This window comes from Sulfitobacter sp. (genome assembly GCF_039977885.1).
Lineage (GTDB): Bacteria > Pseudomonadota > Alphaproteobacteria > Rhodobacterales > Rhodobacteraceae > Sulfitobacter.
Genome location: NZ_JBDWCI010000020.1, coordinates 676,823 through 732,835 on the forward strand (window position 1 = coordinate 676,823; position 56,013 = coordinate 732,835).

57 protein-coding genes (2 of these 57 only partly in view) are annotated in these 56,013 nt (G+C 57.9%); 27 read left to right on the plus strand and 30 right to left on the minus strand.

Annotated features, from left to right (window positions below; translation table 11 throughout):
- The 4 genes from holA to ABJM03_RS16990 all read right to left on the minus strand — a co-directional run.
- On the minus strand, window positions 1–240 hold the beginning of the coding sequence (gene holA, locus ABJM03_RS16975; RefSeq protein ID WP_348419027.1) for a DNA polymerase III subunit delta. 765 nt of this gene lie to the left of the window's left edge; only the first 240 of its 1,005 coding nucleotides appear in the window; its start codon is at window positions 238–240; the stop codon falls past the left edge of the window.
- Window positions 237–722: an LPS assembly lipoprotein LptE gene (lptE, locus tag ABJM03_RS16980; protein WP_348419028.1), complete on the minus strand. Its 486-nt coding sequence runs from the start codon at window positions 720–722 to the stop codon at window positions 237–239. Before lptE ends, holA begins: the two co-directional genes overlap by 4 nt.
- Window positions 709–3,267: a leucine--tRNA ligase gene (gene leuS / locus ABJM03_RS16985; protein ID WP_348419029.1), complete on the minus strand. Its 2,559-nt coding sequence runs from the start codon at window positions 3,265–3,267 to the stop codon at window positions 709–711. Before leuS ends, lptE begins: the two co-directional genes overlap by 14 nt.
- 82 nt (window positions 3,268–3,349) lie before the next feature.
- Complete coding sequence (locus tag ABJM03_RS16990; protein WP_348419030.1) at window positions 3,350–3,829, minus strand: DUF3576 domain-containing protein; 480 nt, start codon at window positions 3,827–3,829, stop codon at window positions 3,350–3,352.
- 292 nt (window positions 3,830–4,121) lie between these two features.
- On the opposite strand from ABJM03_RS16990, the gene ABJM03_RS16995 reads away from it, so the two are divergent.
- The 3 genes from ABJM03_RS16995 (at window position 4,122) to ABJM03_RS17005 (ending at window position 6,893) form a co-directional block, all read left to right on the plus strand.
- Entirely contained in the window at window positions 4,122–5,081 is a 960-nt protein-coding gene (locus tag ABJM03_RS16995; RefSeq protein ID WP_348419031.1) for a porin, read from the plus strand.
- Between the two features lie 97 nt (window positions 5,082–5,178).
- Entirely contained in the window at window positions 5,179–6,138 is a 960-nt protein-coding gene (locus ABJM03_RS17000) for a porin (protein ID WP_348419032.1), read from the plus strand.
- A 101-nt stretch (window positions 6,139–6,239) separates the two neighbouring features.
- On the plus strand, window positions 6,240–6,893 hold the full coding sequence (locus ABJM03_RS17005; protein ID WP_348419033.1) for a YggS family pyridoxal phosphate-dependent enzyme: 654 nt from the start codon (window positions 6,240–6,242) through the stop codon (window positions 6,891–6,893).
- Here ABJM03_RS17005 and ABJM03_RS17010 read toward each other — a convergent pair.
- Both ABJM03_RS17010 and ribA read right to left on the minus strand, forming a co-directional pair.
- Complete coding sequence (locus ABJM03_RS17010; protein WP_348419034.1) at window positions 6,890–7,384, minus strand: L,D-transpeptidase family protein; 495 nt, start codon at window positions 7,382–7,384, stop codon at window positions 6,890–6,892. The genes ABJM03_RS17005 and ABJM03_RS17010 overlap by 4 nt on opposite strands.
- Window positions 7,381–8,460, minus strand: coding sequence for a GTP cyclohydrolase II (ribA, locus tag ABJM03_RS17015; protein ID WP_348419035.1), 1,080 nt, complete (start codon window positions 8,458–8,460; stop codon window positions 7,381–7,383). The genes ABJM03_RS17010 and ribA overlap by 4 nt, the downstream gene beginning before the upstream one ends.
- A gap of 167 nt (window positions 8,461–8,627) precedes the next feature.
- On the opposite strand from ribA, the gene ABJM03_RS17020 reads away from it, so the two are divergent.
- From ABJM03_RS17020 to ABJM03_RS17040, 5 genes are all read left to right on the plus strand, one after another.
- Entirely contained in the window at window positions 8,628–9,314 is a 687-nt protein-coding gene (locus tag ABJM03_RS17020; RefSeq protein ID WP_348419036.1) for a response regulator transcription factor, read from the plus strand.
- Window positions 9,315–9,538: 224 nt separating this feature from the next.
- Window positions 9,539–10,327 carry an exodeoxyribonuclease III gene (locus ABJM03_RS17025; protein ID WP_348419037.1) on the plus strand — a complete coding sequence of 263 codons (789 nt, stop codon included), beginning with the start codon at window positions 9,539–9,541 and terminating at the stop codon, window positions 10,325–10,327.
- A 79-nt stretch (window positions 10,328–10,406) separates the two neighbouring features.
- The gene (locus ABJM03_RS17030) at window positions 10,407–11,324 is read left to right on the plus strand and encodes a co-chaperone YbbN (protein ID WP_348419038.1); all 918 of its coding nucleotides are present in this window, start codon (window positions 10,407–10,409) and stop codon (window positions 11,322–11,324) included.
- 26 nt (window positions 11,325–11,350) lie between these two features.
- Window positions 11,351–11,995 (plus strand): LON peptidase substrate-binding domain-containing protein, encoded by a 645-nt coding sequence (locus ABJM03_RS17035; protein WP_348419039.1) that lies wholly within the window; start codon window positions 11,351–11,353, stop codon window positions 11,993–11,995.
- Window positions 11,992–12,177 carry a Trm112 family protein gene (locus tag ABJM03_RS17040; RefSeq protein WP_348419040.1) on the plus strand — a complete coding sequence of 62 codons (186 nt, stop codon included), beginning with the start codon at window positions 11,992–11,994 and terminating at the stop codon, window positions 12,175–12,177. Before ABJM03_RS17035 ends, ABJM03_RS17040 begins: the two co-directional genes overlap by 4 nt.
- Before the next feature lie 6 nt (window positions 12,178–12,183).
- Here ABJM03_RS17040 and ABJM03_RS17045 read toward each other — a convergent pair whose 3' ends face one another.
- Window positions 12,184–13,410 (minus strand): FAD-dependent monooxygenase, encoded by a 1,227-nt coding sequence (locus tag ABJM03_RS17045; RefSeq protein ID WP_348419042.1) that lies wholly within the window; start codon window positions 13,408–13,410, stop codon window positions 12,184–12,186.
- 85 nt (window positions 13,411–13,495) lie between these two features.
- On the opposite strand from ABJM03_RS17045, the gene ABJM03_RS17050 reads away from it, so the two are divergent.
- From ABJM03_RS17050 to ABJM03_RS17060, 3 genes are all read left to right on the plus strand, one after another.
- Window positions 13,496–14,824, plus strand: a complete 1,329-nt coding sequence (locus ABJM03_RS17050) for an amidase family protein (RefSeq protein WP_348419043.1) — start codon at window positions 13,496–13,498, stop codon at window positions 14,822–14,824.
- Between the two features lie 117 nt (window positions 14,825–14,941).
- Window positions 14,942–16,129 carry an aminotransferase class I/II-fold pyridoxal phosphate-dependent enzyme gene (locus ABJM03_RS17055; protein WP_348419044.1) on the plus strand — a complete coding sequence of 396 codons (1,188 nt, stop codon included), beginning with the start codon at window positions 14,942–14,944 and terminating at the stop codon, window positions 16,127–16,129.
- A 13-nt stretch (window positions 16,130–16,142) separates the two neighbouring features.
- The gene (locus ABJM03_RS17060) at window positions 16,143–19,196 is read left to right on the plus strand and encodes a DNA translocase FtsK 4TM domain-containing protein (protein ID WP_348419045.1); all 3,054 of its coding nucleotides are present in this window, start codon (window positions 16,143–16,145) and stop codon (window positions 19,194–19,196) included.
- Between the two features lie 60 nt (window positions 19,197–19,256).
- Here ABJM03_RS17060 and dps read toward each other — a convergent pair whose 3' ends face one another.
- Window positions 19,257–19,736, minus strand: a complete 480-nt coding sequence (gene dps, locus ABJM03_RS17065) for a DNA starvation/stationary phase protection protein Dps (protein WP_348419046.1) — start codon at window positions 19,734–19,736, stop codon at window positions 19,257–19,259.
- Between the two features lie 166 nt (window positions 19,737–19,902).
- Here dps and ABJM03_RS17070 point away from each other — a divergent pair, with 166 nt between their 5' ends.
- Complete coding sequence (locus ABJM03_RS17070; protein ID WP_348419047.1) at window positions 19,903–20,487, plus strand: outer membrane lipoprotein carrier protein LolA; 585 nt, start codon at window positions 19,903–19,905, stop codon at window positions 20,485–20,487.
- Between the two features lie 74 nt (window positions 20,488–20,561).
- Here the strand turns inward: ABJM03_RS17070 and ABJM03_RS17075 are convergent, their stop codons facing one another.
- Entirely contained in the window at window positions 20,562–21,146 is a 585-nt protein-coding gene (locus tag ABJM03_RS17075; protein ID WP_348419048.1) for a lytic transglycosylase, read from the minus strand.
- 76 nt (window positions 21,147–21,222) lie between these two features.
- Window positions 21,223–22,104: an AEC family transporter gene (locus tag ABJM03_RS17080; protein ID WP_348419050.1), complete on the minus strand. Its 882-nt coding sequence runs from the start codon at window positions 22,102–22,104 to the stop codon at window positions 21,223–21,225.
- Between the two features lie 84 nt (window positions 22,105–22,188).
- Between ABJM03_RS17080 and hspQ the strand changes: the two genes are divergently transcribed.
- A complete protein-coding gene (gene hspQ / locus ABJM03_RS17085; RefSeq protein WP_348419051.1) occupies window positions 22,189–22,515 on the plus strand; it encodes a heat shock protein HspQ in 327 nt (108 codons plus the stop codon).
- A gap of 54 nt (window positions 22,516–22,569) precedes the next feature.
- Here hspQ and ABJM03_RS17090 read toward each other — a convergent pair whose 3' ends face one another.
- From ABJM03_RS17090 to ABJM03_RS17100, 3 genes are all read right to left on the minus strand, one after another.
- Window positions 22,570–24,147 (minus strand): gamma-glutamyltransferase family protein, encoded by a 1,578-nt coding sequence (locus ABJM03_RS17090; protein ID WP_348419052.1) that lies wholly within the window; start codon window positions 24,145–24,147, stop codon window positions 22,570–22,572.
- Between the two features lie 253 nt (window positions 24,148–24,400).
- Complete coding sequence (locus ABJM03_RS17095; protein ID WP_348419054.1) at window positions 24,401–24,853, minus strand: ATP-binding protein; 453 nt, start codon at window positions 24,851–24,853, stop codon at window positions 24,401–24,403.
- An 18-nt stretch (window positions 24,854–24,871) separates the two neighbouring features.
- A complete protein-coding gene (locus tag ABJM03_RS17100; protein ID WP_348419055.1) occupies window positions 24,872–25,210 on the minus strand; it encodes an STAS domain-containing protein in 339 nt (112 codons plus the stop codon).
- A gap of 88 nt (window positions 25,211–25,298) precedes the next feature.
- On the opposite strand from ABJM03_RS17100, the gene ABJM03_RS17105 reads away from it, so the two are divergent.
- From ABJM03_RS17105 to ABJM03_RS17145, 9 genes are all read left to right on the plus strand, one after another.
- Window positions 25,299–26,471 (plus strand): acetyl-CoA C-acyltransferase, encoded by a 1,173-nt coding sequence (locus ABJM03_RS17105; protein ID WP_348419056.1) that lies wholly within the window; start codon window positions 25,299–25,301, stop codon window positions 26,469–26,471.
- Between the two features lie 47 nt (window positions 26,472–26,518).
- Window positions 26,519–26,977: a GAF domain-containing protein gene (locus ABJM03_RS17110; protein ID WP_348419057.1), complete on the plus strand. Its 459-nt coding sequence runs from the start codon at window positions 26,519–26,521 to the stop codon at window positions 26,975–26,977.
- A gap of 88 nt (window positions 26,978–27,065) precedes the next feature.
- Window positions 27,066–27,638, plus strand: coding sequence for a helix-turn-helix domain-containing protein (locus ABJM03_RS17115; protein WP_348419058.1), 573 nt, complete (start codon window positions 27,066–27,068; stop codon window positions 27,636–27,638).
- Between the two features lie 14 nt (window positions 27,639–27,652).
- Complete coding sequence (locus ABJM03_RS17120; protein WP_348419059.1) at window positions 27,653–28,273, plus strand: LysE family transporter; 621 nt, start codon at window positions 27,653–27,655, stop codon at window positions 28,271–28,273.
- An 80-nt stretch (window positions 28,274–28,353) separates the two neighbouring features.
- A complete protein-coding gene (locus ABJM03_RS17125) occupies window positions 28,354–30,801 on the plus strand; it encodes an FAD-dependent oxidoreductase (RefSeq protein WP_348419060.1) in 2,448 nt (815 codons plus the stop codon).
- Entirely contained in the window at window positions 30,798–31,700 is a 903-nt protein-coding gene (locus ABJM03_RS17130) for a homocysteine S-methyltransferase family protein (protein ID WP_348419061.1), read from the plus strand. The genes ABJM03_RS17125 and ABJM03_RS17130 overlap by 4 nt, the downstream gene beginning before the upstream one ends.
- A gap of 12 nt (window positions 31,701–31,712) precedes the next feature.
- Window positions 31,713–34,157 carry an FAD-dependent oxidoreductase gene (locus tag ABJM03_RS17135; RefSeq protein WP_348419062.1) on the plus strand — a complete coding sequence of 815 codons (2,445 nt, stop codon included), beginning with the start codon at window positions 31,713–31,715 and terminating at the stop codon, window positions 34,155–34,157.
- A 66-nt stretch (window positions 34,158–34,223) separates the two neighbouring features.
- Window positions 34,224–35,132 carry an EamA family transporter RarD gene (rarD, locus tag ABJM03_RS17140; protein WP_348419063.1) on the plus strand — a complete coding sequence of 303 codons (909 nt, stop codon included), beginning with the start codon at window positions 34,224–34,226 and terminating at the stop codon, window positions 35,130–35,132.
- Between the two features lie 52 nt (window positions 35,133–35,184).
- Entirely contained in the window at window positions 35,185–35,832 is a 648-nt protein-coding gene (locus ABJM03_RS17145) for a pseudouridine synthase (RefSeq protein WP_348419064.1), read from the plus strand.
- A gap of 73 nt (window positions 35,833–35,905) precedes the next feature.
- Here the strand turns inward: ABJM03_RS17145 and ABJM03_RS17150 are convergent, their stop codons facing one another.
- Window positions 35,906–37,333, minus strand: a complete 1,428-nt coding sequence (locus tag ABJM03_RS17150; RefSeq protein ID WP_348419065.1) for an aldehyde dehydrogenase family protein — start codon at window positions 37,331–37,333, stop codon at window positions 35,906–35,908.
- Between the two features lie 127 nt (window positions 37,334–37,460).
- Between ABJM03_RS17150 and ABJM03_RS17155 the strand changes: the two genes are divergently transcribed.
- Complete coding sequence (locus tag ABJM03_RS17155) at window positions 37,461–38,114, plus strand: peroxiredoxin (RefSeq protein WP_348419066.1); 654 nt, start codon at window positions 37,461–37,463, stop codon at window positions 38,112–38,114.
- 52 nt (window positions 38,115–38,166) lie between these two features.
- Here ABJM03_RS17155 and ABJM03_RS17160 read toward each other — a convergent pair whose 3' ends face one another.
- The 15 genes from ABJM03_RS17160 to rbfA all read right to left on the minus strand — a co-directional run bounded on the left by ABJM03_RS17160 (window position 38,167) and on the right by rbfA (window position 52,256).
- The gene (locus tag ABJM03_RS17160; RefSeq protein ID WP_348419067.1) at window positions 38,167–38,844 is read right to left on the minus strand and encodes an outer membrane beta-barrel protein; all 678 of its coding nucleotides are present in this window, start codon (window positions 38,842–38,844) and stop codon (window positions 38,167–38,169) included.
- Between the two features lie 165 nt (window positions 38,845–39,009).
- Window positions 39,010–39,570, minus strand: coding sequence for a L,D-transpeptidase (locus ABJM03_RS17165; RefSeq protein ID WP_348419068.1), 561 nt, complete (start codon window positions 39,568–39,570; stop codon window positions 39,010–39,012).
- A 330-nt stretch (window positions 39,571–39,900) separates the two neighbouring features.
- Entirely contained in the window at window positions 39,901–42,033 is a 2,133-nt protein-coding gene (gene pnp, locus ABJM03_RS17170) for a polyribonucleotide nucleotidyltransferase (protein ID WP_348419069.1), read from the minus strand.
- 195 nt (window positions 42,034–42,228) lie between these two features.
- Complete coding sequence (locus tag ABJM03_RS17175) at window positions 42,229–42,771, minus strand: cytochrome b (protein WP_348419070.1); 543 nt, start codon at window positions 42,769–42,771, stop codon at window positions 42,229–42,231.
- Between the two features lie 161 nt (window positions 42,772–42,932).
- Window positions 42,933–43,346 (minus strand): hypothetical protein, encoded by a 414-nt coding sequence (locus ABJM03_RS17180; protein ID WP_348419071.1) that lies wholly within the window; start codon window positions 43,344–43,346, stop codon window positions 42,933–42,935.
- Window positions 43,347–43,395: 49 nt separating this feature from the next.
- On the minus strand, window positions 43,396–44,511 hold the full coding sequence (locus ABJM03_RS17185; RefSeq protein WP_348419072.1) for a serine/threonine protein kinase: 1,116 nt from the start codon (window positions 44,509–44,511) through the stop codon (window positions 43,396–43,398).
- Window positions 44,512–44,623: 112 nt separating this feature from the next.
- Entirely contained in the window at window positions 44,624–45,148 is a 525-nt protein-coding gene (locus ABJM03_RS17190) for a hypothetical protein (RefSeq protein ID WP_348419073.1), read from the minus strand.
- Window positions 45,149–45,202: 54 nt separating this feature from the next.
- A complete protein-coding gene (locus ABJM03_RS17195) occupies window positions 45,203–46,993 on the minus strand; it encodes an OmpA family protein (protein WP_348419074.1) in 1,791 nt (596 codons plus the stop codon).
- Between the two features lie 197 nt (window positions 46,994–47,190).
- Entirely contained in the window at window positions 47,191–47,460 is a 270-nt protein-coding gene (gene rpsO / locus ABJM03_RS17200; RefSeq protein WP_348419075.1) for a 30S ribosomal protein S15, read from the minus strand.
- Between the two features lie 162 nt (window positions 47,461–47,622).
- Complete coding sequence (locus ABJM03_RS17205) at window positions 47,623–48,666, minus strand: calcium-binding protein (protein ID WP_348419076.1); 1,044 nt, start codon at window positions 48,664–48,666, stop codon at window positions 47,623–47,625.
- Window positions 48,667–48,769: 103 nt separating this feature from the next.
- Window positions 48,770–49,282: a DUF1643 domain-containing protein gene (locus ABJM03_RS17210; RefSeq protein WP_348419077.1), complete on the minus strand. Its 513-nt coding sequence runs from the start codon at window positions 49,280–49,282 to the stop codon at window positions 48,770–48,772.
- A 95-nt stretch (window positions 49,283–49,377) separates the two neighbouring features.
- The gene (locus ABJM03_RS17215) at window positions 49,378–49,866 is read right to left on the minus strand and encodes a hypothetical protein (protein WP_348419078.1); all 489 of its coding nucleotides are present in this window, start codon (window positions 49,864–49,866) and stop codon (window positions 49,378–49,380) included.
- A gap of 180 nt (window positions 49,867–50,046) precedes the next feature.
- The gene (gene truB, locus ABJM03_RS17220) at window positions 50,047–50,964 is read right to left on the minus strand and encodes a tRNA pseudouridine(55) synthase TruB (RefSeq protein WP_348419079.1); all 918 of its coding nucleotides are present in this window, start codon (window positions 50,962–50,964) and stop codon (window positions 50,047–50,049) included.
- Between the two features lie 72 nt (window positions 50,965–51,036).
- Window positions 51,037–51,807: a phosphodiester glycosidase family protein gene (locus ABJM03_RS17225; RefSeq protein WP_348419163.1), complete on the minus strand. Its 771-nt coding sequence runs from the start codon at window positions 51,805–51,807 to the stop codon at window positions 51,037–51,039.
- A gap of 29 nt (window positions 51,808–51,836) precedes the next feature.
- Window positions 51,837–52,256: a 30S ribosome-binding factor RbfA gene (gene rbfA, locus ABJM03_RS17230; RefSeq protein WP_348419080.1), complete on the minus strand. Its 420-nt coding sequence runs from the start codon at window positions 52,254–52,256 to the stop codon at window positions 51,837–51,839.
- Between the two features lie 88 nt (window positions 52,257–52,344).
- Here rbfA and dapB point away from each other — a divergent pair, with 88 nt between their 5' ends.
- Window positions 52,345–53,163: a 4-hydroxy-tetrahydrodipicolinate reductase gene (gene dapB, locus ABJM03_RS17235; RefSeq protein ID WP_348419081.1), complete on the plus strand. Its 819-nt coding sequence runs from the start codon at window positions 52,345–52,347 to the stop codon at window positions 53,161–53,163.
- Window positions 53,164–53,244: 81 nt separating this feature from the next.
- Window positions 53,245–53,601, plus strand: coding sequence for a dihydrodipicolinate reductase (locus ABJM03_RS17240; RefSeq protein ID WP_348419082.1), 357 nt, complete (start codon window positions 53,245–53,247; stop codon window positions 53,599–53,601).
- Window positions 53,602–53,664: 63 nt separating this feature from the next.
- Here ABJM03_RS17240 and ABJM03_RS17245 read toward each other — a convergent pair whose 3' ends face one another.
- Window positions 53,665–53,883, minus strand: coding sequence for a DUF1674 domain-containing protein (locus tag ABJM03_RS17245; RefSeq protein ID WP_348419083.1), 219 nt, complete (start codon window positions 53,881–53,883; stop codon window positions 53,665–53,667).
- Window positions 53,884–53,968: 85 nt separating this feature from the next.
- Here ABJM03_RS17245 and ABJM03_RS17250 point away from each other — a divergent pair, with 85 nt between their 5' ends.
- Together ABJM03_RS17250 and ABJM03_RS17255 are read left to right on the plus strand one after the other, a co-directional pair.
- Window positions 53,969–55,240: a transcription antitermination factor NusB gene (locus ABJM03_RS17250; RefSeq protein WP_348419084.1), complete on the plus strand. Its 1,272-nt coding sequence runs from the start codon at window positions 53,969–53,971 to the stop codon at window positions 55,238–55,240.
- Between the two features lie 144 nt (window positions 55,241–55,384).
- Window positions 55,385–56,013, plus strand: the 5' end (the start) of a protein-coding gene (locus tag ABJM03_RS17255) for a heparinase II/III family protein (protein ID WP_348419085.1). Its footprint extends 1,129 nt past the window's final position; 629 of the gene's 1,758 nt are visible here — the first part of the coding sequence; the start codon lies at window positions 55,385–55,387; its stop codon lies off the right edge, out of view.

The following is a 56,013-nucleotide window of genomic DNA, read 5'->3' on the forward strand; positions in this document are numbered from 1 at the left end:
AGGGAAGAATCCGATGGCTTTGATGCCATCCATCAGCAGGGCGGGTTCGCGGCGCAAATCGCCGGCAGGAATACGCGTCAGGCGCATTTCCTCTTCGGCGGCGGGTCCAAGCAACGCCTTGAGGTACTCCTGTCGCTTAAGCGCGACACGCATCGAATCGCTGCCATAGAGCAGCAGGCCAAGCTTGTCCTTGGGTGGCTTCGAGACCAAAGCGGTCCCGTCGCGCCGACTTAGCTTCATGCGGGCAAATCCGTGGCATAGAGTTTTGTCACAATCTGATCGCCAAGGATCACCATCAGCCGTTCAACAGCATCGCGTTCAGATGCCAAAGTGGAAACTGTGGTGCCGGTGGTCGAAAAACCGGTAAAGTTTTCGACCTGACCAGAGGTCACCACCGCGCCGGTTGTGTTATCCCTCAGAGAATATTCGACGATTCCGATGATGTCGAAACGCTCGGTGTCGCCGTTATCATCAATGGCCAGCTCATCGTCATCCAGCGAAATCACCAGATCCAGCCCATAGCGGGCATCGCTGCCGCTGCGCCCCAGCTGCGTCTCGAGATGGCGTGTGATCAAATAGCCAGCTTGGGTTTTCGGCTCTTGCACGAAGACCTGCCCGCGCAGCTTGGTCCCCGTACCGTCTACGCCGTAGACGGGGGTAAAGCCGCAGGCCGCGAGGGCCAGCGGTAGGGCCAACAGGCTGCGGCGGCTATACAACGACATTCACAATCCGCCCCGGGACAACGATCACCTTCTTGGGTGTTCCACCGTCAAGGATACGGATCACGGCCTCATGGGCAAGGGCAAGCTTTTCGACCTCGTCCTTGGGCATATCTGCGGGCACCTCGATTTCGCCGCGCCGTTTGCCGTTGACCTGAATAGGTAGGGTCACTGTGTCGTCTTTTAGCATCGCCTCATCTGCGACAGGCCAATCCGCTGTTGCAATCAGGCCTTCGCCACCCTGCATGGACCAGATGTCTTCGGCCAAATGCGGGGTCATCGGTGACATCAGCTGTGCCAATGTCATCACGGCTTCACGTTGGGCCGCCTTGCCTGCTTTGGATTTTTGCAAGGTCGCGGTGAAACCGTAAAGCTTGGCGATGGCCGCGTTAAAGCCAAAGCTCTCGATCGCCATGGTTACATCATGAACGGCTTTGTGCATCTGGCGCAGCAGATCGTCGTCGCCGGTGCCTGCGGAATCATCCATTTCGGCAATCCGCGAAGAAATATTCCAAACGCGGCTGAGATGCTTATAGGCGGCTTCCGCACCCGAGGCGGTCCACTCTACGTCACGCTCGGGGGGCGAATCGCTCAGCACAAACCAGCGCGCGGTATCTGCCCCGAACGCCGAGATAATGTGCAGCGGATCGACCACGTTGTTTTTGGATTTGGACATTTTGGCAGAGGGGATGATTTCAACCTCTGCGCCACCGTCTTTCAGGAAGGCCTGATCGCCTTTCAGATCGACCTCTTCAGGATAGTGGAAGATGGGGCGGTCGTCAGCACCGACAGATTTATAAATCGCGTGGGTGACCATGCCCTGCGTGAACAGCGCGTTGAACGGCTCAACCGCTTTTTCGGGCAAGTGACCTGTGATCTGCATCGCACGGGCAAAGAAGCGGGCATAGAGCAGGTGAAGGATCGCGTGCTCGACCCCGCCGATGTATTGGTCGACGTTCATCCAGTATTCGGCGTCTTCCATAACCGTTGGCGTATCCGCATGGGGCGCGGTGAAGCGGGCGTAATACCATGAGGAATCGACGAATGTATCCATCGTATCGGTCTCGCGCAGCGCGTCCTTGCCGCAGGAAGGACAGGGCGTTGTGCGCCATTCCATATGACGGTCCAGCGGGTTGCCGGGAATGTCGAATGTCACATCTTCAGGCAATTTAACCGGCAGGTTTTCTTTCTTTTCGGGGACCACACCACAGTCGTCGCAATGCACAACAGGGATCGGACAGCCCCAATAGCGTTGGCGGGAGAGGCCCCAGTCCCGCAGGCGGAACTTGGTCACGCCTTGGCCAACCCCTTGGGATTCGCAGAAGGCGATGGCGGCGTCGATGGCTTCAAGCCCTGTTTGCCACTGCTCACCGGCAAAACCACGGTTGTAAAATACCTTTTCGGTCTTTTGCGGCACATAGGCTTCGGTCAGCTCATCTGCGGCATCCTCGGAGGGCAGATAGGTCGAAATGATGGGCAGCCCGTATTTGGTCGCGAATTCGAAATCACGTGGATCATGGGCAGGGCAGCCAAAGATCGCGCCTGTGCCGTAGTCCATCAAAATGAAGTTGGCGATATAAACGGGCAGCTCGGCGCTGGTATCAAAGGGGTGGCGCACGCGGATGCCAGTATCAAAGCCCAGCTTCTCGGCTGTCTCGATGGCTTCTTCGGTGGTGCCCCCTTTGCGGCATTCGGCCACAAAGGCTGCAACGTCTTCGTTATCGCGCTCAAGCAGTTTTGCGATGGGGTGATCCGGTGAAATGCCAACAAAGGAGGCCCCCAGCAGCGTATCGGGACGGGTCGTGTAGACCTCGATCTGGTCATGCCCGTCTGGCGCATTCACCGTCGAGAAGGAGAATTGCAGCCCGCGTGATTTGCCGATCCAGTTCTCCTGCATCAGCCGCACTTTGGCGGGCCAGTTTTCCAGCGTGTCGAGCGCGCCCAGCAATTCATCGGAGTAATCGGAGATTTTAAAGAACCACTGCGTCAGCTCGCGCCGCTCAACCAATGCGCCCGAGCGCCAGCCGCGCCCCTGTTCGACCTGTTCATTCGCCAGAACGGTCATATCCACCGGATCCCAGTTCACGACAGCATTCTTGCGGTAGATCAGGCCCGCATCAATCATGTCGATAAACATGGCCTGTTGGTGTTGGTAATAGTCGGGGTGGCAGGTCGCGATTTCACGGGACCAATCCAGCGAAAAGCCCAAGGGCTTCATCTGGCCCTTCATGTCCTCGATGTTCTGATAGGTCCATTCGCCGGGGTGAATGCCTTTTTGCATCGCTGCGTTTTCCGCCGCTAGTCCGAACGAATCCCACCCCATCGGGTGCAATACGTTGAACCCTTTGGCCAGTTTGTAGCGCGCAATCACATCGCCCAATGTGTAGTTGCGCACGTGGCCCATGTGGATTCGCCCTGACGGATAGGGGAACATCTCGAGTACGTAATACTTGGGCTTGTCGGCAGAGCGGACAGCCTTGAAAATTGCGTTCGTTTCCCAGGCAGCTTGCCAGCGGGCTTCGATCTCGGCGGGGGAATAGCGGGTCATGTGCGGGCCTTTTTACACAGCAACGCCGGACGTGTGGTATTCACAAGGCCCGGCGTCGGAGAAATCATCTTGAAATGGGCGGTCAGAGTTTGTTGTCAGCAATCCGTAGCTCACGTGCACGCGAGAGGATCGCATCCTCAACGGCGCGAGAGGTTGCCTGACTCACCGGACCGCTGCGCGATTGCAGTGCCACGTTGAGTGAGCGGGCATCAAGAGCGGGATCGTCAATCAATACCGTTGCACGGTAGGCCCGGCCGCCACCTGGCGGGGTGCCGAATCCTGTCGAAATCACGCCGGTGAACGGGTCAACTGCTTGAATGGGAAGGAAATTCAGCACTTCAAGCGAGGCGCTCCAGAGGTATCTGTTGACCGAAACAGCTGTTTCATCATTTGTCTGTTTGAAAAGATCAAAGATCGAGCTGTCCTCAGCGGGGTCGTTAGGCGTGACTTTGTCTTCGATCTGGTTGGTTGGTTGCCCAAGCCCCAGTCCACCACCGCAGGCGGCCAAAATGCCAGCTGCAAGTGCCATTGCTGCGATGTTCCGCGCTTTGATACGCCCCATATCCGCCACCTTATATACAGTTTTAACATGCAATACCCAAGCACAGCCCGCTGAGCAAGGATTAGTATTCCCGAGGGAGATATCCGCCAATGTCCGTTTGTGTATACTATATAGACTCTGCCCAAGCTGGGCCGCATAGCGCTGGTGTGGCAAAGCTGCACCACGGACCCACACATTATTCGCTGCCCATCCACTTCGCTTGCCAAAAAGCAGGGCGGGGGGCAAAAGAGGATCATACCTAGGTCGGAATTCCCCGGTCAGGTCCTATCATTTTCCAACCGAGGAAAAACTCATGAAAAAAGTTCTCTTTGCTTCGACAGCTCTTGTCGCAACAGCATTCGCAGCACCAAACTTTGCTTCCGCGCAAAGCGTTTCTGCTGGCAATGCAGACATCTCCTTCGGCGGTTACGCTCGTTGGGGTGTTGGCTACAACGAAGACCGTGATGAAGAAACAATCATCATCAGCCGCTTCCGTCTGAACATCAACGCTTCCGTTGAAACAGACAACGGCCTGCGCTTCGCCGCAACCGTTCGTGGCCAAGCTGACGAAAACTCCGACGGTACAGCCGGCACATTCGAATTTGGTGGCGCACGTTACCAAGTGTCCACCGGTGGCCTGCGCGTTCGCGTTGGTAACATCTCCGGCGTATACGACGACGCAACCGGTTTCGCACACTTCGACGGTGACCTCGGTCTCGAAGGTACCATCGGTATCTCCGACACATTCGGTTTCCCAGGCGCAGCATTCGGCAACGGTGCAGGCGACAACGGTATCCTGGTTAACTACGCAATCGGCGACTTCACAGTTGCAGGTTCCTACGTTGACGAAAGCGGCATCGATGGCGGCTTGGGCACAGATGACGAATGGCAGGTCGGTGCGACTTACACATTCGGCGACTACACAGTTGGCGCACTTTACGGTGACGACCAAGACGACGAATTCTGGCTCGTAACTGTTGGTGGTTCCGTTGGCGCATTCGGTTTCGCTGCTCTTATCGGTGAAAACGACGCGAATGTTGACGACAACGACAACGGCGAAGGCGACATCGCTTACGGTCTGACCGTAAACTATGAGTTCGGCGCAGCAACAACCGTTCTGGCATCCTTCGCCGGCGGCGGCGACGCAGACTCCGAAGCATTCGGTGTTGGCTTCGTACACAGCCTGGGTGCAGGTACAACTCTGCGCGGCATGGTTGGCCAAGACACAGACGATTCGGTTAAAGCCGACTTGGGTGTTCGCTTCGACTTCTAAGTTGAACAACACTTAGATGATTTGGGGCGGACTTTGGTCTGCCCCTTTTCCTTTTTGTATAATTTTCCAGTATCATTTTCCAACCGAGGGAAAACCCATGAAAAAAGTTCTCTTTGCTTCGACAGCTCTCGTAGCAACAGCATTCGCAGCACCAAACTTTGCTTCCGCGCAAAGCGTTTCTGCTGGTAACGCAGACATCTCATTCGGCGGCTACGCGCGTTGGGGTGTTGGTTACAACGAGGACCGTGATGAAGAAACAATCATCATTAGCCGCTTCCGCCTGAACATCGACGCATCCGTTGAAACAGACAACGGCCTGCGCTTTGCTGCAACCGTTCGTGGTCAAGCCGACGAAAACTCCGACGGCACAGCCGGCGCACTGGAATTCGGTGCTGCACGTTACCAAGTATCCGTCGGTGGCCTGCGCGTTCGCGTTGGTAACATCTCTGGCGTATACGACGACGCAACCGGTTTCGCACACTTCGACGGCGACTTGGGCCTTGAAGACACAATCGGTATCTCCAACACATTCGGTTTCCCTGGCGCTGCATACGACAACGATGCCGGCGACAACGGTGTTCTGATCAACTACGCGTTCGGCGACTTCACAGTTGCAGGTTCCTACGTTGATGAAAGCGGCATTGAAGGCGGCTTGGGCACAGACGACGAATGGCAGGTCGGTGCGACTTACACATTCGGCGACTACACTGTTGGCGCACTTTACGGTGACGACCAAGGTGACGAATTCTGGCTCGTAACTGTTGGTGGCTCCGTTGGCGCATTCGGTTTCGCTGCTCTTATCGGTGAAAACGACGCGAATGTTGACGACAACGACAACGGCGAAGGCGACATCGCTTACGGTCTGACCGTAAACTATGAGTTCGGCGCAGCAACAACCGTTCTGGCGTCCTTCGCCGGCGGCGGCGACGCACAATCCGAAGCATTCGGCGTTGGCTTCGTACACAGCCTGGCTGCGGGTACAACCCTGCGCGGCATGGTCGGCCAAGACGCCGACGACGTGGTTAAAGCCGACTTGGGTGTTCGTTTCGACTTCTAAGTTGAACAACATTACCTAAATGATTTGGGGCAGACTTCGGTCTGCCCCTTTTCTTTTGCGCGACACTGTTATTTCTAGGCTCAGACAAAAGGAGCCTGCCTATGACACTGCGCGAGATCACCACAAAAATTGCAAAAGCCGAAGAACGCGCGGGGCGCGAAGCGGGCTCCGTGACGCTGATTGCGGTCAGTAAGGTGCAACCGGACGCGCGGGTTGTCGATGTTCTCGAGGAAGGGCACCGTGTCTTTGGCGAGAACAAAGTGCAGGAAGCGGCGGGGAAGTGGCCTGATTTTCGCACGCGGTTCGATGGCGTTCAGCTGCACCTGATCGGCCCTTTGCAAACGAACAAAGCCCGTCAGGCAATGGAGCTTGCCGATGCGATTCACACCCTCGACCGTCCGAAGTTGGCCAAAACGCTTGCGCGGCTCGCACAAGAGCTGGGCCGTTGTCCGGATCTCTTTATTCAGGTGAATACCGGCGAAGAAGAGCAAAAGGCGGGTGTTTTTCCGCGTGATGCGGATGGTTTTATTGCCGAATGTCAGGCGCTGGACCTGCCGGTGCGCGGATTGATGTGCATTCCGCCAGTGGATGAAGAAGCTGCGTTGCATTTCGCATTGCTGTCCAAAATCGCCGCCCGAAATGGGTTGAGCGGTCTATCCATGGGGATGAGCAGCGATTTTGAAAAAGCCATCGCCTTGGGCGCGACCCATGTCCGTGTAGGCTCTGCTATTTTCGGGGAACGCGTGGCGGGTTAGCCAACGATGAGCCGCGTGCCATAGGTAATGCGCGGCGCAATCGCGTGTAGGTGCGCGCGCGAAAAGGCAATGCAGCCCTCGGTCGGGTATCCCGGCCTGCGCCATTGGTGCAGAAAAATCGCCGAGCCTCGACCACTGACCGCATAGGGCCAATTCCAATCGGTCAGAATGACCAGATCATACAGCGGGTCAGCGCGGCGCAGCCGCTCATGGCTGGGCGCATAGGGCGCGCGGACCATCATATTGTAGTCGCGGTCTGCCGGATCGTCCGACCACAGATCAAGCGGGCCAATCGGCATGGCCCATGAGGTCGGCTTTGCAATCCGGTCAGGCCGGTAGAGGATCCCGACAATGCGGTGCACCCCGCGCGGCGTTGCACCATCGCCTTCGCGTTTGTTGGTCTGTATGCCGCCTTTTCCAATGGCGCAGGGCCAAAGCTGCCCCTGAAACCGAAGCCCTTGTGGCGTCAGCACCATGTCATCCGGCGTCATAACAAATGCCCTGATTTTGCGGCCTTGGTTGCCAGATAGGCGGTGTTATGGCGGTTCTCGCCCACTGCCAGTGGCACACGCTCGGCGACGCTCACGTCACACAGGTTCATCATGTCGACCTTTCGGGGGTTATTGGTCAGCAGGCGGACCTGCGAAAATCCCATCGTCTTGAGAATATCGGCCCCTAGTCTAAAGTCCCGTTCGTCGTCTTCGAACCCGAGGCGGTGATTGGCCTCGACTGTGTCAAAACCCTGATCCTGCAATGAGTATGCACGCATCTTATTGGCAAGCCCGATCCCGCGGCCTTCCTGATTGAGGTATAAAAGAACGCCGTGCCCTTCGGCACCCATCTGCGCCAGTGCGGCGTGCAGCTGCGGGCCGCAGTCGCATTTCAAGCTGCCCATGACATCACCGGTAAAGCAGGCCGAGTGCAGGCGGCATAATACAGGCGCACTGCGATCCGGACGGCCGATTTCAATCGCGTAATGTTCTTCACCGCCATCTTCGGGGCGAAAGATATGCAGCCGTCCGGCTTCGGATACTTCAATAGGCAGCCGGGCGTGGATGACAGAATGCAGCGGGCTGTTTTCCTCCAGATAGCGCGCGGCGGCGGCGGCATCTATGTAGGTCAGGCCATGTGTCTGCGCAAAAGCATGCGCAGCCTCTAGAGGGGCCGTAACAATCGCAGGCAATAGCCGCGCCGATTTTACCAGCGCAATCGCTGTGGCATGCGCTGTCGCTGACCCGCCCCGCGCCGCGACAAGCGGACCCTTCATCGGTACAGCCAGATCATCCGCAGGGTTGGCCACACCGTGCACCCATTTCACCGTGACATCGGCAGGTAGCACAATGCGGGACAGCTCTCCGTCATAGGCATGCGCCTTGAGCGTCTGTGCCCGCCGTGCGGTGATGGCCAGCACAGTCTCCCCGTCCAGCGCCATGACATCCGCAAGCCGTCTTTCGGTCAGTGTTTCTGCCGACAGAACCAGTAACTCACCCAGTATAACAGGTACGCCCATGCGCAAATCGGCCCGTGCGCGGGCGAGCGTTTCGGAAAGGTCGGGGGAGAACGACATAATGTTTGTTACAACTTATCATGATAACTTAGATGTTATTTAGGCCATGGTCGCCGAAATTGAAACATTTGAACGTATTCATGACACGCGGCCGTGAGAAGTCGGCTGTGCCCCTTGCTCCGCAGGGTCATATCCATATCTTTAATGCAACAAATCGGAGGATACGAATGGGACAGCTCAAGAAAATTCTACTTGTCGATGATGATGATGACCTGCGCGAGGCGCTGAGTGAGCAACTCATCATGACCGAAGACTTTGATGTTTTCGAGGCCGCGGATGGTGCAAACGCCATGATTCGCGCCAAGGAGATGATCTATGACCTTTTGATCCTTGATGTCGGCCTGCCAGATACCGATGGTCGCGAGCTGTGCCGCCTGCTGCGCAAGCAGGGGATCAAAAGCCCGATTATGATGCTGACCGCGCAAGATGGCGATGCCGATACCATTCTGGGTCTGGATGCTGGGGCGAATGATTACGTCTCCAAACCGTTCAAATTTCCGGTGCTTCTGGCGCGTATCCGCAGCCAGCTGCGTACCCACGAACAATCCGAAGACGCGATTTTCCAATTGGGGCCGTATACCTTCAAGCCTTCGATGAAGATGCTCATCACCGAAGACGATAAAAAGGTCCGTTTGACGGAAAAAGAGACCAACATTCTCAAGTTCCTGCATCGCAGTTCTGAAGGTGTTGTGCCGCGCGATGTGCTGTTGCACGAAGTGTGGGGATATAACGCAGGCGTTACCACGCACACGCTGGAAACCCACATTTATCGCTTGCGTCAAAAGATCGAACCTGATCCCTCTAACGCACGCCTGTTGGTGACTGAATCCGGTGGGTATCGTTTAATGATCTAGGTGTTGGAACTTTTTTTAATGCTTAGGTGTTACTAGTCAGAAGGAAGGGTGTTTTTCATGAGTTCCCCTCCGGTTGAACCCGAATTCGAGTGACGGGTTAAATATCACTCTACCTCCCTGTTGGACTTGCCGGGCCTTAGTGCCCGGCATTTTTTTGCCCGCATTTCGGTGGTTGCCGCCTGCATAGCAGGTTAAAGTGGCGCGAAATCTTCAGGAGCTCGGATATGCCTTTCACCCTCGCCACATGGAACATCAACTCGGTCCGCCTGCGCGAGCCGATCGTGTGCAAGCTATTGGCCGAAGAAGGCCCGGATGTGTTGTGCCTGCAAGAATGCAAAAGCCCTGTCGATAAAATCCCGATGGAGGCCTTCACGGAGCTGGGTTACCGTTACATGGTCGCAGAGGGCCAAAAGGGCTATAATGGCGTCGCGATCCTGTCCAAGCTGCCGTTAGAGCCTGCAGGCGCCCATGATTTTGCCCAGCTTGGCCATGCGCGTCATGTGGCGGCAAAGCTGCCTAATGGGGTGACCGTTCATAACTTTTATGTTCCTGCCGGTGGCGATGTGGCCGACCGCGAGGTGAATGAAAAATTCGGTCAAAAGCTCGATTACCTATCGCAGATGCGTGATTTTTTCCATGCCGAGGCACCGCAAAAATCCATCATGGTAGGGGATCTGAACATCGCTCCGCGCGAGGATGATGTTTGGGATCACAAAAAGCTGCTCAAAGTAGTGAGCCACACCCCGATCGAAGTCGAGGCATTGGCGCAAACCCAGGACGCAGGCAAATGGGTGGACATCACCCGTCAGGATATCCCCGAGGGGCTTCTTTATAGCTGGTGGAGCTATCGCGCCAAAGATTGGGATGCAGCCGACAAAGGACGTCGGTTGGACCACGTGTGGGCGACCCCAGACATTTCCACTGCGGCCCACAGCAGCCGCGTTCTGCGCGATGCGCGCGGTTGGGAAAAGCCATCGGATCATGCGCCGGTTTTTGCAACTTTTGATGTTTGAGCTTAAGGCTCTTTGAAACAGGCGCGTTGCACCTCATATAAAGAGCAACCGCGCTAACCCGTATATTAGGACTGACTACATGATGGACCTCAACCTCTCCGCTGCCGCTCCTGCAGATGATCTGATCAAGGACACGACCGAAGCCAGCTTTATGGCCGATGTTGTAGAGGCATCACAAACCACGCCGATTATCGTGGATTTTTGGGCCCCGTGGTGCGGTCCTTGCAAAACCCTTGGGCCACAGCTGGAGGCCGCTGTCACTGCCGCCAAGGGTGCAGTCAAGATGGTTAAGATCAATGTGGACGAAGCACAGATGATCGCAGGGCAGTTGCAAATCCAGTCGATCCCGACGGTTTATGCTTTTTGGAAGGGGCAGCCTGTCGACGGTTTTCAAGGCGCGTTGCCACAATCCGAGATCGGGGAATTCATCAACCGCGTGATCAAGGCTGCTGGCGGCGAAGCGCCTGCGGATACATTGAATGATGCTGTAGATGCTGCAGAAGAAATGCTGGCCGAAGGGCAGGCGGATGATGCGGCACAAACCTTTGCCGCGATCCTTGGTGAGGACCCGATGCACGCAGGGGCTTATGGCGGCATGGTACGGGCGCATATTGCGCTGGGTGATCTGGATCAGGCCGAAGGTCTGCTCAATGGTGCGCCTATCGAGATTTCCAAATCTCCTGAACTGGAAGCGGCCCATGCACAGCTGGAGCTTGCGCGCCAAGCAGCAGATGCCGGTCCCGTCGCTGATCTGACCCTTGCTGTGGATGCAAATCCGGATGATCATCAGGCCCGTTTTGATCTTGCCCAAGCGCTTTATGCCAATGGCGATGCCGCGGCGGCCGTGGACCAGTTGTTAGAGCTGTTCAAACGGGACCGCGAATGGAACGATGGCGCTGCCAAAACCCAGCTTTTCACGATCTTTGACGCGCTAAAGCCCAACGATCCCGTGGTCTTGGGTGGTCGCCGTAAATTAAGTTCAATGATATTTGCCTGATGGCATCCAAGCGCTACTTGGAGCGTATGATAAAACAAGCAAACCTGCCCGACACGATACCGATTTTTCCGCTGGGCGGGGCACTGCTGTTGCCGCGTTCCCGATTGCCGCTGCATATTTTCGAGCCGCGTTATTTGCAGATGATCGAGGACGCGTTGAAAACCAGCACCCGTTTGATCGGTATGGTGCAGCCCAATGTCGTTCCGGGGCGGGATGGTACGGGCCTGCAAACCATTGGTTGCGCCGGCCGGATTACACAATTCTCTGAAACAGAGGACGGGCGGTATATGATCACGCTGGCCGGTATTTCGCGCTACCGGGTGATGCGCGAGATAGAAGGCTTTACCCCTTATCGCCGCTGCGAAGTGTCGTGGGACGGTTTCCATCAGGATCTGGAAGCCGAGGAAACCGATGCGGGCTTCAAGCGGAAGCCGTTTCTGGATGCCCTAAGCCGCTATTTTGAGGTGCAGGGCCTGTCTGCTGATTGGGAAACACTCAAAGACGCGGATGACGAGCTGTTGATAAATTCGCTATCTATGATGCTTGATTTCGATTCCGAGGATAAGCAAGCTCTGCTCGAAGCGCCGAGCCTGAGCACGCGGCGCGAAACTTTGGTGACCTTGATCGAATACGCCCTGCGCGGCGGTAGTGAGGGAGACGCAATGCAATGACCGATACAACCGTCGTATTTGACCGCCGGATGCTGGAGGCATTGATCTGCCCGCGCAGCCAGCAAACGCTGCGCTATGATGCTGAAAAGCAGGAGCTCGTTTCGCCTACGGCCAATCTGGCCTATCCTATTCGCAACGGCATTCCTGTGATGCTGATAGACGAAGCGCGTATTCTGGATTGAGGCGCGCTAAAGCGGCAGGCCACGCATAAGGCGTGGCAAATCGCCGTTCAGCCCTGCGGCCTCGCGGATGAACCCGCGTCGCAAGGCGGGCAGGGCAGATATAACGCCCATACCGATATCCCGTGCCATTCGTATTAGCGCGTTGTCGTTCGAAAACAGGCGGTTAAAGCTATCGGTGGCCAGTGCTAGACTGGTATTGTCGAACCGCCGCCATTCTTGATAGCGCGCAAGAGCCACCCCCGCACCGAAATCCTCGCCGCGTCGTTGCGCATCAACGATCACCTCACTTAGTGCGGCGATATCGCGGAAACCGGCGTTCAGCCCTTGTCCCGCTATGGGGTGCACGCCATGTGCGCTATCACCGACAAGCGCCACACGCGGAGCGATCATCTCATGGGCGAGTGATAGGCTGAGCGGGTAGGTATAGCGTGCACCGGCCAGCGTGATTTCACCCAGAAAATCACCAAAACGCGGCCGGAGAACATCAAGATATTCGGCGTCGGGCAACGCATGGATACGCGCAGCATTTTCAGTGCTTTCGGACCAGACGATAGAGCTGCGATTGCCGGTCAGTGGCAAGATCGCCAGTGGGCCGGGCGGCATAAAGAACTGATGGGCAATCCCGTTATGTGGCTGCTCATGGGCCACGGCGCATACAAGCGCGGTCTGGCCGTAAGCCCAGCCAGTGCGCTTGATCCCTGCACGTTGTGCCGTGCCGGAGCTGCGTCCATCCGCGCCCACACACAGCCGTGCGCGTATGTCTTTGCCGCCAGCCAACGTGAGTGTGATGCCCGCACCATCAGCCTGTTGGGCAATAACCTCGTGGCCGTCCAAAACGGTAATGGTCCCGGCCTTGTCTACCGCGTCCATCAAGGCGCGGCGCAGGTGTCGGTCCTGCACCATATGGCCCATCGGGCCTTCCTCGATTTCGGCATGATCGAAATGCATGAAAAACGGCGAGGGGCCTTCGCCTGCGCGCCCATCGGTGACTTTGATCTCAAGCATGGGTTGCGCGTGGTCTGCGACCTGTTCCCAGATGCCGATCGCCTCGAGCATCCGCACAGAGGTGAGCGCGAGCGCATAGGACCGCCCGTCAAAAGCATCATCCATACGGGGCGCTGCGGGTAGCGCGTCGATGACAGTCACGCGCAGACCATTGGCGGCCAATGCAAGTGCGAGGGCAGGGCCGTTCAGCCCGCCGCCAATAATGGCGATATCGGTATCAAAACTCATAACTCTCAATATGGCGGGTAGCGAGGGATTGTCCATGCGCCGAAGCGCCGCTACCCTCCCAAAAACATATGCAGGAGAATGCACAATGCAAGATTGGCTCATGATGACAGCGGCGGATTTGGGGCGTGGCATTGATGCCGGCGAAATTGATCCGGTGGCCCTGTGTGAGACCTATCTTGCTGCGATTGACGCCCATCCGCTGCGTGACCGTATTTATGCCCGCGTGACTACCGACCGGGCCCGCGCCGAAGCACAAGCCGCAGCTAAGCGTGCTCAGGCAGGTCAGCGTCTTTCTGCGCTGGATGGCGTGCCGATCAGTTGGAAGGATCTCTTTGATACGGCCGGAATTGCCACCGAGGCAGGCAGCAAGCTGCTTGAAGGCCGTGTGCCGGATCGCGACGCGGTGGTGTTGCAAAACGCAACGGCGGCAGGGCTGGTCTGCCTTGGCAAAGTGCATATGAGCGAGCTGGCCTTTTCCGGCCTTGGTTATAATCCCTCTACCGCTACGCCGCCTTGTGTGAATGATGCAGAGGCTGTGCCGGGCGGGTCATCTTCCGGCTCTGCGGCTTCGGTGGCGTTTGGTCTGGCTGCGGCCAGTATCGGCTCGGATACGGGCGGGTCGGTACGTATTCCGGCGGCGTGGAATGATCTGGTAGGGCTAAAGACAACCCATGGCCGCCTCACTCTTGAAGGGGTGGTGCCGCTTGCCCTGAAATTCGACACCATCGGCCCGCTGTGCCGTTCGGTCGAAGACGCGGGCCTGCTGACTGCAGCGTTGGAGGGTAGCAAGGTGCCTGACCTGCGCGGAGCTTTGTTGAAGGGCCGGAAATTCGCGATCATGCAAACCGTAATGATGGAAGGCACACGCGAAGTACCCAAAGCGGCCTTTAACCGTGCCGTGGCCAAGTTGGAGGCGGCAGGCGCAATCATCGATGTTATCGAGGTACAGGCCGTGCAGGATGCGCTTGATGTTTCCGGCCCGCTCGTCACTTCCGAGGCATATGGCCTTTGGCGTGACGTCATCGAGGCAGCACCGGAAAAGATGTATAATGAAATTCTGGGCCGTTTCCGCCTTGGGCGCGGTTTTTCTGGGCCCGATTATGTCGCAGCATGGGCCAAGCTTGACGCGGCGCGTGCAGCCTATGATGCAGCGACGGCGGGCTATGACGCGGTACTGGCTCCGTCCTCGGCTATCCTGCCACCCAATCTGGATCGGCTGAACAGCGATACCGAATATTACGTTTCCGAAAACCTGTTGGCTTTGCAAAACACCCGTATTGGCAACCTGCTGGGGCTATGCGGGCTGACATTGCCGACAGACACGCCAAGCTGCGGTTTGATGATGACGGCAGCACCCGGTTTCGACACCGCTTTGTTGCGTTTGGGCATCGCTGCAGAGGCTGCATTGGCTTAGAGGGCGAAAATGCCACAAGCCGAACAGATAGGCCGGAATTTTCCTAGACGCCGGATGGCGATATAAGCTACCTTGGAACAAACGGGGCGATAACGATCCCGATCCGAGGCAGTTACAATGAATTTTCCTGAGCGGTTTTCGAACCTTCCGGCTCACGTGTGGCCACGTTTGCGTACACTTCTTGATGTGTATGAGGGCGGTGGTCCCCTGATCCAAATGACAATCGGCGAGCCGAAACATGTGTTTCCGGCTTGGATCACTGACGTGATCACCGACAATGCAGTCGGATTTAACAGCTATCCCCCTAATGAAGGCTCTCCTGCGTTGCGCGCAGCAATTGCCGCGTGGATTACGCGGCGCTACGGCGTGCCGATGGATGCGGATGCCAATGTGATGGCGCTCAATGGGACCCGTGAGGGGCTGTATAATGCCGTTATCGCCCTGTGCCCCGAGACAAAGAATGGCCAAAAGCCGGCGATCCTGATGCCGAACCCCTTTTATCAGGTCTATATGATCGGCGCGATTTCGGGTGCATGCGACCCTGTCATGGTGAACGCGACCGAAGCGACAGGACATTTGCCTGATTTCCATGCGGTGGACGCCGCGACGCTGGACCGTACCGTTGCCGTCTATATTTGTTCGCCTGCGAACCCGCAGGGTGCCGTGGCCACCGCGCAATATTGGGAAGACCTGATCCGTCTTGCCGAGAAACATGATTTCCGCATCTTCGCGGATGAATGCTATTCCGAGATCTACCGCAGCACGCCGCCTGTGGGCGCGTTGCAGGTTGCGCACCAAATGGGTGCAGAGCTCAACCGTGTGGTGATTTTCCACAGCCTTAGCAAACGTTCAAACCTGCCGGGCTTGCGCTCGGGGTTTGTGGCGTCAGGCCCTGAGGCAATCCGCGAGATCAAGCAGTTGCGCAACTATGCCGGCTCGCCCTTGCCGTTGCCGCTACAGGCCGCCGCCACTGCTGTGTGGGAAGACGAAGACCACGTGATCGAGAACCGTGCGCTTTATGCCGAGAAATTTGAAATCGCTGATCGTATCTTTGGCAATGTGCCGGGCTACATGAGCCCCGAGGCCGGGTTCTTTTTGTGGCTACCTGTCGAGGACGACGAGGCCGCCGCCGTGAAGCTGTGGCGTGAGACGGGCGTAAAGGTTCTGCCCGGCGGCTACCTTGCCCAAGATGTTCCCGGAGCAGAAAATCCGGGCAAAAAATATATAAGAGCGGCCCTTGTGGCCTCCAAAGAAGAGACAGAGCGGGGGCTTCAGGCCATCCACGACTGTCTCTATGCGGTATAAAGAGGGACGAGTTATGGCATATCAGACACGCGGGCGCGAGCCGCTGCTAGACAGCACCACCTCAGAAGCACTGGAGAAACGCGGCAAGGAATTGCTGGGTCTTGTGCTGATTGGTTTGGGCGTGATGGCAGCCATGATGATCGCAAGCTATACCCCTGATGATCCGAACTGGATGTTGGCCACAGATGCGCCTGCGCAAAACTGGCTAGGCCGCATTGGTGCATCGCTTGCTGCGCCATTGTTCATGATTGTGGGCTGGGGCGCATGGGGGCTGGCGGTTGTGCTGCTGGTCTGGGGTCTGCGTTTTGCGTTGCATAGTGGCCAAGAGCGCGCAATGGGGCGTGTGATTTTCGCGCCGATCGCGATGGCGTTGGGGGCGATTTATGCGGCTACGCTCACTCCCGGTACCGAATGGCTGCAAACCCATAACTTTGGTTTGGGTGGCCTGTTCGGTGATACGATCATGGGTGTGATCCTGACGGTTCTGCCGATCGGATCAACTTTTACGGTAAAGCTGATGTCGTTGTTGATGGGCGTCGGCATTTTGGTTCTGGGCGCATTTGTTCTGGGGTTTACCCGGGACGAGCTGTCGCGCTTTGGGCGTTTCTTGCTGGTTGGCACGATTATGGCCTACGCGTTGCTGATGACACTTCTGGGCCGTGGTGCTTCAGGTGCTTTGGGTGCCGCGCAAGGACTGCAAGCCAAGCAGCTACAGCGCCGTGAAGCGCGCCGTGCAGAAACCGAATTTGCCCAGCAGCAGGCCGCGGCAGAGTTGCAAGTAGCACCCGAGGCTGCGCGCACGCCACGGATTTTCGGTGCCCGCCCGGCACCACTTCAAGAGCCCGCGCCAGAGGTCTTTGAGGACTACGCCGAGCCCGAGGTCGAAGCCGAGAGTAAAAGCAGCCTGCTGGCGCGTATGCCGGGCCTGATCAAACGGCCGGACGTGATGCCAGAGGCCGAGCTTGTGGAAAATGCCTATGCTCCCGAGCCAGAGCAGGCACCTGATGCTGACCGTATCAAAACAAAAATTTCGGATGTGATCAAAAACCGCGTGCGCACAACAAATGCCGCCCATACACCAACGACGGCGCCGTTGACCCGTGGCCGTGGGCGCGGACCTGATCCGCTTGTTCTGAACACGACCCGCGCCGAGCCTCCTTTGACGGCTGCTGCAGCGGCTCCACGACCGGTTGAGCCACCGCTCACGGCGCGTGCGATCCCGACGGCCCCACCTGCGCCCGTTTATGACGAGCCCGCGCCGACAGAGACCTACGCGCCTGAAGCCTACAGCACCTATGAGGCGGACGAAGTGAACATCTTTGCCGAGCCTGCTGAGGTGGTCGAAGAGGCCCATGTAGCTGCTGTCGAAGCACCTATGGCTGCACCAGTTGCCCCCTCCCCTGCTGTGGCGGCCCCTGTTGCTGCGCCGCAAATCCCGGTAGCAGAGCCAAAACGCGTGGTGATGCCGATGATGCGCAAGCCGGTCCCGCAAAGTAAGCAAGCTCAGGCCGAAGCACAGCCCGCCTTGTCTTTTGACGACTCGCACCCGGGGTTCGAATTGCCGCCGCTTAGCCTGTTGGAATCCGCAGATGATGTGCCGCGTCTGCACCTGAGCGACGAAGCGCTCGAAGAAAACGCGCGCATGTTGGAAACCGTACTGGATGATTACGGCGTCAAAGGTGAGATCGTCGCCGTACGTCCCGGTCCCGTTGTCACCATGTATGAGCTGGAACCTGCGCCCGGTCTCAAGGCCTCCCGCGTGATCGGTTTGGCGGATGATATTGCCCGCTCTATGGCTGCGCTTTCCGCGCGCGTGTCCACCGTGCCGGGCCGTAGTGTGATCGGGATCGAACTGCCGAATGAGAACCGCGAAAAAGTTGTTCTGCGTGAAATCCTCAGCAGCCGCGACTTTGGCGATGGTAACCAGAACCTGCCGCTGGCGCTGGGCAAGGACATTGGTGGCGAACCTGTGGTGGCCAACCTTGCCAAGATGCCCCACCTGCTGATCGCCGGTACAACCGGTTCGGGTAAATCTGTTGCGATCAACACCATGATCCTGAGCTTGCTTTACAAGCTTACGCCGGAAGAATGCCGGATGATCATGATCGACCCCAAGATGCTTGAACTTAGCGTCTATGACGGCATCCCGCATCTGCTGTCGCCTGTTGTGACGGACCCCAAGAAGGCGCTTGTTGCGCTGAAATGGACCGTGGGCGAGATGGAAGACCGCTATCGCAAGATGTCCAAAATGGGCGTGCGCAACATCGAAGGCTATAACGGCCGCGTAAAAGAGGCGCTGGCCAAAGGCGAGATGTTCTCACGTACTGTGCAGACAGGTTTCGACGACGATACCGGCGAGCCAATCTTTGAGACGGAAGAGAACACACCAGAAAAGCTGCCCTATATCGTTGTGATTGTGGACGAGATGGCTGACCTGATGATGGTTGCAGGCAAAGAGATCGAGGCCTGTATCCAGCGTCTGGCACAGATGGCACGTGCCTCCGGTATCCACCTGATTATGGCCACACAGCGCCCCTCCGTGGACGTCATCACCGGCACGATCAAGGCGAACTTCCCCACGCGGATTTCGTTCCAGGTGACCAGCAAAATCGACAGCCGCACCATTCTGGGTGAAATGGGTGCCGAGCAGCTGCTGGGTATGGGCGATATGCTGTATATGGCGGGCGGGTCAAAGATCGTGCGCGCGCACGGGCCGTTTGTCAGTGATGAAGAAGTCGAGGAAATCGTCAATCACCTCAAACAATTCGGCGAACCTGACTATGTATCGGGCGTGGTTGAGGGGCCGCCGGAAGGCAAGGAAAGCGACATTGACGCGGTTCTTGGTCTGAACACTGGCGGCAATACCGACGGCGAAGACGCGCTTTATGATACTGCTGTGCAAGTGGTCATCAAGGACCGCAAATGTTCAACGTCGTACATCCAGCGTAAACTTGCGATCGGCTATAACAAAGCGGCGCGTTTGGTCGAGCAAATGGAAGACGAAGGTCTTGTCTCGGCTGCGAACCACGTGGGCAAACGCGAAATACTGGTGCCAGAGCAGGGCTAACCTCCCCCGCTGGCAACCTCGTGAAAATGGCTCCCCTGCTCAGAGGGGAGCCATTTTTTGTTACACTTTGGCGTTGGAGCCGATGAACCACGCATCCTTGTCCAGCGTACGGCTGACTTCGGTGAACAGGTCTTCGGTATCTGCATCGCCTGCATCGGATGCTTTTTCGATCGCTTCACGCACAAGCGCGCCGGTTTTCTTGAAACGGTCGGTCAAGGCCGAGATGTGGCCGTCGATGTCCACCAGCTCAAGCGGGTAGGGCTCAATCGTGGTTTTTGCACTGGCTTCTTCGGCGGTTCCTTTGGCATGGCCGCCCATAATCACAGCGCGTTCCGCCATCAGATCGGCGCTTTCGCGCATACGATCGGCGACATCATCCAACAGCTCGTGAACGCCGATAAAGCCGGGGCCTTTCAGGTTCCAATGGGCCTGTTTTACAGCAAGGGTCAACGCGACCATATCGGCGAGCCGCTCGTTGAGCAGGTCAATCATCTTGTGGCGTGTCTGGTCATCAAGGCCGGATACAAATGCTTCGGTCATAATAAAGCTCCTGTTGTTTTTTTCCAATTCATGACCAAAACGGCCCAGCGGCCTATTGGTTCCCGATTGGCTGTTCAGTGCTCTATTTGCGCGGTGATATCGTATATCAACGCAAGACGCCCTATGTTGGGACAGTGACGATCAATAAAGATACAGGAAACATCAAATGCGAATCTTGAAAGCCCTCACCGTGGTGACAGCAGTGGCCATCAGCGCAACGGCTGCCATGGCCGATAAATTGCCATTGGGTCAGATCAGCAGCTATCTCAATTCATTGACAACCGCCCAAGGGGATTTCACCCAGATCAACAGTGACGGGACGATCTCGACCGGCACGATCTACATCAAACGCCCCGGTCGCGTACGGTTCGAGTATAACGCACCCGACACCGGTCTGGTTATTGCCGGGGCGAACACCGTCGTCATTTACGATACCAAATCAAACCAGCCGCCGACGACCTACCCATTGTCGCAAACGCCATTGTCGATCATTCTGGCGCGGAATGTGAATCTCAATCAGGCGAAAATGGTGACAGGTCATTCCTATGACGGAACAGCCACCACAGTTACCGCGCAAGACCCTGAAAACCCGCAATATGGCAATATCCAGATGAAGTTTACCGGCCCTTCAGCCGAGCTGCGTCAATGGATCATCAACGATGGCAATGGCAGCCAGACAACCGTGGTTTTGGGGGAGTTGAAAAAGGGCGGTAACCTGTCCAACAACCTGTTTGATGTGAGTAAGCGCTAAGCCGCAGCTTTATAAAGAAAAGGTCAGGCGCTTGCAGGCCTGACCTTGGTCTTGTTTCGGGTGTTTGCTGAAAACTATCTCAGGCGACAGGCTGCGATTTGCCGTTGGTACATGAATGCACGTGCTTCGACCTTGCCTGCGACACCGACCAGCCACGGCTTTTTGTTGTAGCTGGCGTTGCGGTAACCGGTATGTCCTTCGTGGTAGGCAAGGTATTGGTTGCGCGCATCGGTCAGGGCAATTCCGTTCCGCTGGCGCGTGGTGTTCATATACCAGCCCATAAAGTCGGTCGCGTCCTTGATGCGGTCGCGTCGCGCACCGCGACGACGTTCGGCGACAAGGTATTCATCCCATGTCGCATCCAGCGCCTGACTATAGCCGAACGCGCTGGACTGGCGTCCCATCGGAATCACGCCAAGCACATAGCGGAAAGGCGTGCGCGCATCGCCGACGAATTTGCTTTCCTGATGGATCGTGGCCATCTGGACGTGAATCGGTACGTTCCACTTCCGCTCTGTGGCTTTGAACGCTCTGTGATAATCGGGGCGCTGTTTGAGAATCGTACATGCGTTATCCAGATCTCGTGGAGGGGTCGTCGCGGACCCACCACAGCTGGACAGCAGCAGTACAAGTATCAATGCGCGAAGGGGGTTTTTCATCTGCCTATCGCCTCAAGTCGTTTATTGTATTTTTCGGCTAATATAAGCCAATCCGTCAAAGATTTACAGTAAATTCCTATAACAAAATCGCTAAAAGAAGCGGTAATGCGCCGACCGATATCAGCGTGGACACCACCACAAGCCCGGCAACTGCCTGCGCGTCGGCACCATATTTTTCGGCCAGCAGGTATGAGGTGACGGCCACGGGGGTTGCGATCTGCAGCACCAGAACGCCAGTGCCAATTTTATCAAGCTCAAAGGCAAGCGCAGCCAGCCATGCGATTGCCACGCATAGCGCAAGCTTGGCCACGGACATCACCACCGCACGCCCGATTCCCTGCGGGGTAAGCCGCGCCACTGCGACGCCAAGCGTGATAAGCATGAGTGGAATCGCCATTTGTCCGATCAACTCAAGCGTGTTGGTCAAAAAACTTGGCGTTTGCCAATCTTGCCACAGAAATAGACCGCCCAATAGCGTGGCCCAAATCAACGGCTCGCGTAGTACGCGGCCGAAACTGCCTGTGTCCGCAACCAGCCAGATGCCAAAGGTAAAGCTCCAGATTGCCATAATCGCGAAGACGACCACAGCGTAGCTAAGGCCTTCGGGGCCGAAGGCAAACAGCGCCAGCGGCAGGCCCAGATTGCCTGTGTTGCCAAAGATCATCGGGGCTGTGTAGGTCCGGCTATTGAGCCCTAAAACCCTTACCAGCATGGCTGTGACGACCGTGATAACCCCGTAGGACACCACGCTGGCCAACGACAGTGCGGTCAGGGCTGCGGGGTCTATTTCGGTCTGCATCAGCGCGGTAAAGATCAGGCAGGGCACGGCCAATGTCATGGCCAGTTGTGTGACAAAGTTGATGCGGTACTCGAACCCCAGTTTTACCCAGGTAAATCCCACCGCTGCCAATAAAAATACCGGGGCGACAATTTCGAGCACTGTCAGAGTCAAGTTCACAGACTGTTTCCTTCAAGTAAGCGCGGGAGGTTGGACAAAATGCGCTTGTTTCGAGTAGTAACCAAAGGTAGGGAGCGCACTGCTATGATAAGAACGCGCGCAAAATATCACCTGGGCCAAGTGGTCCGACATAAGAAGCACCCGTTTCGCGGGGTGATTTTTGACGTCGATCCGGAATTCGCGAATACCGAAGAATGGTATGAATCGATTCCCGAGGAAAGCCGCCCGGTCAAGGATCAGCCGTATTATCACCTGCTGGCCGAAAACGACCAAAGCTATTACGTGGCCTATGTGTCGGAACAGAATCTGGTCGCTGATTACTCTGGTGAGCCGGTGGATCATCCCGATATTTCCGATCTGTTCGGGCCGTTCGAGAACGGCACCTACCCGCTGCATTTCCAGCTGAATTAACGAGTCACACAATGTGCACCGGCTGTACACCACACGTGCACAGCCGGAATGTCGTTATACGCCCAAGGCACAGCCGTCTTTGCGGTGATCGGATGCTCCCTCCAGCACACCGCTTTCGTGGATTTTGATAGCCTGAGCGCCGCCTATGGCGACTTCGGGGATGTCGACGCTGTGACCCATCTGCGCCAGTTCGGCACGCACGGCGTCGCTATAGCCACGCTCGACCATCAGCACGCCCTTGTCGGTAAAGGCGCGGGGCGCGTCGATGGCGGCCTGTGGGTCCAGCCCGAAATCGGTGAGGTTGGAGGCAAATCGCGCATGGCCGCAAGATTGATAGGCACCGCCCATCACGCCAAAGGGCATCACCACGCGCCCGCCTTCACGGATCATGCCGGGGATGATGGTGTGCATGGGGCGTTTGCCGCCCTTAAGCTCGTTCGGGTGGCCTTGCTCCAGCGTGAAGCCCGCGCCGCGGTTTTGCATCAGCAGGCCGAATTTGTCGGTGCCAATGCCCGAGCCAAAGCCGTGGAACACGGAATAGATCAACGAGACGGCCATGCCATCGCCGTCCACCACGGAGATATAGATCGTGTCCTTATGAACGGCCTCGGTCAGGGCTGCGGGGCTTTGCATTGCTTTGGCCGGATCAATCAGCGCGGCAAGTGCTTTGGCGGTGTCCATGTTCAGCATATAATCGGCGCGGGTGGCGTAATCGGCATCGGCAAGGAAGCGGTTGCGTGCATCATAGGCCAGTTTGGTCGCTTCGGCTTCGATGTGGATGCGCTGCGCGCCCCATGGATCCATGCTTGCGATGTCGAACTGGGACAGGATGTTGAGCATCAGCAGCGCGGTGGCACCTTGGCCATTCGGCGGATGCTCGACCACTTCGATGTCTTTGTAGGTGCCGCTGATAGGAGTGGTGGGGGTGCATGCAACCGCGGCGAAGTCTTCTGCGGTGTGGACCCCGCCCGCGGCAGTGAGGGCCGCGATCATATCGTCGGCGACTTCGCCGGTATAAAACGCGTCGCGCCCGTCACGGGCAATGCGGCGCAGGACTTCGGCCTGACCGGGGGCGCGGAAGATATCGCCCGCCTTGGGGGGCTTGCCGCCCATCAGGTAGTGATCACGGGCCACGCCCTGCAAGGTGCCCGCATCCAGCGCCCAGTCAAAGGCAACGCGCGGTGCCACTACTACGCCTTCTTCGGCGTAACGAATCGCGGGGGCAAGGATGGCATCAAGGCCCAGCTTGCCGACTGTGTTGGAGAGGTGGCAGAAGGCATCAACGGCCCCCGGTATCGTTACAGCGTGGGCTGATCCCAGCGGCACGGCGCTTTCGCCTTTGTCGCGCAGCATGGCCGCATCGAGAGCGGCAGGTGCGCGGCCAGAGCCGTTAAGGGCGTGGACCTCGTTGCTGCCGCCATCAGACCACAGCACAAAACAATCGCCGCCGATGCCGGTCATTTGCGGTTCGCATATCCCCAATAGAACGGCCCCTGCGATGGCCGCGTCCATGGCATTGCCGCCACGTTCCAGCACATCTATCGCGGCCTTCGCGCCAAGCGGGTGAGAGGTGGCGCACATTCCGCCCGTCGCCAGCACCGCAGAGCGGCCGGGAATATGAAAATCACGCATGGGGAAAGCCTCGCTTATGAACCTTGATGGGCAAAGCGTAATGCCTTCGGCGGGTAAGGCCAATGCGAATGATTAGGAATTTTCAGGGGGATAGTGCTCCGGTGCCGCGTACTGGGTGGGGGCAATTAAACGCGGCACCGGAGGAAGCTTTATGCAGCTACAAGGACAGGTATGCAGGGCAAGCGTGGCGGGATTATGATGCAGGCGAGGCATATTGAAGGAAATGGCGGGGCCTTCCTGAGCCAAGGCCGCATCAGATCCCGACAGGAAGCAGGATTGTCAGGTGGTTTTCGTGTTTTACGCGGGCATATTGAACTTTTGTGGCCAAGGTATGAATCATGAACCAGCCATACCCGCCTTCGGGTAAATCCTGAACCGGAACGTCGACATCAGGCTGCAAGCCGATTGGTGCAACCCCTTTGGGCATCGGCACCCCGTGATCAATGATCGTCAACTCCAGACCTTGAGGGCTAGCGTCGCCGCGTATCGTGATGCGCGTTTGAATCACCGAGGCGCTGAGGGCGTGTTCGATGATGTTATTGAGGGCTTCTGCCAGAACAAGCTCGACCGTGCCCGCCTCATCCTTGGAGAGCTTGAGGTCACACAGGCGGGCCATTGTTTTTGTCAGGCCACCGCGCACAGCATCTTCACGTCCGGGCAGTGATACTGTGAAAGGAGCTAGTCGGGGGCTTTCAGCCATTGCCATGCATCCGTCCATTTTCATTCAAGTCCGAAGCGCGCTGAGCGCCGCATCAACGGTTGCATAGACGCCAAACACCGAATCCATACGGGTCAGGCGGAAAACTTTTTCCACAGTGGGCGTGAGGCCCGCCAGCGCCAGTTTGCGCGCGGGACTGAGGTTTTTCATCGCGGCGACAATCGCGCCAAGCCCGCTTGAATCGATAAATTGCACATGGTTGAGATCAAGCAGCACCGTTTCCGAGTGCCCGTCGGAAATTTCCCGCATCTGGTCCTTGAAGGTCAGCGCGACAGCCGCGTCAATGCGCTGGTGCTGTACGGTGACGATCTGGAGACCTGATTCTTTTGAGCTGGTAAGTTCCATGATATAATCCTGCAAACATTGCGTGGGAGCATCGTTAAAGCCAATTGGCTAAGAATAGGTAAGCGCTGGATCAATCGGGAGAAGAGCCATGCAAAAAGTTGTGATCGCGGGAGCGTCGCGCACGCCGATGGGCGGGTTTCAGGGCGTGTTTTCGGAAATGACGGCGGCCCAGTTGGGCGGTGTTGCAATAGGCGCGGCGCTGGAGGGGGCCGGCTGTGCGCGTGTGGACGAGGTGATCATGGGCTGTGTTTTGCCAGCGGGTCAGGGGCAGGCACCGGCGCGGCAGGCGGGGTTTGCTGCGGGTCTGGGTGAAGAAGTGCCTGCAACGACGCTCAATAAGATGTGCGGATCGGGGATGAAGGCCGCGATGATCGGGTTTGACCAGATCGCGTTGGGCCAAGCCGAAGTGATGGTTGCAGGCGGGATGGAGAGCATGACCAATGCGCCTTATGTTTTGCCCAAGATGCGCGGCGGTGCGCGGTTGGGGCATGGGGCGGTGATTGATCACATGTTTCTTGACGGGCTAGAGGACGCATATGACAAGGGGCGCTTGATGGGCACCTTTGCCGAAGATTGCGCCGAGACATTTCAATTCACACGGCAGACGCAGGACGACTATGCCTTGGCCTCCTTGAGCCGTGCGCTGGAGGCGCAGGAAAACGGTGCATTTGCGGATGAGATCTGCGCGGTGGATGTGGTGTCCCGCAAGGGCACGGTGACGCAGGAGGCCGACGAGCAACCCAAAACAGCGCGCCCTGATAAAATCCCCCAGCTTAAACCTGCCTTCCGGGAGGGGGGGACGGTCACGGCGGCAAATTCCTCGTCGATTTCGGATGGGGCGGCGGCCTTGGTGTTGGCCTCAGAGGAGGCGGCACAGGCGCAGGGATTGCCCGTGCGCGCGCATATCATCGGGCATGCCAGCCACGCGCAGGCGCCTGGCTTGTTCACCACGGCACCGGTTCCTGCCGCGCAAAAGCTGTTGCAGCGGATCGGTTGGCGCAAAGAAGATGTGGATTTGTGGGAGGTGAACGAGGCTTTTGCCGTTGTGCCGCTGGCCTTCATGCGTGAGATGGGGCTGGACCATGCCCAAGTGAACGTGAATGGTGGCGCTTGTGCGCTGGGCCATCCGATTGGTGCCTCTGGTGCGCGGATCATCGTGACATTGCTGAATGCGCTGGAAAAACGCGGGTTGAAGCGGGGTGTGGCGGCGATATGTATCGGGGGCGGCGAAGGCACGGCGATTGCCATTGAGCGCCCATAAACACAAGCGGCCCTGAGTGGTTGTCTTCCTTATCTGCGGAACAAAGAATGCCTGTTGATTATACTGACCTGTCCAAAACTCTTGCCGCGCTGACCGAGGGCGAAGACGACGCCGTGGCGCTGATGGCGACGGTTGCTTGCGAAGTGCACCATAGCGATGACCGCTTTGACTGGACCGGTTTTTACCGTGTCACGGGGCCGGAAGTGCTCAAGATCGGGCCGTATCAGGGCGGGCATGGGTGTTTGGTGATCCCTTTTGCGCGTGGGGTTTGCGGCGCGGCGGCGCGCAGCGGGCAGGTGCAATTGGTCGCAGATGTAGACGCCTTCCCCGGTCATATCGCCTGTGCCAGCTCTACCCGCTCCGAGCTGGTGCTGCCGGTGTTTGGCGCGGGTGGGGTTTTGCTGGGTGTGTTTGATATCGATAGCGACCAGCCGAATGCTTTTTCGCAGGCTGATGCGGATGCGTTGGAAATTATTTTGAAGGAAATTTTCAGCGACGTGAAATAATCCTATCTTTTTTCACGGACCCCTGACAGAGTTTCACCAAGGCCCGCGCAGGATCGAGTCGCGGGTGCGGTTTCTTTGTTGAGGTGTCATGCAGCACGACCTTCCCCAAAATGCTTTGAGCCTTGGTGCGGATATCCGTGCCTTGCGGCGGGCGCGGGGACTGACGTTGGCGGATACGGCGCAGGCCCTGGGGCGTTCTGTGGGGTGGCTCAGTCAGGTGGAGCGGGATAAATCCGAGCCTTCGATCACCGATTTACGCCAGATTGCCGCCTGTTTTGATGTGCCCATGTCGATCCTGTTCCGCCATGAGGCCGCCCCAGCGGATGAGGCGGGATTTATCGTGCGGGCAGACGCGCGGCGGCCGATCGGCTCTTCCGTGGCGGGGCTGGTGGAGGAATTGCTGTCGCCTGACCTGACCGATGATTTCGAGATGGTGCATTCCACGTTTCAGCCACACAGCCGCATCCGTGAAGCAGTGACCCGTCCAACCCAAGAAGTGGGCTATGTCCTGTCGGGGGAGCTGGAGATCGAGATCAACGGCACGGCCCATAGTCTGAGCGTTGGCGACAGTTTCCGTATTCGCGGAGAGCCGTTCCGCTGGGCCAACCGCACCGCAGACCCCGCCGTGGCGATCTGGGTCATTGCGCCGCCGGTGTATTAGGGGAGTGTGTTGAGATGAGCTTTCACGCATGGAGCATCTTTGCGCTGTTTTGGGTGGTGTTTGTGACCACGCCGGGGCCAAATGCGGTGAATTGTATCAATAACGGTATGAATTTGGGGATGCGCCGCGCCATGGTGGGCGTGTTGGCGATCCTGACCCAAGCCACGCTGTTTTTGCTGTTGTCAGCGCTGGGCATCACCGCGCTGATTGCCGCATCGCCAATGGCTTTCACCGCGGCCAAGCTGATCGGCGCGGGTTTTCTGATCTTTCTGGGTCTGCGTGGCATTTGGAGGGCGGGGACGCCCGTGCGGGTGGAGGAGCGTCCGGCGCGGTCGGTCTATTTGCATGCGCTGGCCATCGCCACGATCAATCCCAAGAGCGTCGCAGGCTATCTTGCTGCGTTTTCACAGTTTGTGCAGCCGGATGTCCCGATCTGGAATCAGATGTTGGTGATTGTGCCAACGGCGCTGACGCTTACCGCGCTCAGCTATACGGGATTTACTGCGCTGGGTGCGGGGCTAGGGCGTGCGGCGCTGGGCGCTGTGTTCAACGTCTGGGTGCGCCGCATTATGGGGCTGTGTTTTATCATCTACGGCGTGCTGCTGGGCAGTGCGACCACACCTGCGCGAGGGTAGCACATGCTGTGTGATCGCCCCCGTATCATTCGAACTGACACCGCCGATTACTATGGCAGTCCAAAAGAGGAGCAAGAGACATGAGCGATTTCCCCACCACAGCCCGCGTGGTCATCATTGGCGGCGGAGTCGTCGGCACCTCGACGTTGTATCATCTGGCCAAAGCCGGTTGGAAAGACTGTGTTCTGTTGGAAAAGAACGAGCTGACGGCGGGATCAACATGGCATGCGGCGGGGAATTGCCCGAATTTCTCGAGCAGCTGGGCCGTGATGAACATGCAGCGTTACGGGCTAGAGATGTACCGCACGCTGGGCAAAGACGTCGACTATCCGATGAATTACCATGTCACCGGCAGCTTGCGCCTTGCGCATAGCAAGGAACGCATGATGGAATTTGAGCGTGTGGCCTCAATGGGGGCCTATCAGGGGTTGGATATGGGGATGCTCACCCCCGCCGAGCTGAAGGAATATAATCCGTTCATGGAGGTGCATGACCTTGAGGGGGGCATGTGGGATCCGCTGGATGGGGATATTGACCCTGCGCAGTTGACGCAGGCCTTGGCCAAGGGCGCGCGCGAGGCAGGGGGCCGGATCGAGCGGTTCTGCCCTGTTACCGGTCTTGACCGTGTGGGCGACGACTGGATCGTGAAGACCGAAAAGGGCGATATCAAAGCCGAGATTGTCGTGAATTGTGCGGGCTATTACGCGCAGCGCGTGGGTGAGATGTTCAAGCCCTTTGGCGGGCGCACGGTGCCGATGGTGGTGATGAGCCATCAATATTTCCTGACCGGCCAGCTGCCCGAGCTTGAGGCATGGACCAAGGAGAAGGGCCATAAGATGCCTTTGGTGCGGGATGTGGATATTTCCTATTACCTGCGGCAGGATAAATACGGGCTGAACCTTGGCCCTTATGAGCGCAACTGCAAGGCGCATTGGGTGACCCCTGAAGACCCGATGCCCGAGGATTTCTCCTTCCAGCTTTATCCAGACGATCTGGAGCGGTTGGAGTTCTATATCGAGGACGCCATGGAGCGGGTGCCTTTGTTGGGGCAGGGCGGGGTTGAGCGGAATATCAACGGGCCGATCCCCTATGCGCCTGACGGGCTGCCGATGATTGGCCCGATGCCTGGCGTCAAGAACGCCTTTGAGGGGCACAGCTTTACCTTTGGCATCGCACAGGGCGGCGGTGCGGGCAAAGTGCTGTCCGAATGGATCATGCACGGCGAGACCGAGTTGGACATGTGGGCCGTCGATCCGCGCCGCTATACGGATTACACGGATCACGATCATTGTCTGGCCAAGGCGCTTGAGACCTACGGCCATGAATACGCCATGCATTTCCCGCGCCATGAATGGCCAGCAGGCCGCGACAAGAAGCTGTCGCCGCTGCATGATCGGCTGTTGGCGCTGGGCGGTCAGATGGGGGCCTATAATGGCTGGGAGAGAGCCAATTGGTTCGCCAAAGACGGTGATGATACCTCTGAGGAAAGCACCCAGACGTGGGACCGCGCTGGCCCTTGGGCCGTGCGTATCCGCGAGGAGGTCGAGGCGGTGCGCGACGGTGTAGGCGTGCTGGACCTGCCGGGGTTCTCGCGGTTTGAACTATCGGGCGCGGGGGCGGCAGAGTTTCTGCGCGGCCGGATTGCCGGTGGCCTGCCCAAAGTGGGGCGTATGAACCTTGCCTATTTCCCCGATAGCCGCGGGCGGATTCTGACCGAGATGTCGATCATGCGGCATGGGGAGGATGCCTTTACGTTGATCACGGCTGCCACAGCGCAGTGGCATGATTTTGACGTGCTGAACAATGCGCTGCCCGAGGGGCTGTCCTTGACGGATCACACAACCGAGCTGTCGACGTTGATTGTGAGCGGGCCGAAATCGCGCGCGTTGTTTGAGCAGATCGGCACGGATGCGGATTTGAGTGCCACGTGGTTGTCGCTCCAGGACGCGACAGTTGCGGGCATTGCGTGCCGTTTGGCGCGGGTGTCCTTTGCGGGGGAGCTGGGCTGGGAAATCCACGCGCCCTTTGCGGATATGCCTGCGCTTTATGATGCGGTGTTGGGCGTGGGGGCTGTGCCTTTCGGGATGTATGCGCTCAACTCCATGCGGATGGAGAAAGGATACCGCGCGTGGAAGGGCGATTTGTCGACGGATTATTCGCTGCTTGAGGCGGGGCTGGACCGTTGGGTCAAGCTGGATAAGCGGCAGGATTTCCCCGGCAAGGCAGCGCTGCAGGCCGAACAGGCGCAGGGCGTGAAGAAGCGTTTTGTGACCATGATCGTCGAGGCGGGGGATCAGGACGCGCCTTATATGTCGACGGTCTACCATGACGGCAAAGTCGTGGGGGAGACGACCTCGGGGGATTGGGGCTACCGCATTGGCAAGTCAATCGCGCTGGGCACTATTCGTGCGGATCTGGCGGTGGCGGGAACCGAGTTGGAGATCAACATTTTCGGACGTATGTGCAGGGCAACTGTACAACCGGATCGCCCCTTGTGGGATCCCGAGAATGAAAGATTGAAGGCATGAGCAACATCACCCTTTTGGACGGCTCGATCGGGCAGGAACTGGTCACCCGCAGCGATAGCACGCCGACGAACCTGTGGTCGACCAAGGTCATGATGGAAGAGCCGCATCTCGTGCGGGCGGTGCATGACGACTATTTCGCCGCCGGTGCCACGATTGCGACGACGAACACCTATCCCGTTCATCTTAGCCGGCTGGAGCGGGCAGGCATGGCGGACAAACAGGCAGAGCTGATCGACACCGCCGTGGCACAGGCCACAGCGGCACGGGATGCGCATGGATCGGGCCTTGTGGCTGGGGCGTTGGGGCCGTTGCTGGCGTCCTTTCGCCCTGACCTGATGCCGGATGTGGGGCTGGCGACGGATCAGTTTGCCCGGATTATCACGAGAATGGGCGATGATATCGATATCGTGCTGGCCGAGACCGTCAGCTCGTTGCAGGAAGTCGAAGGCGTGTTTCAGGGGTATGTCGCGTCTGGCAGCACCAAACCGCTTTGGATGTCGTTTTCCGTGGATGATGAGGACGGGACCAAGCTGCGCTCGGGGGAGCCGCTGTTTGTGGTGACCGAGATGGTGAACCATTATCAACCGGCCGCCGTTTTGCTGAACTGCTCTATGCCCGAGGCGATTGATGCGGGGCTGCCGATGCTCACCGATTGCGGCCTGCCGTTCGGTGCCTATGCCAACGGGTTCACCAAGATCACGGATGCCTTCAAGCTCGACATGCCCACAGTGACATCGCTGGATGCGCGCAATGATCTGACGCCGGATCTATACGCCGATCACGTCATGCGCTGGGTCGGGGCAGGGGCCACTATCGTCGGGGGCTGCTGTGAAGTTGGCCCTGCACATATCGCTGAAATCGCCCGCCGTTTGCGCGATGCGGGTCACACCATCGTCTAAGAAAGGTCTGTCATGGCTCAGGTTCCTGCGCATGCGCGCGTGGTCATCATCGGGGGTGGCGTTATCGGTTGTTCGGTTGCCTATCACCTGACCAAACTGGGGTGGAAAGATGTTGTGCTGTTGGAGCGCAAGCAGCTTACCTCGGGGACAACATGGCATGCGGCGGGCCTGATTGCGCAGCTGCGCGCGACGGCGAATATGACCAAGCTCGCGAAATATAGCCAGGAGCTATATGGCAATCTGGAGGCTGAGACGGGGGTGGCCACGGGGTTCAAGCGCTGCGGTTCCATCACCGTGGCGCTGAGCGATGAGCGGCGCGAAGAGATCTTTCGCCAAGCGGCCATGGCGCGGGCCTTTGGCGTGGATGTCGAGGAGATATCCCCCGCTGAGGTGAAAGAACGCTATGCGCATCTGAACATCGAAGGCGTCACCGGCGGTGTTTATCTGGACAAGGACGGGCAGGGCGATCCGGCGAATATCGCGCTGGCGCTGGCCAAAGGCGCACGGATGCGCGGCGCGCAGGTGATTGAGCGGACGGCAGTAACGGGGATCCAGAAAGATGGCCGCCGCGTGACTGGGGTAGATTGGCAAAGCGGCGAGGAGAGCGGCCATATCACGGCAGATATGGTCGTGAATTGCGCTGGCATGTGGGGTCATGACGTGGGGCGTATGGCAGGGGTGAATGTGCCGCTGCATGCTTGTGAGCATTTCTATATCGTTTCCGAGGCCATCCCGAACCTGACGCAAATGCCGGTGCTGCGCGTGCCGGATGAATGCGCCTATTACAAGGAAGACGCGGGCAAGATGCTGTTGGGCGCGTTTGAGCCCAATGCCAAGCCTTGGGCGATGAATGGCATTCCCAAGGACTTTGAATTTGACCAACTGCCCGAGGATTTTGACCATTTCGAGCCGATCCTCGAGGCGGCTATCGAGCGGATGCCGATGCTGGCCGAGGCAGGTATTCATACCTTCTTTAACGGGCCAGAGAGCTTTACCCCTGATGATGCCTATCACCTTGGGCTGGCACCAGAGATGGACAATGTCTGGGTTGCGGCGGGGTTCAACTCGATCGGGATTCAATCGGCTGGCGGGGCGGGTATGGCGCTGGCGCAATGGATGGATGAGGGGCAAAAGCCCTTTGATCTGGGGGATGTGGATATCAGCCGCATGCAGCCGTTTCAGGGGAACAAGACCTATCTGTTTGAGCGTAGTAAAGAGACGCTGGGCCTGCTATATGCAGATCACTTTCCCTACCGGCAAAAGGCGACTGCGCGGGGCATCCGGCGTACGCCGTTCCATGCGCATCTGTTGGAACGGGGCGCTGTCATGGGCGAGCTTGCCGGATGGGAGCGGGCCAATTGGTTCGCGCGGGAAGGGCAAACGCCCGAATACGCGTATTCGTGGCAGCGGCAGAACTTCTTTGACAATGTGGCCGAAGAACACCGTGCCGTGCGCAGCAATGTCGGCATGTATGACATGTCATCCTTTGGCAAAATCCGTGTTGAGGGGCCTGATGCGGAGGCATTTTTGAACTATATCGGCGGCGGGAACTATACGGTGGCGAATGGTAAGATCGTCTATACGCAGTTCCTCAACCACCGCGGCGGGATCGAGGCAGATGTGACCGTGACGCGCCTGTCCGAGACGGCCTATCTGGTGGTGACCCCTGCGGCCACGCGTCTGGCGGATGAGACATGGATGCGTCGCCATCAGGGCGATTTCAACGTGGTGATCACCGATGTGACCGCAGGCGAAGGTGTGCTGGCTGTGATGGGGCCAAATGCGCGCAAGCTGTTGCAAGCTGTCTCCCCTGCGGATTTCAGTAATGCGGTGAACCCTTTTGGCACAGCGCAAGAGATCGAGATCGGCATGGGGCTGGCCCGTGTGCACCGCGTCACTTACGTGGGTGAGCTTGGCTGGGAAATCTACATGAGCGCGGATCAGGCGGCCCATGTGTTCGAGACGCTGTATGAGGCAGGGCAGGAGATGGACCTGAAGCTGTGCGGCATGCACATGATGGACACCTGCCGGATCGAAAAAGGCTTCCGCCACTTTGGCCATGACCTCACCTCTGAGGATCACGTTCTGGAGGCGGGGCTTGGCTTTGCGGTGAAGACAGACAAGCCCGACTTTATCGGCCGCGAAGCGGTTCTGGCGAAAAAGGAGGCAGGGCTGGAGGCGCGTCTGGTGCAGTTCAAGCTCAGCGATCCTGAGCCGCTGCTGTATCACAACGAGCCTGTTCTGCGGAATGGTGAGATTGTCGGCTACCTCAGTTCGGGGGGGTATGGTCACCATTTGGGGGCTGCGATGGGCATGGGCTATGTGCCGTGCAAAGGAGAAACCGCGGCCGAGCTGTTGGCGTCGGATTTCGAGATTGACGTGATGGGCACGCGGGTCCGCGCCGAGGCGTCGCTTAAGCCGTTTTATGATCCCAAATCCGAGCGGGTGAAGGTGTAACGGGTACAATCTAGCGCTTTCAGGCGTGGGCGGTTTGCCCTAGGCCTGAAAGCGAGGGAGAGTATCATGGCAGCACAACAGACACAGGACACACCGCAGGGGCTTTTGTTTGCGGGGGGTGCTTATGTCGTCTGGGGCTTTTTGCCGCTTTATATGAAGCTGCTTGGCCATATGCCCGTGAGTGAGGTGATTGCACATAGGGTTATTTGGTCGGTGCCGATTGCGGCGCTGGTGCTGATCGCGCTGGGCCGGACATCCGACCTGCGCGAGGCGTTTCGCAATCCGCGCATGGTGGCGATGGGCTGTGTGACGGCGGCGTTGATTACGGCGAATTGGGGTATCTATATTTACGCGGTTGTGTCGGGGCATGCGCTGGATGCGGCGATTGGATATTATATCAATCCGTTGTTCAGCATTTTTCTGGCTGCTGTGTTGCTGGGAGAACGGCTGAGCCCTGCGCAGATGATCGCGGTTGGCATTGCAGGGGTGGCGGTGTTGGTGTTGATTTTTGATGCTCAGCGCACGCCGTGGCTGGCCTTTGGGATGATGCTGTCATGGGGTGGTTATGCGCTGGCCAAACGGAGCCTGCCGATTGGCCCCAATCAGGGGTTTTTGATGGAAGTGCTGATCCTGCTGCCACTGGCTGTTGGCTATGTCATCTATCAGGTCGTCGCGGGGGACACGCATTTCATGGTGGGCAATGGGCGCGATACATGGCTGTTGTTGGGCTGTGGTGCGGTCACGGCAATCCCGCTGATGTTTTATGCCAACGGAGCAAAGCGGCTGCGCCTGTCGACCATCGGTATCATGCAATATATCGCGCCGACGCTGATCCTGCTCAATGCGGTGTTCATCTTTGGTGAGCCCTTTGGCCGTGCGCGGGCGATTGCGCTGCCGCTGATCTGGTTGGCGCTGGTGATCTACACGGTTTCGATGCTGCGGCAGATGCGGGCAAAGCGGGTCGCGGAGGTGTGAGGCGGTCTGGGACGGGTTGAAAACCTGCGCCCCGCGTGGGACTGAGGCAGCTATGAGCACAGCCTACGATCCTCCCATGGACCCGCTTGAGGTCCTGCACCTCGATCATGAAGTCATTCTGGTGAATAAGCCTGCGGGCTTGCTTTCGGTGCCGGGCCGAGGGCCGGAGCTCGCGGATTGCCTGTTGGCGCGCGTGCAGGCGGCTTTTGCCGATGCGCTGCTGGTGCACCGTTTGGACCGCGATACCTCAGGGGTGATGATCTTTGCGATGACGCCCTATGCCCAGCGGCATCTGGGGTTACAATTTGAAAAGCGGATGACCAAAAAGACTTATGTGGCGCGGGTGTGGGGTGTGCCCACCGAGAAATCAGGCACGGTCGATCTGCCGTTGATTGTGGATTGGCCAAACCGTCCGCGCCAGATGGTCTGTCATGAGACCGGCAAATCTGCGCAAACCGATTGGCGCGTGGTCAAGACTGATGGGGAGACCTCCCGCGTGCGCCTGACGCCGCACACCGGGCGCAGTCACCAGCTGCGGGTGCATATGCTTAGCCTTGGGCATCCGATTTTGGGCGATCCCTTTTATGCGACGGGGCCTGCCTTGGCCTATCCGCGCATGATGCTGCATTCAGAAGAGCTGCGGTTTAAGCATCCAGATGGTGGGCAGAACACAAAAGTGCGCGCAAAGGCGCCGTTTTAATTAAAGCAGAGCAAGGATGAAAAAAGGGCCGCCCATGGGCAGCCCTTTGTTGTTGTGACATGTGTGGGGGGGCTTATTCAGCCGCCCAGCCTGAGACGGCTTTAACTTCGAGGAATTCCTCGATACCGAACACACCGCCTTCACGCCCGTTGCCCGATTGTTTGTAGCCGCCAAAGGGCGAGCCTTTGGCAAAGCCCTGACCGTTTGTCTCAACCATACCCGAGCGCAGACGGCGCGCCACGCGGCGGCGTTTCTCGGTGTCCGTGGTTTGGACATAGTTGGTCAGCCCGTAAGGCGTGTCATTGGCGATGGCGATGGCCTCTTCTTCGGTCTCGAAGGGGATGATCGACAAGACAGGGCCAAAGACTTCTTCGCGGGCGATGGTCATGTCGTTGTTCACATCGGCAAAGACAGTCGGTTTGACGAAATAGCCGCGGTTCAGACCATCAGGGCGGCCAAGGCCACCTGCGGTCAGCCGTGCCTCGGAGATGCCTGTTTCAATGAGGCCCTGAATTTTGTTGAACTGCGCCTCGGAGACGACAGGGCCGATGTGCTTGCCTTCCTCGGAGGCAGGGCCGACATGGGTGTTGGTGGCCACTTGGGAGGCCGTGGCGACGGCTTCGTCGTAGCGGGAGCGGTGCACCAGCATCCGTGTGGGGGCGTTGCAGGATTGGCCCGAGTTTTGGAAGCAATGGCGCGCGCCACGTTCGACCGCCTGCGGGTCGGCATCGTCAAAGATGATGTTCGCGCCCTTGCCGCCCAGCTCGAGGCTGACGCGTTTGAGCGTGTCGGCAGCGGCCTTGGAGATGGCGATGCCTGCGCGGGTAGAGCCGGTAAAGCTGACCATATCGACGTCTGGATGGGCGGAGAGCTGGCTGCCCACACCGACGCCGTCGCCGTTCACAAGGTTGAACACACCAGCAGGGAAGCCCGCCTCATGCATGAATTCGGCAAACAAAAGGCCGGACAGCGGGGAGACCTCAGAGGGTTTGAGGATGACGGTACAGCCTGTGGCAATCGCAGGAACGACCTTGAGCACGATCTGGTTCATTGGCCAGTTCCACGGCGTGATCAGCGCACAAACCCCGATGGGTTCGCGCAGGGATTTTTCGCTCGCGGTAAAGTCGCTCTCAAAGGAGAAATCCTCAAAGGCCTCAAGAAACCCCTGCATGTGCCAGCTTCCTGCGCCAACTTGTGAACCTCGGCTCAGGTCGATGGGCGCGCCCATCTCAAGGGATATGGCTTGGGCCATTTCTTCGGCGCGGGCGTCATAAATTTCGGCCAGCTTGCGGATCAGGGCGATGCGCTCTTGCTTGGAGGTTTGTGACCAGCTGTCAAAAGCCGTGCGCGCGGCGGCGACGGCTGCATCTGTATCGGCTGCATCGCCCAGCGAGATAACGGCGCATTGTTCCTCGGTTGAAGGATCAATAACGGCGAAGTCATTTGCAACAGCGGGGGCAACCCACTGACCGTTGATGTAGAAATTGCGGTGCTCAAGCATGTGAGACTCCTATGCTGAATTTGAGGTCACTGTGTCACCACGGCAGCGCCCCCGCAAGACGGCTCTGGAAGTTGCTGTGCGAATGATTAGGTTGACATCGAGTGCTTAAATTAATGGAGAGTCGAAAATGAGTTTGCGCATTAATGATACGATCCCCGATCTGACAGTCGAGACCGATCTGGGTACGATTTCGCTGCATGATTTTGTGGGCGATAGCTGGGCGATTTTGTTTTCGCACCCCAAGGATTTCACGCCTGTTTGCACCACCGAATTTGGTGCCGTGGCGCAATTGGCGGATGAGTGGGCAAAACGCGGGACCAAGGTGTTGGGCGTGTCGGTAGACGGCGCAGAGGACCACAAAAAGTGGAAAGGCGACATTGAAAAAGTCGGCGGTTCCAAGGCGGGGTTCCCGATTGTGGCGGATACCGATCTGACCCTGTCCAAAGCGTTTGATATGCTGCCAGCCGAAGCTTACCTACCTGATGGGCGCACGCCTGCAGACAGCGCCACAGTGCGGTCTGTGTTCATCATCGGGCCGGACAAACAGCTGAAGCTGTCGATGACCTATCCGATGACCGTTGGCCGTAACTTTGCCGAAGTACTGCGCGCACTGGATGGGTTGCAGACCTCTACGGGCAATGGCGTGGCCACGCCTGCGAACTGGAATGTGGGCGATGATGTGATCATTCCTGCCAGCGTTTCAGACGAGGATGCAACGGCGAAATTCGGTGAATTCACAACTGTGCTGCCCTATCTGCGCACAGCAAGACTGCCGGGTTGATCCCGACAGGCGAGCGGCCCCTGCTGTAACGATAACGCAGGGGCCGCTGGTCTTAGAATGCGAAGCGCAGGCCGACGTTGAGGTTCACGGTGCTGATGTCATCCGACACAGTACCGGTAAAGCCGGCAGGGCTGGTCCGTGCGCTGCTTACATTGAAGTCACGAATGTAGCGCGCATCGCCGAAAATGCTGACCTTTTCGTTGATCGCATAAGATGTCCCAAGGATTAGCTGGGCGCTGAAATCGGTGCTGGTGTCGTCGATCTGAACGGTACCGGGTTGTGCGCCATAGCTAAGGCCAAGATTGCTACGCGCAATGCCGATGCCTGCACCAAAGTAGGGCGTAAAGGCCGTGTTGGTTTCGATATCCGCGATGAGATTCGCAAAGACACGGGTGGTTTTGATTTCCCCATCTACATTGTTCTCAGATTCAGGACCGTTGCCGGAAAAGCCGATGCTGTCCGCGTTGCTATCTGAAAAAGACAGCTCAAGCTCGGTCCGCAGCGAAAGGGGGCCTTTGGCCAACGCAGGCAGCTTGTAGCCAAGGGCGACGCCCAAACCAAAACCGGTGTCAAAATCGCTGTCTACGGTTTGCCGCCCGCCCGGAGGGGTGATCGTACCGGAGAATGACGGGTCTTGAATGAGTGACGCGCCGCCGAAGACAGAACCATAAAAATCCTGTGCGGCGGCAGGAGAGGCGGCAAGGGCAAGGGCGATAACGGCGAAGCGCATGAATGTTTCCTTTAAACTGTGTGTGTGCCCCGGAAGGTAAGTCACAGACAGTTGAAAGCTCAAATCACTCTAACCACACGTTTCATAACAAAGAATTTGGACGTAAACCCCAAATAAAAATGAATAAATTCAGCACTCCTTGCGGGTGCTGAATTCTCTTTTTTATCAGTGCAGTACCACGCGCGTGCCAGTGGGAACGCGGTTGTACAGGTCGATCACCTGTTCGTTGATCATGCGGACACAGCCATTAGAGACACGCGCGGCCACGGTCTGCGGCTTGGGTGTGCCGTGAATACGCAGGTAGGTGTCGCGGTCGCCCTTGTAGAGGTAGAGCGCGCGGGCACCCAGAGGGTTCAGACCGCCGCCTTCCATGCCGCTGGCGTATTGGGCGTAAATCTGTGGCTCGCGGCGAATCATTGCGGGTGTCGGTGTCCAGCGCGGCCATTCCGCTTTGCGGCGGATGCGGAAGGTGCCGGATTGATAGCGCTCGTCCTTGCCGATCCCTACTGTATAGCGGATCGCCTTGCCGCCGGGCATGGTCCAGTAAAGCGCAAAGTTGCCGGGATCGACGTGGATCTCATCCGGGCCGAATTCGGCCTTGATGTCGACGATGCGGGGTTGCAGGTCATCGGGTACACGATACCCGCCGGTCGCGGCGAGGGTCGGGCCTGCTGCGAGGGCTGCGGCACCCGAAAGGATCAGTGTTCGGCGGTCAAATAATGACATGGCAGTGTCTCCGGATAAAAAGTGATTCAAGAATATAACGCTTAAGCTAACCTATTTGGTTCCAACCTGTGAGTCAGGTTTCTTTCTATTTTCATTCCTGCGCTCCCTGAAGCGGGGGGTGCTTAAAGTTAAGGCAGTGAGAAAAACCTCATAATTCCAGTTTCATAGGTGAACCTAGGAGCCGCCGCGCCCTAGAATGTTAGAGGTCATTGTATCAATGTTCAGGGGTGTTTGCGCTACGGGTCGCAGATTGCGGCGGGCAGATCACCGCGAAACAAAAAAAGGCCCCCGCGTTTCCGCAGGGGCCTCGGTATTTGAAGATGGAAGAAATTACTCTTCTTTTGCTTCTTCTTTGACTTCTTCGCCAGTTTCCTGATCGACCACTTTCATGGAAAGGCGCACCTTGCCACGATCGTCAAAGCCCAACAGCTTCACTTTCACTTCCTGACCTTCTTTCAGAACGTCGGAAGGGTGGTTCAGGCGGCGGTTTTCGATCTGGGATACGTGTACCAGACCGTCGCGCTTGCCAAAGAAGTTCACGAAAGCACCGAAATCGACGATTTTCACGACCGTACCGGTGTAGACTTTGCCCTCTTCAGGCTCGGCCACGATGGAGTAGATCATGTCGTAGGCTTTCTTGATCGCTTCGCCGTTCGGGCTTGCGATCTTGATGGTGCCTTCGTCGTTGATGTCGACCTTTGCGCCAGAGACTTCGACGATCTCGCGGATGACTTTACCGCCAGAACCGATCACTTCGCGGATTTTATCCGTTGGGATCTGCATGGTCTCGATGCGTGGTGCGTGCACAGAGAATTCCTGCGCGCCAGTGATGGCTTTGCCCATTTCACCAAGGATGTGCAGACGGCCCGCTTTGGCCTGCGCCAATGCTTTTTCCATGATCTCTGGCGTGATGCCTGCGATCTTGATGTCCATCTGCAAGGACGTGATGCCTGCTTCGGTACCGGCAACCTTGAAGTCCATATCGCCGAGGTGGTCTTCGTCACCCAAGATGTCGGAGAGGATTGCGTATTCGCCATCTTCTTCGAGGATCAGACCCATCGCAACACCAGCAACAGCGGATTTCAGCGGAACGCCCGCATCCATCATCGACAAGGAGCCACCGCAAACGGACGCCATGGAGGACGAACCGTTGGATTCTGTGATCTCGGACACAACGCGGATCGTGTATGGGAAATCGGTGGCAGCTGGCAGAACGGCCTGAAGGGCGCGCCATGCGAGTTTACCGTGGCCGATTTCACGACGGCCTGGAGGGCCCACGCGACCAACTTCACCAACCGAATAGGGAGGGAAGTTATAGTGCAGCAGGAAGTTGGATTTGAAGTTGCCGTGCAGCGCGTCGATGAACTGCTCGTCGTCTCCGGTACCCAATGTGGTCACAACCAGACCCTGCGTTTCGCCGCGTGTGAACAGGGCAGAGCCGTGCGTACGGGGCAGAACGCCGGTTTGGGATACGATGTCGCGGATCTCGTCAGTCTTACGACCGTCGATGCGCACACCGGTTTTCACAACGTCACCGCGCAGGATGGAGGCTTCGAGGCCTTTCATCGCAGAGCCGAGGTTCGCATCGCCTTGCTGCTCTTCGGTCAGCGCGGCCAAGATGTTTTCGCGTGCGGCGGCAACAGCGGCGGTGCGCTCTTGTTTGTCACGGATAGCGAAGGCGGCGCGCATTTCTGTCTCGCCTGCTGCTTTGACGGCTGCCGACAGGTCGGAGTAGTCAACCGGTTGGAAGTCAAACGGCTCTTTTGCAGCGCTTTCGGCCAGATCAATGATCAGGTCGATGACGGGCTGGATTTGCTCGTGGGCGAATTTAACCGCACCCAGCATTTCTTCTTCCGACAGCTCGTAGGCTTCGGATTCAACCATCATCACGGCATCTTTTGTACCGGCAACAACCAGATCAAGGCGCTGATCAGGGTTGTTTTTCAGGTCCTGCATGTCGTCGATTTCAGGGTTCAGGATGTAATCGCCACCCTCATAACCCACACGGCAAGCAGCAATCGGGCCCATGAACGGCGCGCCAGAGATGGTCAGCGCAGCAGATGCCGCAATCATTGCAACCATGTCAGGGTCATTCACCAGATCGTGGCTCAGAACTGTACACATCACCAGAACTTCGTTTTTGAAGCCGGGGACGAACAGCGGGCGAATTGGACGGTCGATCAGGCGGGAGGTCAGCGTCTCTTTTTCGGTAGGACGCGCTTCGCGCTTGAAAAAGCCGCCTGGGATTTTACCGGCGGCGTAGTATTTTTCATTGTAGTGCACGGTCAGCGGGAAGAAATCCTGACCCGGCTTTTGCTTGCGTGCAAAAGTCACGTTCGCCATTACGGATGTCTCGCCATATGTGGCGATGACGGAACCGTCAGCTTGGCGCGCAACTTTCCCTGTTTCAAGTGTGAGCGTCTCTTCGCCCCACTTCATAGATTTTTTAACTTCGTTAAACATCATCGTTTCCTGTGTTGGCCCCCAACATCACGGGCGGCCCTTTGCATAGAGGGCGTATTCCCTCTGACCCCGATATCTTGCTTTGGTCACCGCTGGGGTCTTGGCGGCGGCTTTCAGATAGGTGGGCGTGTATAGCAGATTTACAGCGATGGGAAGGGAGCGGCTGTTTAGGCGGTAAAGCAGACTGGCGAAATCTTACCGGCCTGCCATCGTGGCCAGAACATCATCCCGCTTGATCATACGGTGCCAGACAAGGGCCATCAGAATGTGGCCAAGGACCACCAGCGCAAGAATCCAGCCCATTTCACCATGCCATTCCGCAGGTGCCTGCATCCAGGCGAATTCCGCGGCTTGGGGCGAAAATATCTCAAGGCCAAGATAGCTTAGGCCGCGCGTGCTGCCCGCAGAGGCAAGAATGCGAACGCCCGGGACGATAATCATCAGCGCATAAATCAACGCCTGTCCGGCACTTGCCGCTGTGCCCATCGGGCCTGAATGTGAGGGGCGTCTTTTAAGGTTTACCAGTCCCCAAACACCGCGGATCAACACCAACAAGAAAAGTGTCGTGCCTAATGTGATATGGTAGCTCCACAGCGTTTCGCGAAGCGCATTTTCGCGGGGAAGGGCCCAATGCGCCGCCGCTGATAAAAACTGTGCGGCAAACAGGATGGCCATGCCCCAATGCAAGACCCGGCTCACAAGGCCGTAGCGGTGCGGGTTGTCTATTACTTGCGTCACAATCTTCTCCGAAAAAATCACATTACGGGTACTATACGTTCGATCCGCCAGATTTGTTGCAGATTTTTATAATTCGTTCGAAAACTGACGGGCACCTCGCAAGAAGCGCGGTAGAAAATAGGAATTGGAATCCTGAGGCACCCGCCTGTGACGGCCATGCTTTATTTTGACGGTAGCTGATGCGCGGCTTGGGTCAGGGTTTCGACCAAATTGCTCAGGAACCCGTCGGCAGTCACATCAATCCGGAGCGCATCCTCAGCACCACAAATCGTGAAAGGTTGGGGAGAGAGTTTTTGTAGCTCACGTAGGCTTTTGCCACCCCCATGTTTCAGCACATTTGCCGCGAGGTAATAGTGGTACACCGACTGGGCAAGCGCGGCATGTCCTTCACCCGCCAGCTTGTTGCGGAGCTTTACAAAGAACGGGCCGCGGGCAAAATTATGTTGCAGGCGGGCCTCAAAGGCAGAGACGGTCTCGACCGTGATTGCCTCGATTTCGGCGGTGTCCGCTTGTGGGCTGTCAGCAACCGCTTGGGCATTGGCAAGCAGCTGGGCGACGTCTGGGGTGTCAGTCATGGCATGGTCCTTTGATAATCGTTCACGCCATAACTGGCTTTGATGTCTCTTACGCGCTCAGGCTCGGGAAGTAATCCTCGCAATTGCCGATCCGGTGGACGTCTGCCGTGCAGCAATGCAATCCGCCGCCAAAGGCATAGGCGTCGCGCAGGTCAACCTCGACAACTTCCATGCCGAGTTTGTCCATCTGTTCCGCCTGATAGACCTCGGATTTCTCGACGCAGACGGTTTTCGGGTCCAGTACCAGCACGTTCATCGACAGCCACGTCGAAGAGTAGCACAGCGGCGGCGGGGTGTTATGCGCAGGGCTTGCGGCGTCCACAATTTCCCAGCCGTTGTCATTGTACATTTTGCGCTGCTCTTCGGGCAGGCGGCGGTGCGGGTTGTTGAGTATAAGACCCGGGCGCAGGGGCGTAAAAGTCGCGTCAATGTGGATGGGGTAGGGATCACCGGGGAAGTTGACCGTGTGTACGCGGTGGTCGGGGAAGTGGCGGCGCAGCCATTCGATCCCTTTGAGATTGGTGGTAAACCCGTGCTGCACCACCAGATCACGGCCAAAGCGCAGAACATCAGCGGCGTCAAACAGCGGCTCTTCCTCGGTGGTGACAAAATGGCGCTCTTCGGCCCATTTGAGGCGTTGGGCATTGCCGATTTTATCGTTGAGGTAGTCGGGATGGTAATCGGCATCCGTCAGGCGCGGTTTGGGCGCGGCTTCGTGGCGGAAATTCGGATCTTCGTCGAAATACTGCTGCATCAACGGACGGTAGTTGAGGTATTCAAACCAACGGCAGCGGTAGCTCATCGTGGCTTCCAGCATCTCACTGCCGACGGTCAGCAGCACATCGCGGGGCGGCATACAGCCGAACTGGCTGTCTGTGTGAAAGTCAGGCGTGGTCGCCGCGACAGAGTGATCAATGGAAGTAGGACGGTCCACGCGGATACCGCGTTTTTGTAACATAGCCGCAAAATTATCCAGCAGCTCGTTCGCGCGGTCTATGGTTTCCTGCGGACGGCGGCCCCACTGGCCGCGCATATCGCTGTCCTCGGGGACCTTGGCATCCAGCGCGGGTTCTTCGGGGGGGATGTGACAATCATCGGCGCGGCCCACGATTACATGTTTCAGCGGGTCCCATTCATTCCAGCTGTTGACGATTGTTTTGGTCATTTACTCACCCCTGATAGATTAACTGCACTAGGCTTAGGAGCAAAGGTGAAGCGGAGCAAAGAAAAAGAGCGGGCATTGCGGCCCGCTCTGGTGGTCATCAGCTTTCAAAGCCTCAGCCTTTGGCAAGAACCTTGGCCTGTGGCTGCCATTTGTCGCGTGTCACGCGACCTTTAAAGCCCTCAAGGTTGTCGTCTACCCACGCCACTTCGGCAGGGGTCCAGTTGGCGATCTGGTCAAAGTGGTAGTAGCCAAGATCGTGCAGCATGCCTTCCATCTTTGGGCCAACGCCGTGGATCAGTTGCAGCTCATCTGCCGTGCCACCGCGAGGGGCTGACAGGCCTTCCGGCTTTTCGGCTGGGACGGGTGCTGTGTCTTCAACAACAGCAACGGGCGCAGCAGGTGCAGGTACAGGCGCAGGTGCCGGTGTGGGGGCCGGTACTTGGGCCTGCGCCTCAAGCTTGGCTGTTTTGCGGGTGCAGCTATCCAGATCGGACTTCAGGCGCGTGTTCTCGGCGCGGATGGCGTCGATTTCGGAGGCAGAAGGCTTGCCATAGCGCCAAATCAGCCAACCCAGAAACAGGCCCAGAATGAAAGCAGCCAGCAGGTAGAGAAAAATTTGTGTCAAAAGATACGTCATGTCGGTTTCCTAGAACTTTTGTATTTGTATTTGGATCAAGAGGGCGGGCGCGGTTCAGCGCGCCTGCCATTCAAACGAGATGCGGCGGTTTTGTTGGCGGCCTTCAGGGGTCGCATTGTCGCCAATCGGATTTGTTTCGCCAAAACCGACAGGGCTAAGTGTGCTTTCGGGCACACCGCGATCCATCATGAACTGTGCGATAGCCTGTGCGCGGCGTTCGCTGAGGTTCTGGTTGTCCGCATCGCTGCCTTGGCTGTCGGTGTGACCGCCGATTTCAACAGCCAGACCGCTGTCTGCACAGGCAAGTGCGATACCGGTCAAACGTTCCAGAACCTCCACCGAATTATTGCGGATATTTGCAGTTCCGCTGGCAAAGTTGATCTGGGTATTCTCCAGAACATCACCCGCCCGGGCGCTGCATTGTGCTGCAATCTCCGTGACACCCGCAAAGGTGTCGGCGTTTGCCGCAACCAGTGTCGCAGGGGCATTGCGCAGCTCGTCGATGGTTGCGTCACGATCGGCCACCTGATCCGTGAGGGTCGCGATCTGTGTCGTTGTCGCAGCAAGCTCACCCTCAAGGCGGCTGACCGTGTTACCGGTTTCGCGCAGATCGGCGGTCAATTCCTCAATGGTGCCCGCCTGTGTGCTGATTTGTGCGCGCAGGTCAGCGTCAGCTTGCTGTCCGGAATTCAGCGATGCGGTTTGCGTTTCCAGCTGCTCGGTAAGATCGGCCACTTGGGTGTTGAGCCCGTCGATGGTTGTATCGCGTTGTGCCAGTTGTCCCTGCACCTCCGACAGTTCCTCGTTCAGCGCGGCAGTGCTTGACTGCGTTGCATCGAGGCTGCCGCGCAGGGCTTCGAGGTCGGCCACTGCCGTGTCGCGCTCACCGGTGAGTGCTGCAATGGATTGTGCAAGCGTTTCGCGCTCGGTCCCGAGGCTGGTTACCGTTTGCGACAGGACATCGCGCGCCGCTGTCAGCCCTTCAACGTTGTTCGCCAGCGCGTCACGCTGTGCGATAACATCCGCAGTGGATGCATCACGCGCGGCAATCGCGCCATCGCGTTCGTCGGTCATATTGGCCAATGCTGTGCTCAGCGTGTCGCGTTCGCCGGTCAACGTGCTGATAACGCCATCGCGCTCGGCCAGAAGACCTTCAAGGGCCACGACGTTGCTTTCCAAGCCGGAAATCTTGCCGTTTGCTGTGTCCAGCTTTTCGGACAGGCCGGTTGTGATGCGCGGTGCCGAGACAAAAGCCTGCCAGCCAGCGCGTTCTGCCAGTGAGGCATTGAGCGCCAGCGCATCGCCATTGGTCACACCTGAAAGCGTATAGCTGTCCGGCGCGACGGAGAGCGTGCCTTGTTCCAGCTTGGAGAGTTGGGCAAGGCCAAAGTTGGCCTCATCGGTCCAGCTGCCCGCAGCGGCCCCTACTGTCATTGCGTCCACAACATCGCTTTCGGTGCTGTCGGCTGCGGTTTGCAGCAGGGCAGCGCGTGTCGCATCGGAGGGGACTGCGCCGGTCAGTGTGATCCCTTCAGGGGATTTCACAGCCTTCAGAAAGCCGCCGCCGTTCTGGAAGGTCAAACCGTCGATTGGTCCGAGGGAACCATAAGTTGCGTCTGCTGTGTCGAGGTAAGCTGTTTCCGTTGCAGCGTCATAGACGATCCCGCTAAGGGTGACGTGGCGGCCGTCGACATCAATTTCGATATCTTTTGCGTTCGCCGCAGCGAGGTCTTCTGTCACCCGTGTCCGGATGTCCGCCTCGATATCTTCTGATTTTAACCAAAGTGCAGAATAAAAAGTAAGCAGCGTGACCAATAGCACAGCTGCAATAAGTATAGACTTCATGGGTTCCCTCCAAGTTTCTTATTGGCAACTTGGCTAGCACGGCAATGTGAAGAAAGGTGAAAAAACGTAATATCACGTCACTTATTCACGTAAATAAGACGTTTTATTGCGCAAAACCCATAGCGCATCAAAAAACCGCGCCTTTTTTCAAGGGCGCGGTTCAAATTGACTGAAGTCAACGTTCGGGGGTGTAGCGCTTAGCGGCGCAGGCCCAGACGTTTGATCAGGTCTTGGTAACGTGCGTCATCTTTGGACTTAACATAGTCCAGAAGCTTACGGCGCGTTGCGACCATTTTCAGCAGACCACGGCGACCGTGGTTGTCTTTTTTGTGTGTCTTGAAGTGCTCTGTCAGTGTCGCGATGCGCGAGCTCAGAACAGCAACCTGCACTTCTGGGGAACCGGTATCGCCGTCTTTGGCACCGAATTCTTTCATGATGCGGGCTTTTTCTTCTTTTGTAATCGACATCGGGGTCTCCTTTTCAAAAGGTTGGTGTGATGGCGCAGGCCGGGATGTCGTCCAGCACAGGCCCGTGGAGGAATCGCAGGCATAAAACCTGCGATGGGGGCGTATAGGCGCGTTTCGCCCAGATGGCAAAGGATTATTGTATGGAGGCCGTGCAGCGCCGGTTCAGGATGCGGCCATCCCCACAAAGGTAGCCGTGCTGAGCGGGACCAATGCAATATCGTCGGCCTGAATATCGGTCCCGTTTACGGATGCAATGACTGTGCCATCCATCAAAATCAATGTCTGCTCCGGCGATTCCGGATCGGTAGCCAGTGTGACAAAAGGCTCTTCGGTATCAAGATCGCTATCGTCCCAAATCAAAACGATGTTGTCGTCAGTTGCTGTGAAATCAACGATCTCTGCGGTGTTTCCCGGTGTAATCCAATCGCCCAGCACAATCTGGTCAGCACCTTCGCCTGCTGTGACAATATCGCTGCTGCCCGTAAAGATGGTGTCATCGCCGCCGCCACCGTTCAGAAAATCGCCGTCATCCGCGTCGCTGCCACCCTGTTCAGGTGAAAGCCCGCTAAGCACATCATTCCCCCAGCCGCCGAAAAGCACATCGGCACCGTTGCCGCCGATCAATGTGTCATTGTCCAACCCGCCCTGAAGCGTGTCGTCGCCTTCGCCGCCCTCAAGCCAATCCTCACCGGCAGAGCCTTGTAGCGCGTCATCACCAGCTTCACCAAACAGGCGGTCGTCCGCGTTATGACCAAAGAAATTATCGTCGCCGTCATCGCCAAACAGCAGGTCCGCGCCATCGAGCCCGTGCAGCGTGTCATCACCGGCGTTGCCAGTCAGCGTGTCGTCGCCCTCATCACCAACAAGCCGGTCATCGCCTTCGCCGCCCTCAAGGGAATCCGCCCCGTCCAGCCCGCGAATTTCGTCATGGCCGTCAGTTCCTGTGAGCACATCCGCGTCATCGGTTCCGGAGATCTGTTCTACTTCGGTCGTAGTAAGTGGCGGAAGAAGGGCGGAATCATCGCCGCCGCGCGGGTCATATTCGGGGTCCAGATTGTCTTCGGGTATTTCAACCTCGGTGGCATCACTGTCCTCGGGGGGCGTAGATGCATCGACCCTGTCGGTTACATCGCTTTCCGAGGCAGGCTCCATGAACGAGACTGTGCCAACGGCCATAAGCCCCATTAAGCCTGCTAACCACAACATAAGAAGTATTCCATTTTCAAAGAAATGAGGACTTTCGCACTGTTATTAGCACAGTTTTCCCAAGATTCGTCAAAACTCTAAGCGGACATTGGTTAACGTAGCATCACTCAATCTCCCAGAGCTGGGGTTGTGCGCTGTAGGGAAGATAGAGCGGGTGGCGTGGATGACCGGCTTTTGTAAGGCCAAGGTGGTGCAGCTGGTGTCCGCTGCCGCTCAGGCGGGCCGCGATCTGTGGACCTTGGTTGCGGTGGGACCCGTGTACGCCCCATGCCGCGATGATGACATCGGCCCAATGGGCGGCGGTCTCTAACGCTTGGGTATTATCTGGGCCTTCGGGGTCGTCGGCCGCGCGCATGTCGCGGGGGTCCGTCGCCCGCAGGGCAAAAATGTTCACCGCGCAGAAGCTGCCAAACCCAAGCCTGCGGGCACGTTGTTCACAGCGCTCGATCGTCGGATCGTTTGCCTGCTCGGTCGCTGTAGAGGGGTTGAGCATGACAAATGTGACACGGCGCGCGGTGCTGTCCCAGATGCGGGTAAGGCTATATCGGAAGCGTTCGCAATCGGAATAAACCGCGACAGAGGGCGCGTCGCCTTTGGTATGGGTGCGGGTGATCATGGGAGGCTTGTGCCAGAGCCGCGCGGAAATGCAAACCGCCACCCTGCGGGAAGAGCAGGGCGGCGGCAAGGTCACAAACGGTCGGAGAGGTCGTGTTACCCGATTGCGACCGCATCACGGGATTTGAAATTGAACGACAGGCCGTGCGCTTCGATCACCCAAGCAGCCACAACCGCATAGATCACGTGACCATAAAGCGCGACGTAGGTGATGCCGCTCCAGCCGAGGAAGGCGGGCATGCCTGCAACAAGATGCGCCATGATATACAGGGCAAAGATCCACAAAACGACGCCGTAGAGAACTGCGGTAGCCAGCCATGGCAGCTTTGGCACAATGGCGCGTTGTACGGGGCGGGCGATCAGGAAGTAACCCAGTACATAGGCCACCATCCCTGTGAGGGTGTGCAGCAGATGTGCAAATCCTGCGGGGCTGGCACCAAATACGGATTTCAGCGTGCTGCTGGCCAATCCGACGGGGGCCAGTTTGGCCATGCCGATGGCGGGGCTGATGCCTTGGCCGTAAGCGTCGAATGCGACAGTTGCAAAGGCACCGGCGCTGAGCAGAATAAACAAGGTGCGTTTCATAGGTCAGGTCTCCTGTTGAGTGAGATATCGTGTTGTCTGACCCCAAGATGCGCTTTGTTTGGCGGTTTGTGCAGGGGGCATCACGCAGCGCTGATCAAAATCTGTGCTTTTGTAACAATCGTTGAAATAATGGGCCGCAGGCGATGACAGGGGCGTGATGGCTGTGACAAATTGTAACAATCACTGGACATCGCCGGTGACGAACACCCGCGACGGGTGCAGTTCACCTGCTTTGTAGATCCCGACAGCGACCGCGCGACCCTCCTGAGAGGCCCAGCATTCCTCGCCATATTCGACGTCATTTGCAAAAACCATGCCCGGATTGCCATTGCGCAGGCGCGTGGCCCCTTCGCTGCTGGCGGTCACTTCGGGCAGATCGTTGAGGCCAAGTTCTAGCGGGCCCAGAAAGGCGTCCAGCTCTGGCGTTTTGGCCAAGGCTTCAACCTGTTCAAGTGTGATCGCATTCGCGGTCTCGAAGGGGCCGGACCACGTGCGGCGCAATTCGCGCACATGGCCTTTGCAGCCCAATGCCTCACCCAGATCACGCGCGATTGAGCGGACATAGCCGCCTTTGCCACAGACCATCTCAAGGGTGACGTGATCGGCGTCGGGCCGATCCAGAAAGATCAGGCTTTCGACATAAAGCGGGCGCGCGGCGATTTCCATTTCCTCGCCGTCACGGGCGCGTTTATAGGCCCGCTCACCGTCGATTTTCACCGCAGAAAACTGCGGCGGAACCTGCTGGATATCGCCCACAAAAGCGTGCAACGCTTCTTTGATCGCGGCGTCATCGGGGCGCAAATCAGAGGTGGCGATGATTTCGCCTTCGGCATCGTCGGTATTGGTCGCAGCGCCAAGACGCACAGTGAACTCATAGGCTTTGAGAGCATCGGTGATGAAGGGCACAGTTTTGGTGGCCTCGCCCAATGCGATGGCCAGAACGCCGGTTGCTTCGGGATCAAGCGTGCCTGCGTGGCCCGCCTTGCGCGCGTCAAAAGCCCAGCGGACTTTGTTGACCACTGCGGTGGAGGTGGGGCCAGCGGGCTTGTCGATCACAACCCAGCCGGAAATATCGCGCCCTTTGCGTTTGCGTGCCATGTGCTGTCCTTGAAATCTATTCTGTTGTTGCGCGCCGTTTTGCAGATTGCGCGCCGCAGTGCAACGGGCGTGTCAGTCCGTGGCGCTGCCAATTGGTGCTGGGCTTGGATCAATCGGGTCCTGTGGGGTGGCAGGATCGCCTTCAACCACGCCAAGGATTGGCCCCAACGCGCCAAAGCCAATATCACTGCGCCCCAACTGCGGCGCACGTAGGCGGGACACATTGCCGTCGAAAAACAGCGCATTGTCGATCTTTAGGTGGTCGCGGAACAGGCTGCCGAAGGCATGGAACGTGACAGGGCTGTTGGAGATCACAAAACTTGCCGTTTGCCCGTCCGCACTGGTGCCGACACCGTTGCGAATAAACCGCGACGTCGAATCGCGCAGAAACCGTGGGTGCAGCTCTCCGTCGATCACCAGCATCGGGCCGGATTGGGTGGCATTGGGGCAGTCGATTTTTTCTTCGACATAGCGCAGCGTTTCAATCACATCAGCACGGCCGTCGCGCAGACAAAAGATGCCGTTGGGCAATAGGCCAAAGTTGCCGGGCCCTGCATTGGTGATCACCCGCTGAAGCGTCTCGCCATCTTCGATATAAAGCCCGACTGGTGCGCGGTTGTCGTGATACATGCCCGCATTGGTCGCAAAGCCAAGCGATTGACCCTTTTCCTTGAGCGCGCTGTTCAGCGTCCCGAAATAGCCATAGGGCCGCTCGTCAGTTTCATCATAAAGAAACAGCTCAAGCCTGTCGGTTGAGAGATCGACCTCGCAAATGGCGTATTCAGTGCCTTCATAGGTATCTTCGCGGCACGAGGTCGCCAGCGCAGGATGCGCCAGCAACATGGCTAGTGCCGTGAAGGCCGCGCGGCGGATCACGTCTCGGGGGTCTCGTCGTCTGGGGCATCAGCATCGCGGCGCACGGCGTCTTGGGCCAGCATGCGGCGGGTTTCATCCATCTGGTCAAACGTACGATCCAGCTGGAACCGCAGCTCGGGCGAGAATTTCAGCGTGAGCTTTTTGGCCACAAGCTTGCGAATTTCATGCTTGTTGCGTGCAAGTATCTTGAGCACGTCGTCTTGCCCGATGCCGCCCAAGGGCAGCACATAAGCGGTTGCGACCTTGAGGTCGTTGGAGGTGCGCACTTCGCCTACGGTGATGGACATCGCGTTCAGGTCGGGATCATGAACATCCCCGCGTGCCAATACTTCGCTCAATGCGCGGCGGATGGTTTCGCCAACACGCAGCTGTCGCTGGGTGGGGCCGTTACCTTCGTATGATTTGTTCTTTGCCATAATACCCATCTATGCGCTCTGAACTTCTTTGCCAAGCGGCAGTGGGCGCGCTACACCGCTGGGCAACATAGAACCGGAGATACAGACCATGTCAGACAGCACACGCATCGTGATCACAGGGGTATCGGGCCGCATGGGCCAGATGCTGGTGCAAGAGGTCGCCGCCAACCCGCAAACACAGCTTGTCGGCGCGGTCGAGCGGGCAGGCCATGACTGGATCGGGCAGGACCTTGGCGTGGCTATGGGCGGTACGGCAAGCGGTGTGATCGTGACCAGCGACGCAGGTGCGGCCATGGCACAGGCCGATGCCGTGATTGATTTCACCGCCCCCGAGGCCACCATCGCCTTTGCCGCTGCTGCCGCGCAGGCGGGGATCGTGCATGTGATCGGCACAACGGGCATGACCGCTGATCAGATTGCCCAACTCAGCCCTAGCGCCGCTGCGGGTGCAATCATCGTGCGCGCAGGCAACATGAGCCTTGGCGTGAACCTGCTGACGTTGCTGACGCGCAAAGTGGCCGCTGCGCTGGATGAGGATTTCGACATTGAGGTCATCGAATCGCACCATAACCGCAAGGTTGATGCGCCATCCGGCACCGCGCTGATGCTGGGCGAAGCTGCGGCCGAGGGGCGCGGTGTGGCGCTGGCAGATGTCAGCGATTCGGGGCGTGACGGCATTACCGGCGCGCGCAAACGCGGCGATATCGGCTTTTCCGCCATTCGCGGTGGCGACATTGTGGGCGAGCATGACGTGATGTTTGCCGGCGCAGGCGAGCGGATCATTCTGCGCCACATCGCCTCTGATCGCGGGCTGTTTGCACGAGGCGCGTTGAAGGCCGCGCTGTGGGGGCAGGGCCGCGCACCGGGGGAATATGACATGCTCGACGTGCTGGGCTTGGCGGATTGATTCAAATTTTTCCGGATTCGGCTGAAACTTATTTGGTGCAAGGCGCGTTGTTTCATCAGTTCCCAGAAACAGGAAGTTGTGATGAAGCCGATTATCTTTGCATTAGCGAGTTCTGCCGCTTGGAGTGCCACACCCGCCTTTGCGGAATTTAGCAAAGTAGACAGCGCAGATGCGTTCAAAAATATCGTGGAAGGCAAGACCCTTACCAGACCGCTGGTCAAGCTGCAGGTAGGGACCAACGGGTCTATCTCGGGAACGGGTGCTGCATGGCCAGTCACGGGCGACTGGACATGGGAGGGCGGATATTTCTGCCGTAGCCTTGAATGGGGCGGCGATGATCTGGGATATAATTGTCAGGAAGTGCAAGCACATGGCGATAAAATCCGGTTCACCTCTGACCAGGGCAGCGGTGACAGTCTGGAATTTAACCTGCGCTGACGCGCTCTGCGAAGCCGGTCGTATTACAGCCCTTCGGCACTCATGCCGCAGGGCTTTTTCGTTCTAGAAATCGACGGCGATGCCCTTTTTCTCCCAATCGCCAAAGCGCACAGGCTCGGTGCCATCCTGTCTGCCGCCCAGCTCTGTAGGGAGCGACAATTCCTTTTCTGCGGCACGGCGCTCTGCCGCTTCGGCAAGCGCACGGCGCGCAGCGGGCGGCAAATCGGAGGCCGTTTCGGGTGATTGTGGCGTGGCTTCTTGAGGTTTTGGCGTATCTGACATAGCGGGTCCTTTCGCATCTGCCCCTTGATATACGACGCGCGATGTCCCAGACAACCGCCACACAGCCAACAAAGAGAGCGACATCATGTCCGACACAGGCGTAGCAGCGCGCAAGTCTGCGGTTTATCTTCTGGATGAAATCCTCGGTGAGGGTAAATTGATGTCCGAGCTTTTGGGCGCGGGGGTGCTGGACCGTTTGCCCGCAGAGGACCGTGCGCGGGCCCAGCGGTTGGCGCAAGAGACCTTGCGCGGGATGGAGCGGGCTGACCGCATTTTGCAAAAACACCTGAACAAATACCCGCCGCTGACGGTGCGCAATGCGCTGCGCGTGGGTACGGTTGAGCTGTGCACAGGTAGTGCCGCCCACGGTGTCGTCAACGCAATGGTGACGCTGATCGGCGGGCACAAACATCTCAGCCACCTTAAAGGTCTGGTAAATGCGGTACTTCGCAAAGTTGCCGCAGAAGGTCCCGAAGCATGGACCGCGCGCCGTGCGCCGCGCCTGCCCAAATGGCTGCGCGGGCCGCTGGTCGAGGCATGGGGTGCCGATGCCATGGCCGCAATCGAGGCTGCACATTTTGCCGGTGCGCCGCTGGATCTGACCGCAAAGGGTGATGCTGCCGAACTTGCCAATCGTTTGGGGGCGACATTGTTGCCGACCGGATCGGTACGCGTAGAAAACGCGGGGCAGGTATCTGCCATGGAGGGATTCGCCGAAGGTGAGTGGTGGGTGCAAGACGCCGCCGCCGCCCTGCCGGCGCTCATTCTGGATGCCCAAGAGGGCGAGCTGGTGCTGGACCTGTGCTGTGCGCCGGGCGGCAAAACGATGCAGCTGGCCACAACCGGGGCAGAGGTGCGCGCGGTGGATGACAACCATTCGCGGATGCAGCGGGTGAAGGAAAACCTTGCACGCACAGGGCTGACGGCCCGCACATTTATCAAAGACGCGCGGCAGTTTCAGGGCCAATTCGATGCGATCCTGCTCGATGCACCTTGCTCTGCGACCGGTACAATCCGCCGCCACCCCGATTTGCCCCACGCCAAGGACGGATCGGATTTCGGCGCGTTGATCGCCTTACAAGAAGAGCTGTTGGATCACGCATGGTCCCTGCTCAAACCCGGCGGTCGGATGGTGTTTTGCACCTGTAGCCTGCTGCCCGACGAAGGCGAGGTCCAGATCGACGAAGCGCTTGAGCGGCACGGTGATATGACAGTGGACCGCGATGCGCTTGCGCGGGACGGCATTGATCCTGCGTGGATATCCTCGGAGGGCGGTCTGCGCCTGAGACCTGATTTTTGGGCGGACGAGGGTGGCATGGACGGGTTCTATATCGCGTGTCTTCAAAAGGCGGGATAAATCAGGGATGCGGGATGGCCTTGTCTGACGGCAAGCCCCGGCCAATTGATAGCTTTGCGCGGGAGCTTGCCCAAAAGTCGGTGACTCAGAGAGTGTTGCACGATAGGGTGCGGCAGGCGCCTCAAGAGCGTATAGGCAGAGCACATGATTAAATTTCCCCAGTTAAGCGCGCACCGCACGCGTTTGTTAAACCAGCTATACGCGCGTCTTGCGACACGAGGGCAAGGGCAGGCGCGTGGCTTTGTTTCTTCGCCCGAGCCGCGGACAATCGGATCCTTCGCACGTGGCAGACAGTTGTCAGCGGGTAATTTCCTGTTTGCCGGCAACCTGATTACCGCCCCTGATCAGACCCCATGGGAGATCGAAGCCCCTGACCGTGCTTTTGCCGAGGCGCTGCACGGGTTTGCATGGCTTGATGATCTGGCTGCTGTGGGCGATCCCACCTCACGGCGTGCGGCACAACGCTGGCTGTGGGACTGGATCGAGATTTACGGGCGCGGCATTGGCCCGGGGTGGAGCCCTGACCTCACGGGGCGGCGGCTGATTCGCTGGATCAACCATGCGATATTTGTGTTGCACGGTGGCGGGGATAACGCGCCGGAAAGCGAAGTCTTTTATAGGTCACTGATGCAGCAAACTGCCTTTTTGTCCAAGCGCTGGCACGCTGCCGCGCCGGGGCTTGCGCGGTTCGAGGCGCTGACAGGGCTGATCTATGCGGGTTTGTCACTGGAGGGGCTTGAGCAGCTGGCGGATCCGGCCGTTAAGGCGCTTGC

Bases quoted from the DNA above. Each gene is read 5' to 3' on its own strand.
- lptE (WP_348419028.1), bottom strand. From the start codon at position 722: ATGTCGTTGTATAGCCGCCGCAGCCTGTTGGCCCTACCGCTGGCCCTC.
- leuS (WP_348419029.1), bottom strand. From the start codon at position 3,267: ATGACCCGCTATTCCCCCGCCGAGATCGAAGCCCGCTGGCAAGCTGCC.
- ABJM03_RS16990 (WP_348419030.1), bottom strand. From the start codon at position 3,829: ATGGGGCGTATCAAAGCGCGGAACATCGCAGCAATGGCACTTGCAGCT.
- ABJM03_RS16995 (WP_348419031.1), top strand. From the start codon at position 4,122: ATGAAAAAAGTTCTCTTTGCTTCGACAGCTCTTGTCGCAACAGCATTC.
- ABJM03_RS17000 (WP_348419032.1), top strand. From the start codon at position 5,179: ATGAAAAAAGTTCTCTTTGCTTCGACAGCTCTCGTAGCAACAGCATTC.
- ABJM03_RS17005 (WP_348419033.1), top strand. From the start codon at position 6,240: ATGACACTGCGCGAGATCACCACAAAAATTGCAAAAGCCGAAGAACGC.
- ABJM03_RS17010 (WP_348419034.1), bottom strand. From the start codon at position 7,384: ATGACGCCGGATGACATGGTGCTGACGCCACAAGGGCTTCGGTTTCAG.
- ribA (WP_348419035.1), bottom strand. From the start codon at position 8,460: ATGTCGTTCTCCCCCGACCTTTCCGAAACGCTCGCCCGCGCACGGGCC.
- ABJM03_RS17020 (WP_348419036.1), top strand. From the start codon at position 8,628: ATGGGACAGCTCAAGAAAATTCTACTTGTCGATGATGATGATGACCTG.
- ABJM03_RS17025 (WP_348419037.1), top strand. From the start codon at position 9,539: ATGCCTTTCACCCTCGCCACATGGAACATCAACTCGGTCCGCCTGCGC.
- ABJM03_RS17030 (WP_348419038.1), top strand. From the start codon at position 10,407: ATGATGGACCTCAACCTCTCCGCTGCCGCTCCTGCAGATGATCTGATC.
- ABJM03_RS17035 (WP_348419039.1), top strand. From the start codon at position 11,351: ATGATAAAACAAGCAAACCTGCCCGACACGATACCGATTTTTCCGCTG.
- ABJM03_RS17040 (WP_348419040.1), top strand. From the start codon at position 11,992: ATGACCGATACAACCGTCGTATTTGACCGCCGGATGCTGGAGGCATTG.
- ABJM03_RS17045 (WP_348419042.1), bottom strand. From the start codon at position 13,410: ATGAGTTTTGATACCGATATCGCCATTATTGGCGGCGGGCTGAACGGC.
- ABJM03_RS17050 (WP_348419043.1), top strand. From the start codon at position 13,496: ATGCAAGATTGGCTCATGATGACAGCGGCGGATTTGGGGCGTGGCATT.
- ABJM03_RS17055 (WP_348419044.1), top strand. From the start codon at position 14,942: ATGAATTTTCCTGAGCGGTTTTCGAACCTTCCGGCTCACGTGTGGCCA.
- ABJM03_RS17060 (WP_348419045.1), top strand. From the start codon at position 16,143: ATGGCATATCAGACACGCGGGCGCGAGCCGCTGCTAGACAGCACCACC.
- dps (WP_348419046.1), bottom strand. From the start codon at position 19,736: ATGACCGAAGCATTTGTATCCGGCCTTGATGACCAGACACGCCACAAG.
- ABJM03_RS17070 (WP_348419047.1), top strand. From the start codon at position 19,903: ATGCGAATCTTGAAAGCCCTCACCGTGGTGACAGCAGTGGCCATCAGC.
- ABJM03_RS17075 (WP_348419048.1), bottom strand. From the start codon at position 21,146: ATGAAAAACCCCCTTCGCGCATTGATACTTGTACTGCTGCTGTCCAGC.
- hspQ (WP_348419051.1), top strand. From the start codon at position 22,189: ATGATAAGAACGCGCGCAAAATATCACCTGGGCCAAGTGGTCCGACAT.
- ABJM03_RS17090 (WP_348419052.1), bottom strand. From the start codon at position 24,147: ATGCGTGATTTTCATATTCCCGGCCGCTCTGCGGTGCTGGCGACGGGC.
- ABJM03_RS17095 (WP_348419054.1), bottom strand. From the start codon at position 24,853: ATGGCAATGGCTGAAAGCCCCCGACTAGCTCCTTTCACAGTATCACTG.
- ABJM03_RS17100 (WP_348419055.1), bottom strand. From the start codon at position 25,210: ATGGAACTTACCAGCTCAAAAGAATCAGGTCTCCAGATCGTCACCGTA.
- ABJM03_RS17105 (WP_348419056.1), top strand. From the start codon at position 25,299: ATGCAAAAAGTTGTGATCGCGGGAGCGTCGCGCACGCCGATGGGCGGG.
- ABJM03_RS17110 (WP_348419057.1), top strand. From the start codon at position 26,519: ATGCCTGTTGATTATACTGACCTGTCCAAAACTCTTGCCGCGCTGACC.
- ABJM03_RS17115 (WP_348419058.1), top strand. From the start codon at position 27,066: ATGCAGCACGACCTTCCCCAAAATGCTTTGAGCCTTGGTGCGGATATC.
- ABJM03_RS17120 (WP_348419059.1), top strand. From the start codon at position 27,653: ATGAGCTTTCACGCATGGAGCATCTTTGCGCTGTTTTGGGTGGTGTTT.
- ABJM03_RS17125 (WP_348419060.1), top strand. From the start codon at position 28,354: ATGAGCGATTTCCCCACCACAGCCCGCGTGGTCATCATTGGCGGCGGA.
- ABJM03_RS17130 (WP_348419061.1), top strand. From the start codon at position 30,798: ATGAGCAACATCACCCTTTTGGACGGCTCGATCGGGCAGGAACTGGTC.
- ABJM03_RS17135 (WP_348419062.1), top strand. From the start codon at position 31,713: ATGGCTCAGGTTCCTGCGCATGCGCGCGTGGTCATCATCGGGGGTGGC.
- rarD (WP_348419063.1), top strand. From the start codon at position 34,224: ATGGCAGCACAACAGACACAGGACACACCGCAGGGGCTTTTGTTTGCG.
- ABJM03_RS17145 (WP_348419064.1), top strand. From the start codon at position 35,185: ATGAGCACAGCCTACGATCCTCCCATGGACCCGCTTGAGGTCCTGCAC.
- ABJM03_RS17150 (WP_348419065.1), bottom strand. From the start codon at position 37,333: ATGCTTGAGCACCGCAATTTCTACATCAACGGTCAGTGGGTTGCCCCC.
- ABJM03_RS17155 (WP_348419066.1), top strand. From the start codon at position 37,461: ATGAGTTTGCGCATTAATGATACGATCCCCGATCTGACAGTCGAGACC.
- ABJM03_RS17160 (WP_348419067.1), bottom strand. From the start codon at position 38,844: ATGCGCTTCGCCGTTATCGCCCTTGCCCTTGCCGCCTCTCCTGCCGCC.
- ABJM03_RS17165 (WP_348419068.1), bottom strand. From the start codon at position 39,570: ATGTCATTATTTGACCGCCGAACACTGATCCTTTCGGGTGCCGCAGCC.
- pnp (WP_348419069.1), bottom strand. From the start codon at position 42,033: ATGTTTAACGAAGTTAAAAAATCTATGAAGTGGGGCGAAGAGACGCTC.
- ABJM03_RS17180 (WP_348419071.1), bottom strand. From the start codon at position 43,346: ATGACTGACACCCCAGACGTCGCCCAGCTGCTTGCCAATGCCCAAGCG.
- ABJM03_RS17185 (WP_348419072.1), bottom strand. From the start codon at position 44,511: ATGACCAAAACAATCGTCAACAGCTGGAATGAATGGGACCCGCTGAAA.
- ABJM03_RS17190 (WP_348419073.1), bottom strand. From the start codon at position 45,148: ATGACGTATCTTTTGACACAAATTTTTCTCTACCTGCTGGCTGCTTTC.
- ABJM03_RS17195 (WP_348419074.1), bottom strand. From the start codon at position 46,993: ATGAAGTCTATACTTATTGCAGCTGTGCTATTGGTCACGCTGCTTACT.
- rpsO (WP_348419075.1), bottom strand. From the start codon at position 47,460: ATGTCGATTACAAAAGAAGAAAAAGCCCGCATCATGAAAGAATTCGGT.
- ABJM03_RS17205 (WP_348419076.1), bottom strand. From the start codon at position 48,666: ATGTTGTGGTTAGCAGGCTTAATGGGGCTTATGGCCGTTGGCACAGTC.
- ABJM03_RS17210 (WP_348419077.1), bottom strand. From the start codon at position 49,282: ATGATCACCCGCACCCATACCAAAGGCGACGCGCCCTCTGTCGCGGTT.
- ABJM03_RS17215 (WP_348419078.1), bottom strand. From the start codon at position 49,866: ATGAAACGCACCTTGTTTATTCTGCTCAGCGCCGGTGCCTTTGCAACT.
- truB (WP_348419079.1), bottom strand. From the start codon at position 50,964: ATGGCACGCAAACGCAAAGGGCGCGATATTTCCGGCTGGGTTGTGATC.
- ABJM03_RS17225 (WP_348419163.1), bottom strand. From the start codon at position 51,807: ATGTTGCTGGCGCATCCTGCGCTGGCGACCTCGTGCCGCGAAGATACC.
- rbfA (WP_348419080.1), bottom strand. From the start codon at position 52,256: ATGGCAAAGAACAAATCATACGAAGGTAACGGCCCCACCCAGCGACAG.
- dapB (WP_348419081.1), top strand. From the start codon at position 52,345: ATGTCAGACAGCACACGCATCGTGATCACAGGGGTATCGGGCCGCATG.
- ABJM03_RS17240 (WP_348419082.1), top strand. From the start codon at position 53,245: ATGAAGCCGATTATCTTTGCATTAGCGAGTTCTGCCGCTTGGAGTGCC.
- ABJM03_RS17245 (WP_348419083.1), bottom strand. From the start codon at position 53,883: ATGTCAGATACGCCAAAACCTCAAGAAGCCACGCCACAATCACCCGAA.
- ABJM03_RS17250 (WP_348419084.1), top strand. From the start codon at position 53,969: ATGTCCGACACAGGCGTAGCAGCGCGCAAGTCTGCGGTTTATCTTCTG.